Annotated in this window: 36 protein-coding genes (1 of these 36 running past the window's edge); 15 read left to right on the top strand and 21 right to left on the bottom strand. The window is 73.0% G+C overall.

Annotated features, from left to right (window positions below; all coding sequences use genetic code 11):
- Positions 1-421 precede the first annotated feature (421 nt).
- Complete coding sequence (gene pucL, locus ACIRQY_RS28400) at positions 422-1,339, top strand: factor-independent urate hydroxylase (protein WP_351782335.1); 918 nt, start codon at positions 422-424, stop codon at positions 1,337-1,339.
- A gap of 21 nt (positions 1,340-1,360) precedes the next feature.
- On the opposite strand, the gene crcB (ACIRQY_RS28395) is transcribed toward pucL, so the two are convergent.
- Genes crcB (ACIRQY_RS28395) through crcB (ACIRQY_RS28385) form a run of 3 tightly spaced genes read right to left on the bottom strand, consistent with a single transcriptional unit; the run spans position 1,361 to position 2,507 of the window.
- Positions 1,361-1,714 (bottom strand): fluoride efflux transporter CrcB, encoded by a 354-nt coding sequence (crcB, locus tag ACIRQY_RS28395; RefSeq protein ID WP_351782338.1) that lies wholly within the window; start codon positions 1,712-1,714, stop codon positions 1,361-1,363.
- The gene (locus ACIRQY_RS28390) at positions 1,711-2,088 is read right to left on the bottom strand and encodes a DUF190 domain-containing protein (protein WP_403930547.1); all 378 of its coding nucleotides are present in this window, start codon (positions 2,086-2,088) and stop codon (positions 1,711-1,713) included. Before ACIRQY_RS28390 ends, crcB (ACIRQY_RS28395) begins: the two co-directional genes overlap by 4 nt.
- A complete protein-coding gene (gene crcB, locus ACIRQY_RS28385) occupies positions 2,085-2,507 on the bottom strand; it encodes a fluoride efflux transporter CrcB (protein ID WP_403930545.1) in 423 nt (140 codons plus the stop codon). The genes ACIRQY_RS28390 and crcB (ACIRQY_RS28385) overlap by 4 nt, the downstream gene beginning before the upstream one ends.
- A 395-nt stretch (positions 2,508-2,902) precedes the next feature.
- Between crcB (ACIRQY_RS28385) and ACIRQY_RS28380 the strand changes: the two genes are divergently transcribed.
- Positions 2,903-4,153: an IS701 family transposase gene (locus tag ACIRQY_RS28380; RefSeq protein WP_403930543.1), complete on the top strand. Its 1,251-nt coding sequence runs from the start codon at positions 2,903-2,905 to the stop codon at positions 4,151-4,153.
- A gap of 151 nt (positions 4,154-4,304) precedes the next feature.
- Here ACIRQY_RS28380 and ACIRQY_RS28375 read toward each other — a convergent pair whose 3' ends face one another.
- The 3 genes from ACIRQY_RS28375 to ACIRQY_RS28365 form a co-directional block, all read right to left on the bottom strand.
- Positions 4,305-6,347 carry a helix-turn-helix domain-containing protein gene (locus ACIRQY_RS28375; protein WP_351782349.1) on the bottom strand — a complete coding sequence of 681 codons (2,043 nt, stop codon included), beginning with the start codon at positions 6,345-6,347 and terminating at the stop codon, positions 4,305-4,307.
- 153 nt (positions 6,348-6,500) lie between these two features.
- Entirely contained in the window at positions 6,501-7,385 is an 885-nt protein-coding gene (locus ACIRQY_RS28370; protein WP_403930541.1) for a BTAD domain-containing putative transcriptional regulator, read from the bottom strand.
- A 315-nt stretch (positions 7,386-7,700) separates the two neighbouring features.
- Positions 7,701-8,168: a DUF1772 domain-containing protein gene (locus tag ACIRQY_RS28365; RefSeq protein ID WP_403930540.1), complete on the bottom strand. Its 468-nt coding sequence runs from the start codon at positions 8,166-8,168 to the stop codon at positions 7,701-7,703.
- A 481-nt stretch (positions 8,169-8,649) separates the two neighbouring features.
- On the opposite strand from ACIRQY_RS28365, the gene ACIRQY_RS28360 reads away from it, so the two are divergent.
- Positions 8,650-9,369: a DNA-binding response regulator gene (locus tag ACIRQY_RS28360; RefSeq protein ID WP_403930538.1), complete on the top strand. Its 720-nt coding sequence runs from the start codon at positions 8,650-8,652 to the stop codon at positions 9,367-9,369.
- A gap of 272 nt (positions 9,370-9,641) precedes the next feature.
- Here the strand turns inward: ACIRQY_RS28360 and ACIRQY_RS28355 are convergent, their stop codons facing one another.
- The 6 genes from ACIRQY_RS28355 to iolC form a co-directional block, all read right to left on the bottom strand.
- Positions 9,642-10,517 (bottom strand): ABC transporter permease, encoded by an 876-nt coding sequence (locus tag ACIRQY_RS28355; protein WP_351782360.1) that lies wholly within the window; start codon positions 10,515-10,517, stop codon positions 9,642-9,644.
- A complete protein-coding gene (locus tag ACIRQY_RS28350) occupies positions 10,514-13,165 on the bottom strand; it encodes an alpha/beta fold hydrolase (protein WP_403930536.1) in 2,652 nt (883 codons plus the stop codon). The genes ACIRQY_RS28355 and ACIRQY_RS28350 overlap by 4 nt, the downstream gene beginning before the upstream one ends.
- Positions 13,166-13,396: 231 nt before the next feature.
- Positions 13,397-14,908: a CoA-acylating methylmalonate-semialdehyde dehydrogenase gene (gene mmsA / locus ACIRQY_RS28345; RefSeq protein ID WP_403930535.1), complete on the bottom strand. Its 1,512-nt coding sequence runs from the start codon at positions 14,906-14,908 to the stop codon at positions 13,397-13,399.
- A gap of 14 nt (positions 14,909-14,922) precedes the next feature.
- Positions 14,923-16,782, bottom strand: coding sequence for a 3D-(3,5/4)-trihydroxycyclohexane-1,2-dione acylhydrolase (decyclizing) (iolD, locus tag ACIRQY_RS28340; RefSeq protein ID WP_403930533.1), 1,860 nt, complete (start codon positions 16,780-16,782; stop codon positions 14,923-14,925).
- Positions 16,779-17,579 (bottom strand): 5-deoxy-glucuronate isomerase, encoded by an 801-nt coding sequence (gene iolB, locus ACIRQY_RS28335; protein WP_403930560.1) that lies wholly within the window; start codon positions 17,577-17,579, stop codon positions 16,779-16,781. Before iolB ends, iolD begins: the two co-directional genes overlap by 4 nt.
- Positions 17,580-17,918: 339 nt before the next feature.
- On the bottom strand, positions 17,919-19,214 hold the full coding sequence (iolC, locus tag ACIRQY_RS28330; RefSeq protein ID WP_403930532.1) for a 5-dehydro-2-deoxygluconokinase: 1,296 nt from the start codon (positions 19,212-19,214) through the stop codon (positions 17,919-17,921).
- Positions 19,215-19,391: 177 nt separating this feature from the next.
- On the opposite strand from iolC, the gene ACIRQY_RS28325 reads away from it, so the two are divergent.
- Together ACIRQY_RS28325 and ACIRQY_RS28320 are read left to right on the top strand one after the other, a co-directional pair.
- Entirely contained in the window at positions 19,392-20,309 is a 918-nt protein-coding gene (locus ACIRQY_RS28325) for a sugar phosphate isomerase/epimerase family protein (protein ID WP_403930531.1), read from the top strand.
- Between the two features lie 440 nt (positions 20,310-20,749).
- Entirely contained in the window at positions 20,750-20,947 is a 198-nt protein-coding gene (locus tag ACIRQY_RS28320; protein WP_351782377.1) for a MarR family transcriptional regulator, read from the top strand.
- A gap of 115 nt (positions 20,948-21,062) precedes the next feature.
- Here the strand turns inward: ACIRQY_RS28320 and ACIRQY_RS28315 are convergent, their stop codons facing one another.
- Entirely contained in the window at positions 21,063-23,339 is a 2,277-nt protein-coding gene (locus tag ACIRQY_RS28315; protein WP_403930530.1) for an MMPL family transporter, read from the bottom strand.
- Positions 23,340-23,502: 163 nt separating this feature from the next.
- Here ACIRQY_RS28315 and ACIRQY_RS28310 point away from each other — a divergent pair, with 163 nt between their 5' ends.
- Positions 23,503-24,168, top strand: a complete 666-nt coding sequence (locus ACIRQY_RS28310) for a TetR/AcrR family transcriptional regulator (protein WP_403930528.1) — start codon at positions 23,503-23,505, stop codon at positions 24,166-24,168.
- Between the two features lie 224 nt (positions 24,169-24,392).
- Here the strand turns inward: ACIRQY_RS28310 and ACIRQY_RS28305 are convergent, their stop codons facing one another.
- Positions 24,393-25,607 (bottom strand): cation:proton antiporter, encoded by a 1,215-nt coding sequence (locus ACIRQY_RS28305; protein WP_351782384.1) that lies wholly within the window; start codon positions 25,605-25,607, stop codon positions 24,393-24,395.
- Positions 25,608-25,671: 64 nt separating this feature from the next.
- On the opposite strand from ACIRQY_RS28305, the gene ACIRQY_RS28300 reads away from it, so the two are divergent.
- From ACIRQY_RS28300 to ACIRQY_RS28290, 3 genes are all read left to right on the top strand, one after another.
- On the top strand, positions 25,672-26,625 hold the full coding sequence (locus ACIRQY_RS28300) for a PrsW family intramembrane metalloprotease (RefSeq protein WP_403930527.1): 954 nt from the start codon (positions 25,672-25,674) through the stop codon (positions 26,623-26,625).
- A 47-nt stretch (positions 26,626-26,672) separates the two neighbouring features.
- A complete protein-coding gene (locus ACIRQY_RS28295; RefSeq protein ID WP_366441165.1) occupies positions 26,673-26,897 on the top strand; it encodes a heavy metal-associated domain-containing protein in 225 nt (74 codons plus the stop codon).
- Positions 26,898-26,969: 72 nt separating this feature from the next.
- The gene (locus tag ACIRQY_RS28290) at positions 26,970-29,192 is read left to right on the top strand and encodes a heavy metal translocating P-type ATPase (RefSeq protein WP_403930524.1); all 2,223 of its coding nucleotides are present in this window, start codon (positions 26,970-26,972) and stop codon (positions 29,190-29,192) included.
- Positions 29,193-29,804: 612 nt separating this feature from the next.
- Here the strand turns inward: ACIRQY_RS28290 and ACIRQY_RS28285 are convergent.
- The 3 genes from ACIRQY_RS28285 to ACIRQY_RS28275 form a co-directional block, all read right to left on the bottom strand.
- Complete coding sequence (locus tag ACIRQY_RS28285) at positions 29,805-31,094, bottom strand: citrate synthase (RefSeq protein ID WP_351782392.1); 1,290 nt, start codon at positions 31,092-31,094, stop codon at positions 29,805-29,807.
- Positions 31,095-31,272: 178 nt separating this feature from the next.
- Positions 31,273-33,504: an ATP-dependent RecD-like DNA helicase gene (locus ACIRQY_RS28280; RefSeq protein ID WP_351782395.1), complete on the bottom strand. Its 2,232-nt coding sequence runs from the start codon at positions 33,502-33,504 to the stop codon at positions 31,273-31,275.
- Positions 33,505-33,558: 54 nt separating this feature from the next.
- Positions 33,559-33,843, bottom strand: a complete 285-nt coding sequence (locus ACIRQY_RS28275; RefSeq protein ID WP_351782398.1) for a hypothetical protein — start codon at positions 33,841-33,843, stop codon at positions 33,559-33,561.
- A 309-nt stretch (positions 33,844-34,152) separates the two neighbouring features.
- Here ACIRQY_RS28275 and ACIRQY_RS28270 point away from each other — a divergent pair, with 309 nt between their 5' ends.
- The 4 genes from ACIRQY_RS28270 (at position 34,153) to ACIRQY_RS28255 (ending at position 36,036) form a co-directional block, all read left to right on the top strand.
- Positions 34,153-34,977, top strand: a complete 825-nt coding sequence (locus ACIRQY_RS28270; protein WP_351782400.1) for a helix-turn-helix transcriptional regulator — start codon at positions 34,153-34,155, stop codon at positions 34,975-34,977.
- Positions 34,964-35,188 carry a DUF397 domain-containing protein gene (locus tag ACIRQY_RS28265; RefSeq protein WP_403930522.1) on the top strand — a complete coding sequence of 75 codons (225 nt, stop codon included), beginning with the start codon at positions 34,964-34,966 and terminating at the stop codon, positions 35,186-35,188. The genes ACIRQY_RS28270 and ACIRQY_RS28265 overlap by 14 nt, the downstream gene beginning before the upstream one ends.
- Before the next feature lie 20 nt (positions 35,189-35,208).
- Positions 35,209-35,433, top strand: a complete 225-nt coding sequence (locus ACIRQY_RS28260; protein WP_403930521.1) for a DUF397 domain-containing protein — start codon at positions 35,209-35,211, stop codon at positions 35,431-35,433.
- 144 nt (positions 35,434-35,577) lie between these two features.
- Positions 35,578-36,036 carry a DUF937 domain-containing protein gene (locus ACIRQY_RS28255; protein ID WP_351782414.1) on the top strand — a complete coding sequence of 153 codons (459 nt, stop codon included), beginning with the start codon at positions 35,578-35,580 and terminating at the stop codon, positions 36,034-36,036.
- 176 nt (positions 36,037-36,212) lie between these two features.
- Here the strand turns inward: ACIRQY_RS28255 and ACIRQY_RS28250 are convergent, their stop codons facing one another.
- The 3 genes from ACIRQY_RS28250 to ACIRQY_RS28240 are packed head-to-tail and all read right to left on the bottom strand — an operon-like array spanning position 36,213 to position 39,348.
- Positions 36,213-37,016: a sugar phosphate isomerase/epimerase family protein gene (locus ACIRQY_RS28250; RefSeq protein WP_351782417.1), complete on the bottom strand. Its 804-nt coding sequence runs from the start codon at positions 37,014-37,016 to the stop codon at positions 36,213-36,215.
- Positions 37,013-38,200 carry a dihydrodipicolinate synthase family protein gene (locus ACIRQY_RS28245; RefSeq protein WP_403930519.1) on the bottom strand — a complete coding sequence of 396 codons (1,188 nt, stop codon included), beginning with the start codon at positions 38,198-38,200 and terminating at the stop codon, positions 37,013-37,015. Before ACIRQY_RS28245 ends, ACIRQY_RS28250 begins: the two co-directional genes overlap by 4 nt.
- Positions 38,197-39,348 (bottom strand): Gfo/Idh/MocA family protein, encoded by a 1,152-nt coding sequence (locus tag ACIRQY_RS28240; RefSeq protein WP_403930517.1) that lies wholly within the window; start codon positions 39,346-39,348, stop codon positions 38,197-38,199. The genes ACIRQY_RS28245 and ACIRQY_RS28240 overlap by 4 nt, the downstream gene beginning before the upstream one ends.
- A gap of 110 nt (positions 39,349-39,458) precedes the next feature.
- On the opposite strand from ACIRQY_RS28240, the gene ACIRQY_RS28235 reads away from it, so the two are divergent.
- The gene (locus ACIRQY_RS28235; protein ID WP_351782425.1) at positions 39,459-40,505 is read left to right on the top strand and encodes a LacI family DNA-binding transcriptional regulator; all 1,047 of its coding nucleotides are present in this window, start codon (positions 39,459-39,461) and stop codon (positions 40,503-40,505) included.
- 268 nt (positions 40,506-40,773) lie between these two features.
- On the top strand, positions 40,774-41,454 hold the full coding sequence (locus ACIRQY_RS28230; protein ID WP_403930515.1) for a class I SAM-dependent methyltransferase: 681 nt from the start codon (positions 40,774-40,776) through the stop codon (positions 41,452-41,454).
- A gap of 249 nt (positions 41,455-41,703) precedes the next feature.
- On the opposite strand, the gene ACIRQY_RS28225 is transcribed toward ACIRQY_RS28230, so the two are convergent.
- Positions 41,704-41,786, bottom strand: partial view of an EamA family transporter gene (locus ACIRQY_RS28225; protein ID WP_403930513.1) — the 3' end only. It continues 937 nt past the right edge of the window; only the last 83 of its 1,020 coding nucleotides appear in the window; its start codon lies beyond the right edge, outside the window; the stop codon is at positions 41,704-41,706.

Raw genomic sequence — 41,786 nt, 5'->3', positions numbered from 1 at the left:
GCTTGGCCACCCCCTTGGCAATGAACGCCACCAGCGCGAAAACCGCGACCACAGTGACGACGAAGGCCAGATCGGCCATCGTGAGCTCCCGGTGAGAAAAGACGAGGAACGGTTCCTCGGACAGGATGAGGAAACCGTCCCCGGGGCCGTCCACCGCCGCCGTTGACGGGCCCCTAACGCCGTACGGGCCCGTCTTGACGCGTCTCCTACGAGGGAGCGCCCCCGACGCCCCCCATTGCCAGTGGCCGGGAACACACCTATCTTCGGTCGAGACCTACGGACCGGGATGCTCGTCAGTCCCGGGGCGGCCCGCCGTTCACGGGCCGGACGGCGGGGAGCGGACCCTCAGGACGACGGGGCGCGCTGGACGCCGGGCGTACGGGATATCCGTATCCACGTACCCGCAGGAGCTGAGCGGCACATGAGCAAGCACGTCCTCGCACAGAACCAGTACGGCAAGGCCGAGAACCGCATCGTCACGGTCACCCGCAAGGGCGGCGACGGCGCCTGGCACGAGATCCGCGATCTGAACGTGTCGGTCGCGCTGCGCGGCGAGTACCGCGCGATGCACCTGACCGGCGACAACGCCAACTGCCTGCCGACGGACACCACCAAGAACACGGTCTACGCCTTCGCCAAGGAGCACGGCGTGGCCTCCCCCGAGGCCTTCGGCATCCACCTCGCCCGGCACTTCGTGAACTCGCAGGCGGTCATCCACGAGGCGCAGATCCGGGTCGAGGAGTTCGGCTGGGAGCGGATCTCCGTACCGACCCGCAAGGAGCAGCACTCCTTCGTGCGCAAGGGCCAGGAGGTCCGCACCGCGCAGATCACCTACTCGGAGAACACCGGGCTCCAGGTCCTCTCGGGTCTCGGCGAGCTGACGGTGATGAACTCGACGAACTCCGAGTTCCACGGGTTCATCAAGGACAGGTACACGACGCTCCAGGAGTCGTACGACCGCATCCTGGCCACCAAGGTCACCGCCCGCTGGGCGAACTCCGCCACCGCCGCCGCGGACCCGGAGCACGACTGGGACCGCTCGTACGGGAAGGTGCGCCGCCACATGCTGGAGGCGTTCGCGGAGACGTACAGCCACTCGCTCCAGCAGACGCTGCACGCGATGGCCGACCGGGTCCTGGACAACGTGTCCACGGTCAACGAGGTCCGGCTCAACCTGCCGAACAAGCACCACTTCCTGGTGGACCTGGAGCCGTTCGGCCTGGAGAACGAGAACGAGGTGTACTTCGCGGCCGACCGGATGTACGGCCTCATCGAGGGGACCGTCCACCGGGAGGGCGTCCAGCCGGTGATCGCGACCAGCGACTGGATCACCGGCTGAGCCGACCGGCCCCGGCGCCCGTCAGCGGAGCCCGGCCGCCTCGACACCCAGCCACACGGCGAGGAGTCCGGCGGTCAGGCTCCCGGCCACGTTGAGCGCCGCGTACGCCTTCGCCCCGCCCTCGTACAGCTTCAGCGTCTCGTACGAGAACGTCGAGTACGTCGTCAGGGCTCCGCACAGTCCGGTGCCGAGCAGGGCGTACGCGTGGGCGGAGGCGACGCCGCCGAGCAGCCCGAGCACGAACGAGCCGACGACGTTGACCACGAACGTGCCCCAGGGGAACACCGAGTCGGTCCGGGCGCGGACCGCCTGGTCCGTGAGGTAGCGCAGCGGCGCGCCGACGGCGGCGCCCACGACGACGAGCAGCCAGTTCACTCCCGTGTCTCCCCGCCCCCGGAACCGGAACCGTCCCCGTCGCGGCCCGCGTACCGGACGACCTCGCAGTCGTCGAGGAGGACCAGGCCCTCCGTCACCAGTTCGTCCAGCTGGGGGAGGAAGGCGCGGACCCGTTCCTCCGTGTCGACGATCAGGACCGCCACCGGCAGGTCCTCGCTCAGCGACAGGATGCGGGCGGTGTGGATGCGGGAGGAGGCGCCGAAGCCCTCGACGCCCCGGAAGACGGAGGCGCCCGCGAGACCGGCCGCGTGGGCGCGGTGCACGATCTCGGTGGAGAGCGGCCGGTGGTGCCAGGTGTCGTTCTCGCCGACGAGGACCGTCAGCCGCAGTGCCCTGCCCGTGAGCCGGGTCATCGTGATCCCCTCTCTCCGGTGCGCGCCGCCACTGTCCGGGCGGCGGTGACGCCCGCCCAGACGGCGGCGAGCGCGGTGACGGCGGTGCCGCCGAGGTAGAGCACGGCGCGCGCCGTCTCCCCGGCGGCCAGCAGCCGCTGGGTGTCGAGACCGTAGGTGGAGAAGGTGGTGTAGCCGCCGCAGAACCCCGTCCCGAGGAAGGGCCTCAGCAGGGGGTGGGGGGCGGTCGTCGTCTCGGTGAGCAGCACCATGAGTACGCCGAGGAGGGCGCAGCCGGAGACGTTGACCGCGAAGGTCGTCCAGGGGAAGGAGTCCGTGGCCGTGGGCCAGGCCAGCGAGGCGGCGTACCGGGCGACCGCTCCGAGGGCTCCGCCCGCGGCCACGACCCCGACGACGGGCAGCCGGCCGCGGAGATCCATGCCCCCAGCGTACGAGGACGTCGAGGCGAGGCGCACAGGCGCGGCCCCCGGCCTGGGGCATTTAACCGGGGTCCGGCCCGTGCAGCCTCGCTCTGCGATGGTCCGGCCACGCCCCGCGACCGGTCAAAGGAGCGCCGGAGAGTCTGTCAGATCCCCCCGTGGGGTATTCCGGAGGCTCCGGGCACGGCCGGGGGCGAGGGGTGCGGAGGCGGCCGGAAGGTGTTCTGCCACCCCCGGAAGGCACCCTTCTGACCTGCGACGACACGGCGGGAGGTGGCCGGACCACCATCCGGCGGCCGATTCGGGTGCCGGGTACACCTCGTCCCCGGGGGTGGTTCCGGGTGACCTTGGTGGAGCAGCGGGAGGGAGCTGCGCAACCTGAGGGCAGGAGTGTCGTGAGTACATCCGTCGCAACCAAGCGCAGGACCGCCGCCGGGCTCGTTCCACCGGCCGCGCCCCTGGGCGCCGTCAGGTCAGCGGGCACGGGGGGCTCGCGCGAGGACGTCTACACCGAGCTGTGTGCCGCGCTGTTCTCCGGCTTCCCGCGCCGTGACCAGCGGTTGAAGGCCGAGCAGTATCTGCGGGGTCTGCTCACCGCGCAGGGCCGCAAGTCGATCCGGAACATCGCCGCGCAGATAGGGGGGCCGGCCGCCGAGCAGAGCCTGCACCACTTCGTGTCGAGTTCCACCTGGGACTGGCAGCCCATGCGGGCGGCGCTCGCCCGGCACCTGGAGCGGACGAGCTGTCCGCAGGCGTGGGTGGTGCGGCCGATGCCGATCCCGAAGGCCGGGGAGCACTCGGTGGGTGTGGACCGGCGGTTCGACCCGGAGCGCGGGCAGGTCTTCCACGGCCAGCAGGCGTTCGGGGTGTGGTTCGCCGGTGAGGAGCTGAGCGTTCCGGTGAACTGGCGGCTGTTCCTGCCGGACCCCTGGGTGAACGACCGCACGCGGCGCGACCGTGCGGAGGTTCCCCAGGAGGCGGGCGAGGAGACCCTTGAGGAGTGTGCGGTGGCGGCGGCGCTGGACGCGGCCCGCTGGCAGGACGTGGCCCGCAAGCCGGTGCTGCTCGACATCCGGGGCGGTGCGGGGCGGGCGGCCCTGACGCGGCTCGCGGGGGCGGGGGTGCCGGTGGTGGCGCGGATCGGTCCTGGTTCGCGGCTGGCGATCGCGGACCGTTCGCTGCCGGGCTTCGGCGCGGGTCCGCTGTCCGCCGTGCAGATCCTGGAGTCCCTCAAGGGGCTGCGGAGGCCGGTGAGCTGGGTGGACACGGTGGCGGGTGCGCGGACCTCGCGGACCTCGCTGGCGACGGCGGTCCGGGTGGCGCTGCCCACGCCGGGCGGGGAGCGGATGCGTCCGCTGGTGCTGCTCGGTGAGTGGGACGACCCCCGGCGGGCTCCGTCGCGGGTGTGGATCAGTGATCTGACCGGGTCTCCGGTGGGTTCCCTGCTGCGGCTGACGAAGCTGGCGCGCCGGGTGGAGCGGGACTTCGTGGAGATCGGTGAGGGGGCGGGGCTGCGGGACTTCGTGGGCCGCTCGTACCGGGGCTGGCACCGGCACATCACGCTGGCGTCGGCGGCGCACGCGGCGACGGCGCTGTCCAGTGCCGACTGGGACTCGGGCTACCGCTCGGGGCGTACGGCGAGCTGAGCCGCCGGGCGCGGTGCTTCCTTCTCCGGCGGGCCTCGGGTCCGCCGGAGAAGCCGCGTGTCCGGGGGGAGAAGCCGCGTGTCCGGGGGCCGGTCGCTGCTTCCGGTGGCGGGGCAGGGCTTCCGGTGGCGGGTCCCCGGCCTCCGGGGGCTCAGGCGTTGCGCTCCGGCGGGCCGGGCGGGCGTCGGTGCGGGTCGGTGGCGGCGCGGCCCCGGGCGAGGACCTCGCGGGTGCGCTGGAGGCGCAGCGCGAGCTGGACCTCCAGGACCTGACCGGGCTTCTGCCATTCGGGGCCGAGGAGTTCGCCGATGCGTTCCAGGCGGCGGGAGACCGTGTTGGGGTGGACGTGCAGGGCCTCGGCCGCGTTGGTGGGGCTGCCGCCGGAGGCGAAGTAGGCCTCCAGGGTGTGGGTGAGGTCGGTGAACCGTTCGGCGTCGTAGTCGAGGACGGGTCCGATGGCCGCCTCGACGAAGCCGTCGACGTCGTTGTCGTCGGAGAGCAGCAGCCCGAGGAAGCCGAGGTCCTGCACGGAGGCGGCGGAGCCGGTGCCGCCGAGCGCGCTCATCGCGTCGAGGCAGCGGCCCGCCTCCTGGTGGAGCCGTCCGACGCCGTCCGGGCTCCAGCCGGGTCCGGCGGCGGCGACGGAGACGGGGTGCCCGAGCAGCGGGGACAGTTCGGCGGCGACGGCCTTGGCGGCGGCCGAGGCGTCGATGCCGGGGAGCAGCAGCACGATGCAGCCGCCCTGCACGGTCTTCAGTCCGGAGAGCCGGTACGCGTACGAGGACGCCCAGACCACGGCCCTGCCCTGCTCGCCGCCCTCCGGCCGGGCGAGCACGAGGACGTGGGCCTTGCGCAGGTCGACGCCGAGGCGGCGGGCGCGCTGGGCGATCTGCTGGGGGGCGTGCGGCGGGTCGGCGATGAGGTCGTCGAGGAGTTCGTCGCGGACGGGTCCTTCGGCGACGGCGGTGGAGCGGCGCATCAGGAGGAGGAAGGCGATGGACTGGGCGGCGAGTTCGAGGAGGCGTTCGTCCTCGCCGGTGAGTCCGCCGGCGGTCCGGACGACGAGGACGCCGAGGTCTTCGGAGCCCGCGATGACGGGTGCGACCCAGGTGTCGTCGGCGGCGGGGACGGGGCGGCGGCGGGCGTGCGCGTCGAGCGAGGCCTTGGCGACGGCCTTCTCGTCGAGTGCGGGGACGTCCCCGGCGGTGGCGAGGCAGCGGCCGCCCTGGTCGCGGACCATGACGGTCGCGTCGAGGGCGTCGGCGGCGGCCTTGGCGACGTTGCACAGGTCGCCGCCCGCGAGGACGAGGTTCATGATGCGGCTGTGGGCCTCGCTGACGTGCCGCATCCGGGTGAGGCTGGTGCGGACGCGGGCGCTGTCCCGTTCGAGTTCGGAGACCTCGGTGCGGGTGCGGTCGAGGAGCCCGGCCTTCTCCACGCCGAGGGCGGCGAGGTCGGCGAGGGCGGCGAGGAGCCCGACCTCTTCCGGCGTGTGGTGGCGGACGCGCCGGTCGGCGCCGTAGAGGGCGCCGATCACGGTGTCGCCGCTGCGGAGCGGAGCGGCCATGACGGCGTGCAGGCCCTCGGCGCGCAGGGCGGCCTCCGCGGCCTCGTCGAAGGCCGGGGTGTGGATGCCGGTGCCGGTCCTGGCCGTGGGCGCGAAGCGTTCGTCGGCGAGGTGGTCGGCGGTCCAGACGGGTTCGCCGAGGAGCTGGACGAAGCCGCCGACGCCGTATCCCTCGGCGAACCGGAGACCGGGGGCGAGCCGGGGGGCGCCCTCCCGGCCGGTGGGGTGGTCGGCGCGGGCGCCGTCGGTGGTGTGGACGTAGCAGGCGCCGTGCGGGCCGCGCAGCGTCACGTACGCGAGGTCGAGGCCGAGGAGCAGCCGGGCGCGGTGGGTGATGACCCGCAGCAGGCCGTCGAGGTCGTACGCGGAGGTGAGGTCGCGGGCGGTGTCGGTGAGGGCGATGAGTCCGGCCTCGTGGCGGGGGTCGCGGCCCTGTCCCGCGCGGACCACTCCGGCGAGGGCGACGGCCCGTTCGAGCCGGTCGAGCGTGTCGTCGTCGAGGCCGGTGGCGCGGGCCTCGGCGAGGAGGGCGTCGAACCGGGCGGGCGGTGCCTGGGCCGCGAGCAGTTCGAGGACCGTGAGCAGCGCGTGGGCACCACCGGCTCCGTCCGCGCCGTACAAGCTCATGGTCCCTGCTCCCGTGATCGAGCGAAATCGGGCACCTGGGAGGAAACCCGTACTGCTCGCCGAAAATAATTCGCCTTCGGGAGTCGGTCAACGGTGAGCTGCCGCACTTCATTCCCCACCGGTAACTGTCGGCGGGCGGCTCCGGTTCCCGGGTCAGCCGACCGAGGAGCCGACGGGGACGAGACGCCCCCGGGTGGGGCTGAACTGGGTGGGCACCCGGGGCACGTACACGGGGAGCCCGGCGGTGTCCCGGACGGCGAGGACCGAGCGGCGGAGGCGGCGGAGGCGCGCCGAGGGCTCCATGCCGGTCTCGGCGAGGAGCGTGGCGTGGAGCCGGTCGAAGACGGCGAGGGCCTCGTCGTGCTGTCCGCAGCGCAGCAGGGCGACCATGTAGTGCGCGTGGAGCGGTTCGTTGGTGCGGTAGCGGGCGGTGAGGCCGGAGAGTTCGGGGACGAGTTCGGCGTGTCCGCCGAGGCCGAGCTGCGCCTCGGTCCACTGGTCGAGGACGCTGAGCCGGGAGGTCTCCAGGCGCTCGATCTCCCGGCGGAGGCGGGGTCCGGCGGCGACGCCCGCGTAGGGTTCGCCGCGCCAGAGGGCGAGGGCCTCGCCGAGGCGGAGGGCGGCGCGCGGGAGGTCGCCCGCCTCCATGGCCCGGTAGCCCGCTCCGGCCGCGCGCTCGAACTGCCAGACGTCGTTGGTGCCGCCGCCGGTGTCGAGGCGGTAGCCGCCGGGCTGGGAGACGAGGATCGCGTCGGCGGTGCGCCGGTCCGACCAGCCGGGCCGGGGTTCGGCCGGGGTGGCGCCGCGCAGCGCGCCCGCGATGAGGGCGCGCAACTCGGCTATGTGGGCCTGGAGTTCGGTGCGGGCTCCGCGCGGGGCGCCGGACGGCCACAGCTCCTCGGTGAGGACCGTCACGGGGACGACCTGGTCGGCGCTGGCCGTGAGCAGGGCGAGGAGCTGACGGGGCGCCGCCGCGGTCGGGGTGATCGACACCCCGTGCTCGCGCACCGAAAGTCCCCCCAGAATCCGGACGTCCACCTTGCCCCCTCAGTGCCTGTGCGGTGTCTGTGTGCGGGATGACTCCCGATGATTAGAAAAGACCCCCGTAGGCATGTCAATAAGAAACCGGAGGGTACGGAATCCCGACCCCTGATATCGTGGTGATTCACCCCCTTTGTCCGGTTATTGAGCCGTAGTGATTTCGTCAATGGCGGGGATCGTACGTACGAAGGAAGGCTGTTTCCGGACTCAGGGGTACGCTTTCAGGGGTCCTCGCAGCTGACAACGGGTTTCACACCTGCGATTTCCGGCCAGAAACCGTCCGCCGGGTACGGTTCCGCCACAAGGCCCTCCTCACCCGACCGCGGCGGCCGTCAGCAGACCGAACGCGAGGACGACCAGGGCCGTGCGGATCCGGTGGAAGCCGTTCCAGCGCCGTTCGAAGGCGGCGCGCACGGCCGCCGGGTCGTCATTGGGGCCCCGCGGGGCGGCCAGCGCGTTGTTGAGCGGGACGTTGCCGCCGACGGTGACCGCGTGATTGAGCAGCGCGCACACCAGTCCCGCGAGCACCAGCCACTTCTGGGCATCCGTCCGCCCATCAGCGGGCACGAGGAACGCGGCGACGGGGAAGACGGCCACCCCGAGGAAGACCGCCATGAAGACGGCCCTCGGCACGGCTTCGTTGATCCGGCGCATCACCGTGACGAACTCGGCGTCCTCCAGCCGGGCGAGCGCGGGCATGATCCCGGTCTGGAAGACCAGCATGAAACCGGCGTACAGCCCGGTGCATCCGACGGCGAGGGCGAGCAGCAGGGAGGCCATGCGTCATTCTGACCGCCCACCGGCCCACCCGGGAGCCTTACGGGACCACAAGTGACACGTGTGACAGGGGAGATGGGCGCGGGGCGAGTCCGGGGCGGGGCCGGAGAGCCGGATGGGACAGACGAGGCGAATGAGGTGGATGGCGTGGATGAGGTGGATGGGGCAGGAGCGGCCCGGAGCGGGTCCGGTGCGGCGGCGAGGAGCACGGCGGCGGCCGGGAACCGCCTCCGCTCGCGGCGGCATCGCCGTGGCTCGGGCCGGTGCATGCCATCTCCCGCCGCCCGCACGGCACTTGTGAACGGGACGGTCGGGATGCCCGCGCGGAGCCGTCGGAGGAGTTGCGGATGCATCTCGATGCGGCGACGGCGACCGGGGTGACGTGAGGTGGCATGGATTCGCCATCCTTCTCAACAGGGGTTGTCACCGTGTGCAGTCACATGCGTACATTGAGTGGACATCGGATGGGCGGGGGTGGTCAGCGGTGGCAGAGAGCGCGGGCTCCGTGATGCTCGCCCGTTCGGCGATGAACCGGGCCGCGACCGAGGGACAGCGGCCCGCGGGGCGTCCGGTCCGGGGGGCGCGGCGCATCAGTGCGGCACTCGCCGGGCTGGCCGCTTCCACGCGGTACGAGCTGTTGACCTTCGACGACCCGGTCGCGTCCGCGGGCTGCGCGATCCCCGAGCCGTTCCTGGAATTGGCGGGAGCGTGCATGCGGGCCGCGGCGGAGCGGGCCGGCGAGGTCAGACGGATCGTGCCCCGGCACGCGCGGTCCCGGATCGAGGACGGACTCCGGCTCCCCGGCCGGGCCCGGCTGATCGAGGCGATCCCGTTCAAGCTGATCGTGGTCGACCGGACCGTGGCGGCGGTGCCGCTCGATCTCGAACTGCTCTACAACGGGCTGCTGCTGATCCGGGACCCGGTGATCGTGCAGGCCCTCGTCCGGACCCATCACGCCTGCTGGGCGGCGGCGGAGGAGCTGACGTACGTGCCGCCGCCACCGCCACCGCCCCGCGATCTGCCCCCGCAGTTGCGTCCGGTGCTCGACGCCCTCCTGTCGGGACTCACGGACGAGACGGCGGCAACCAGGCTCGGCATGTCGGCACGGACCTACAGCCGCCGGGTCGGGGAGCTGATGACGGCCCTCGGCACGACGAGCCGCTTCCGCGCGGGCGCGGAAGCGGCTCGAAGAGGGTGGCTGTGAGTGACTGACCGCCCGGGGTCCGGCCCCTGACCCGGACCCCGGGCGGTCGGATCCGGACCGGGTGATCGGGCCGGGTGGTCGGACCGAGTGGTCGGACCGAGTCCGGGACGGGTGGTCGGGCCGAGTCCGGCCCGGGACCCGTCCGGCCCGGGGCGGATCGGGTCGGCCCGGGACAGGTCCGGCGCCCGGGACAGGTCCGGCGCCCGGCGCAGGTGCGGTCGGGCATGGGGAAGACGGTCCGGCCAGGTGCGGTCCGGACCGGCCTCCTCGGGCTAGGACACGATGTCCTTGCGGGCGAAGCCCCGGAAGGCGAGGGCGAAGAGGACCAGGGCGTACGTGAGGGAGATCGCCGTGCCCTTCACCATGCCGCCCCATTCCAGCTGCGGCTGGAGCGCGTCGATCCAGGCGAACTGCCAGTGCGCCGGAAGGTACTCGCGCCAGTCGCCGAGAGCGGTCACCGCGTCGAGGACGTTGCCCACGATGGTCAGACCGACCGCGCCGCCGACCGCGCCCAGCGGGGCGTCGGTGCGGGTGGAGAGCCAGAAGGCGAGCCCGGCCGTGACGAGCTGGGACGCGAAGACGAACGCGACGGCGACCGCGAGCCGGAACAGGGCGTCCCCGGCGGGCACCGCGCCACCGGTGGGGAGCACCAGCGGCCCCCAGCCGTAGGCGACCGTGCCCGCCGCCAGGGCCACCACCGGCAGCAGCACCATCGCGGCGGCGCTGTAGCCGAGGGCGACGGCCAGCTTGGAGGCGAGCAGCCGGGACCGGGGCACGGGCGCGGCGAGGAGATACCGCAGCGAGGACCAGCTCGCCTCGGAGGCGACGGTGTCCCCGCAGAACAGGGCCACGGGAATGACGAGGAGGAATCCGGCCGAGACGAACAGGCAGGTCGCCGCGAAGTTGGCGCCGGAGGCCGTCGCCGTGTCCATCAGGGTGACGCGTCCGCTGCCGCCCTCCCGGTCGCCACCGACCGCGAACGCGATCATCAGGACGAACGGCAGGGCGACCAGGATGCCGCCCATGACCAGGGTGCGGCGGCGCTTCCACTGGCGGAGGGCCTCGACGCGCAGCGGCAGGGTGCGCCCGGCGCGATAGCCGGGTGCGGATTCCACGGGGGCCGTGGGGGTGTCGAGCAGCCCGCTCATGCGGCACCTCCTCCGATCAGGGTCAGGAACGCGTCTTCGAGGCGCCGGTGCGGTCCGACGCCGGTCAGCGGCACGTCCAGGGAGACGAGTTCGCCGATGAGCACGGTGGGCGCGATCCCGTCGAGCCGGACGAGGATGCCGCCGTCGGCACGGGTCGCCCCGGCCACGCCCGGGAGCGCGCCGATCTTCTCCACGAGGACGTCGTCGACGGGTCCGCCGAGCGTCACCAGGAGGGTGTCGCCGGAGCCGGTGATCTCCGCGACCGGGCCCGCCTGCACCAGTCGGCCCCGGTCCATCACGACGAGATGGGTGCAGGACTGCTCGACCTCGGCGAGGAGATGGCTGGAGACGATGACGGTACGGCCGTCGGCCGCGTACCGGATCATGACCTCGCGCATCTCGCGGATCTGCGGCGGGTCGAGTCCGTTGGTGGGCTCGTCCAGGATCAGCAGGTCCGGCAGGCCGAGCATGGCCTGGGCGAGGGCGAGTCGCTGGCGCATGCCCTGCGAGTAGGTGCGGACCGCGCGTTCGAGGGCGCCGCCGAGGTTCGCGATGCGCAGGGCCTCGTCGACATGGGCGTCCTCGGCGGGGCGGCCGGTGGCCTTCCAGTACAGGTCCAGGTTCTCCCGGCCGGAGAGGTGCGGAAGGAATCCGGCGCCCTCCACGAAGGCGCCGACCCGGGAGAGGACCGGGGCGCCGGGGCGGATCGCCTGGCCGAAGACCCGGATCTCGCCCTCGTCGGGAGCGATCAGGCCCATCAGCATCCGCAGCGTGGTGGTCTTGCCCGCGCCGTTCGGCCCGAGGAGACCCAGGACCTGGCCCTGTTCGACGCGGAACGACAGGTCCTGGACGCTGTACCGGTCGCCGCCCTTGTACTTCTTGGAGAGTCCGGTGATCACCAGGGGCACGGTGGCGAGGCCGGGGTCGGGCGCGGCGGCGCCGGTGCGGCGGCGGGCGGTGAGCAGCAGTCCGGCGGCGACGGCGAGGCCGAGGAGCGGCAGGCCCCAGACCCACCAGGGCAGGGCGACGGCCTGGGTGTCGAGACCGGGGGCGGTCGGGACGGTGAGCGGTCCGTCGACGGCGACGGTGTATCCGGCGGGGACGAGCGGGGAGGCGTAGCCGAGGTCGGTGGCGGCGACCACCAGCCGCAGCCGGTGCCCGGACTCCACCTCGTGGTCGATCGCGGGCAGGGTGAGCGTGACGGTCCGGCCGGAGGTGGCGTCCGCGACGCGGACGGGCGCGACGAGCTGGGAGGGCAGGACCTGCTGCCGACCGTCGGGCCCGACGTCGTACACCTTGGCGAAGAGGACGGCGGAGCCGTCGGCGGCGGTGGAGGTCACCTTGACGCGGACGGTCGGGGTGCCGGTGATCCGGAGCTGTCCGGTGAGCGGCGCGCTGTCGAAGCGCGCGTACTGGCCGGGGAAGTCGAGGGAGAGGCCGACGCCGAGGGAGGAGAGTCCGGAGAGGCCGCCGCCGAGTCCGGGCACGGCGGAGACGGCGGGCGGTGTGGCGCCCGCGGGGTTGGTGAAGCTCTGCGGCCCTCCGGTGAGGGGGATGGCGGTGGGGCCCGCGGTGAGTCCGGGGTAGCGGTCGGCGGTGGCGGCGCGCAGGGTGGCCCGCCCGTTGGTGGAGTCGATGCCTCCGGTACGGCTGACGCGGAAGGCGGGGCCGGTGTCGACGGAGGTGTCGCGCTTCAGCCAGCGGTCGAACCAGGTGCCGATGCGCTGTTCGACGCGGTCGGTCTCGCGGTCGCCGCCGTCGTGGCCGCCGGAGATCCAGTCGACGGCGACGGGGGCGCCGTTGGCGGTGAGGGCGCGGGCGGCGGCGTCGGACTGGGCGAGGGTGAAGAGGGAGTCCGACTGGCCCTGGACAAGGAGCGTGGGCACCTTGATCCGGTCGGCGACGGCGGAGGGGCTCCGGGCTTCGAGGAGGGCGCGGGCGGCGGCGTCGGGCTTCCCCGCGACGGCGACGCGCTGGTAGAGGCCGCAGAGTTCGGGGGTGAAGCGACCGCAGGCGGCAGCCGCGCCGGACTGTCCCGGCCCCTCGGGGCGGTCTCCGGCGGAGAAGAAGATCCCGGCCCAGAGCTTCTTGAAGACACCGTCGGGGAACAGCGCGTCGGCGAGGTTCCAGTAGGTGATCTGGGGGGCGACGGCGTCGACGCGCGGATCGTGTCCTGCGGCGAGCAGGGAGATCGCACCGCCGTAGGAGGCGCCGGTGACGCCGACGCGCGGATCGCCGGGCTTGTCGAGGAGGACCTCGGGGCGGTCGGCGAGCCAGTCGATCAGCTTCCGGACGTCCTTGACCTCGTGCTCGGGGTCGTTGAGTCCGATCTCGCCGGTGGAGGCGCCGAAACCGCGGGCGGACCAGGTGAGGACGGCGTAGCCGTCGCGGGCCAGCCCTTCGGCCTGGGCGCGCACGTCGTCCTTGGAGCCGCCGAAGCCGTGGCCGAGGAGGACGGCGGGGCGGCGCCCGGCGCCGTCGCCGGTGAAGTAGGAGGTGTCGAGCCGGACGCCGTCGAGGTCGAGCGTCCGGTCCGCGCGGTGCACGGGGGGCGGATCGTCCGAGGCGACGGCGGTCCAGGTGCCGCCGCCCGCGAGAACGGCGAGGACGGCGGTGACCGCGGCCCACCGGGGAATTCGGAGTCGCATGGCATCGAGCCTAAGCGGGCCGCCGGTGCGCCGGAGCTGCCCGGGGGCGGAGCCGTCTCCCCTCCTGGAGTCGTACGCGCCCCGGGGGCGTACCACGGGCGCGGTATGCGGAGCGGTCGGATCCGGCGGGCGGGGCGGGACTTTTCGAAACACGCCCTGGTTCGGATACGGCTCCGGGCCCCCGGGGCGCGGTCGTTCGCGCCTCGGGGGCCCGGGTCCGATCGGGGTCGATCAGTGGTTGCGGGGGAAGCCCAGGTCGACGCCCGACGGGGCGTCGGAGGGGTCCGGCCAGCGGGTGGTGACGACCTTGCCGCGGGTGTAGAAGTGGACGCCGTCGGGGCCGTAGATGTGGTGGTCGCCGAAGAGCGAGTCCTTCCAGCCACCGAACGAGTGGTAGCCGACGGGGACCGGGATCGGCACGTTCACGCCGACCATGCCCGCCTCGACCTCCAGCTGGAAGCGGCGGGCGGCGCCGCCGTCACGGGTGAAGATCGCGGTGCCGTTGCCGAACCGCGAGGCGTTGATGAGGGCGAGGCCCTCCTCGTAGGTGTCGGCGCGCAGCACGCAGAGCACCGGGCCGAAGATCTCGTCCTGGTAGGCGGCGGCCGTGGTCGGCACGTGGTCCAGGAGGGAGAGGCCGATCCAGTGACCGTTCTCGTGGCCCTCGACGGTGTAGCCGGTGCCGTCGAGGACGACCTCGCAGCCCTCGGCCGCCGCGCCGGTCACGTAGGAGGCGACCTTGTCGCGGTGGACGGCCGTGATGAGCGGGCCCATCTCGGAGGTGGGGTCGTTGCCGGGGCCGATCTTGATCTTCTCGGCGCGCTCGCGGATCTTGCCCACCAGTTCGTCGCCGATGGAGCCGACCGCGACGACCGCGGAGATCGCCATGCAGCGCTCGCCGGCGGAGCCGTACGCCGCCGAGACGGCCGCGTCGGCCGCCGCGTCGAGGTCGGCGTCCGGGAGGACCAGCATGTGGTTCTTCGCGCCGCCGAGCGCCTGGACGCGCTTGCCGTTGGCGGAGGCCGTGGTGTGGATGTGGCGGGCGATCGGGGTCGAGCCGACGAAGGAGACCGCGGCGACGTCCGGGTGCTCCAGGAGGCGGTCCACGGAGACCTTGTCGCCGTTCAGGACGTTGAAGACGCCGTCCGGGAGACCCGCCTCGGCGAACAGCTCGGCAAGCTTGAGGGCCGTCGAGGGGTCCTTCTCGCTCGGCTTGAGGACGAAGGTGTTGCCGGTCGCGATGGCGATCGGGAACATCCACATCGGCACCATGGCCGGGAAGTTGAAGGGCGTGATGCCCGCGACGACGCCCACCGGCTGGCGGATCGAGGCCACGTCCACGCGGTTCGCGACCTGGGTGGAGAGCTCGCCCTTGAGCTGGGTGGTGATGCCGCAGGCCAGGTCGACGATCTCCAGGCCCCGGGCGACCTCGCCGAGGGCGTCGGAGTGGACCTTGCCGTGCTCGGCGACGATCAGCTCGGCGATGGCGTCCCGGTTGGCGTCGAGCAGCGCGCGGAACTTGAAGAGGATCGAGGTGCGCTGGGCGAGCGAGGAGGTGCCCCAGGTCGCGAAGGCGTCCTTGGCGGCGGCGACGGCGGCGTCCACCTCCTCGACGGAGGCGAGGGCGACACGGGTGGTCACGGCGCCGGTGGCCGGGTCGGTGACCGGGCCCCAGTTGCCCGACGTGCCCTCGACGGTCTTGCCACCGATCCAGTGGTCGACGGTCTTGACGGTGTTCGTCATGACGAAATGCTCCTTCAGAGATGGCGGCGTCGGGCGGTGACGTGCCGGTCGTACTCCTCCCGGGCCTCGATCGCCGACGGGCGGGTCGAGGTCTCGGCCACGGGCACATCCCACCACGCCCGGGCCGGGGGCGGGCCCGACACAGTGTCGGGCGTTTCGGTCTCGACGTAGACACATGTGGGAACCGTCGCCGCCCGCGCCTCCGCGAGGGCTTCCCGCAGGTCACACACGGTGTGGGGGCGGAGCACCCGCATCCCGAGGGAGGCCGCGTTGGCGCCGAGATCGACGGGGAGCGGGGGGCCGGTGAAGCCGCCGTCGGCGTCCCGGTGGCGGTAGTCGGTGCCGTACCGCTCGGCCCCGACGGACTCGGAGAGCCCGCCGATGGAGGCGTAGCCGTGGTTCTGGAGGACGATCAGCCGCAGCGGCAGGCGTTCCTGCACGGCGGTGACGATCTCGGTGGGATTCATCAGATACGTACCGTCGCCGACGAGGGCCCAGACGGGCCGGTCGGGCGCGGCGAGCAGGACTCCGAGGGCGGCGGGGATCTCGTAGCCCATGCAGGAGTAGCCGTATTCGACGTGGTACTGGTCGGACGAGCGGCTCCGCCACAGCCGGTGGAGGTCACCGGGGAGCGATCCGGCCGCGTTGACCAGGATGTCGCGGGTGTCGACCAGAGTGTCGAGTACGCCGAGGACCTGGGTCTGGGTGGGGCGGGCGTTCTCGTCGGGGACCGCGTAGGCGGCGTCGACGTGTTCCTGCCAGCGCCGCTTCGAGGAGGTCCACCGGACGAGGTCCTGGCGGTGGTCGCCGAGCGCCTCGGTGAGGGCGGTGAGCCCCTCGCGGGCGTCGGCGACAAGCGGCCGGGCGGCGAGCTTGTGGGCGTCGAAGGAGGCGATGTTGAGGTTGAGGAAGCGGGTGCCGTCCCGGAAGAGGGTGCCGGACGCGGTGGTGAAGTCGGTGTAGCGGGTGCCGACGCCGATGACCAGGTCGCTGGTGGCGGCGAGTTCGTTGCCGGTGGCGCTGCCGGTGTGGCCGATGCCGCCCGCCTCGCAGCGGTGGTCGTACGGCAGGACGCCCTTGCCCGCCTGGGTGGTGACGACGGGCAGGTCGGCCCGCTCGGCGAGGATCCGCAGCGCCTCCTCGGCGCGGCTGTGCCTCACCCCTCCCCCGGCGACCACCAGCGGGCGCCGGGCTGCCCTGATCTCCCGTACGGCGGCGTCGAGTTCGGCCGTGTCGGGGCGGGGGCGGCGGACGTACCAGATCCGTTCGGCGAAGAACTCCTCCGGCCAGTCGTACGCCTCCGCCTGGACGTCCTGGGGCAGCGCGAGCGTCACCGCGCCGGTCTCCACGGGGTCGCTGAGGACCCGGACGGCGGCGAGGGCGGCGGGGATCAGGGCCTCGGGGCGGCCGACCCGGTCGAAGTACTTCGAGACGGGGCGGAGGCAGTCGTTGACCGACACGTCTCCCGCGTACGGGACTTCGAGCTGCTGGAGGACCGGGTCGGCGGGGCGGCCCGCGAAGGTGTCGCCGGGCAGCAGCAGCACGGGGAGGTGGTTGACGGTGGCGAGGGCGGCGCCGGTGACGAGGTTGGTGGCGCCGGGGCCGATGGAGGTGGTGACGGCGTGCGCGGAGAGCCGGTTGGACTGGCGGGCGTAGCCGACGGCGGCGTGCACCATGGCCTGCTCGTTGCGGCCCTGGTGGAAGGGCATGAGCCGGGGGTCCTCGATGAGCGCCTGGCCGATCCCGGCGACGTTCCCGTGGCCGAAGATGCCCCAGGTGGCGGTGATCAGGCGCTGCCGGACACCGTCGCGTTCGGTGTGCTGGGCGGCGAGGAAGCGGATCAGCGCCTGGGCGACGGTCAGCCGGATGGTCATGCGTATCCCTCGGTGTGGTCCGGGTGGAAGCTGATCCGCCAGGCGCGCTCGGTGCCGGGGCCCGCCATGACGTTGAGGTAGTACAGGGCGTGGCCGGGCTGGGCGACGGAGGGGCCGTGCCAGCCGTCGGGCACCAGGACGACGTCGCCGTCGGCGACTTCGGCGAGGAGGTCGGCTCCGCCGGGCCGGGAGGGCGAGATCCGCTGGTAGGCGAGGCCGTGGGGGCCCTCGATCTCGTAGTAGTAGATCTCTTCGAGGACGGACTCGGTGCCGGGGCGGTGCTCGTCGTGCTTGTGCGGCGGGTAGGAGGACCAGTTGCCGCCGGGGGTGACGACCTCGACGGCGATGAGCCGGTCGCAGACGAAGGCGTCGGCGGAGCCGAAGTTCCGCACCTCGCGGGCGCGGTTGCCGCTGCCCCGGGTCTCGACGGGAACCTCCGGCGCGGGGCCGTAGCGGGCGGGGAGTCGTCGCTCGCACTTCGCTCCTGCCAAAGCGAAGCGGCCTCCCGCGCCGGAGGCGATCTGGGCGTGGGCGTCGCGCGGTACGTAGACGAAGTCGGTCACTCCGTCGAACACGTCGGCGCGGCCCTGGAGTTCGAAGATCTCTCCGTCGACGCGCACGCTACAGGCACCGGAGAGGGGAAGCACGGCCCATTCGCAATCCCCGCTCTCGAACGAGTGGATCCCGCCAGGCCCGAGGGTGAGGACGCGCAGGGCGGAGTACTCCCATCCGGCCCGCGCGGGATCGATGTCGACGGCGTACGGCCCCCGGGCGGCGGTCCCGGCGGGCAGATGCAGCGAGGAGGACGACCCGTGAGCCGGTACGGGGACGGGGCCCGGCGCGCCACTCGGACCGGGAGCGGGACCGGGAGCCGGGGCGGCACTCGGACCAGGGGCGGAGGCGGGACCCGGACCGGCGGCGGGGCCGGGACCTGCGGTGCGGGTGGGGTGCGGACCAGGTCCCGGGGCGGTGCCGGAGTCGGGTACGCGGCTCGGCCGAGAGGTGGGGCCGGGGCCTGCGGCCCGGCTCGGCCGGGCGCTCGCGCCGGGGCTCGGATCGGGGCCAGGACCGGGATCCGGTTCGGCAGTCGGCTCGGCGTCTTGTTCGGTATTCGGCTCAGGAAGCATGGCGGATCCCTACCCCTTCCCCGCGATCGTCCCCGCGCCGGGCTCCGCGCCGGTCCCCGGTGTCCCGGGCGTGCGGGTCTCCCCGCTCGTCGGAGCCGTGACCGGGTCCGTACGGCCGACGACCGGACGCTCGGGGAACGGGCCCGGGGCGGTGGCGGGGCCCGCGACCGCGACCGCGACCGCGACCGCGCGAGGATCTGGGTCAGGGTCCAAGCCACGGTCCGGGGCAGGGTCCGGTTCAGGGTCCAAGCCCAAGGCCCGGACCCCGCCCAAGCCCCGGTCCCGGACCCCGCCACCGTCCCGGTCCCCGTCCCGGTCCCGGTCCAGGTCCCGTCGGAGCGTGCCCGTGCCCGTCGTCAGCGCCTCGGTGATCTCGGGGGCGTACGGCATCGCCGACGAACAGGCGAGACGGCCCGCGACGATCGCTCCGGCGGCGTTGGCCCGTCGCAGGACGGTCTCGACGTCCAGACCGGCCAGCAGCCCGTCCACGAGCGCCCCGCCGAACGCGTCGCCCGCGCCGAGCCCGTTGACGACCTCCACCGGCAGCGGCGGGACCTCCGCGCCGGTCCCGTCGGCGGCGAGCGCGAGGACGCCCCCGGGGCCCTGCTTCACCACGGCCAGCCTCAGTGACCCGCCCGCCGCGTCGAACAGCGCGCGGGCCGCCGCCCGGGGGTCGCGCTCCCCGGTCGCCACCTCGCACTCGTCGAGGTTGCCGACGGCGACGGTGGCGTGCCGCAGCGCCTCGGCGTAGTGGGGCCGGGCCTCCGCCGGGTCCGCCCAGAACATCGGCCGCCAGTCCAGGTCGAGGACGGTCACCTCGCGGCCGGATCTGGCCCGCAGCGCCGCGAGGGTCGCGGTCCGGCTCGGCTCGGCGCACAGACCGGTGCCGGTGGCCCAGAAAACCCGGGCGGCGCGGATCGCGTCGAGGTCCAGCGCGTCCGCGCGGATCTCCAGATCGGGGGCCTTGGGGCGCCGGTAGAAGTACAGCGGGAAGTCGTCGGGCGGGAACAGCTCGCAGAAGGTGACGGGCGTCGGGTACTCGGCGGCCTCGGTCACCCAGCGGTCGTCCACCCCGAACTCCCGCAGTGCCCGGTGGAGATAGACGCCGAAGGGGTCGGCCCCGGTACGGGAGACGAGGGCGGTGCGGCGGCCGAGCCGGGCGGCGGCGACGGCCACGTTGGCCGGGGAACCGCCGAGGAACTTGGCGAAGGTCTCGGCCCGGTCGAGACCCACCCCCGTCTGGAGCGGGTAGAGGTCCACGCCGAGGCGGCCCATGGTGATCAGGTCGTACGGCTCCGACTCCACCCGTGCCACCTCTCGCGTCCGGCGTCCCGTCCCGGGTCCGGCCTCCCGGGTCCGGCCGTCCCAGGTCTAGCCGTCCGCCGGGAGGTGTGTCAACGATATGTCCGGACATTCGGACGACGTGACGGACCGGGTCCGCCTCCTTGACGGTGCTCACGGGCCCCGGTCAAGGTGGCGGACATGACGAAGCCGTCCCCGCAGCCGTCGCCGTCCCGCATCCGGATCGGATCCGCCCCGGACTCCTGGGGGGTGTGGTTCTCCGACGATCCCCGCCAGGTGCCCTGGCAGCGTTTCCTCGACGAGGTGTCCGGCGCGGGGTACGGGTGGATCGAACTGGGCCCGTACGGCTATCTGCCGACCGATCCGGCCGTCCTGGCCGAGGAGACCGCGCGGCGCGGTCTGCGGGTCTCGGCGGGAACGGTCTTCACCGGGCTCCACCACGGGCCGGACGTCTGGGAGCGGACGTGGGCGCACGTCGCCGAGAACGCCGCCCTCGCACAGGCCGTCGGCGCGGGCCATCTGGTGGTCATCCCGTCGTTCTGGCGGGACGACCGCACCGGCGAGGTGCTGGAGGACCGGACGCTCACGGCGGGCCAGTGGCGGGACCTGACCCGGCTCACCGAGCGGCTGGGCCGGGAGGTCCGCGAGCGGTACGGGCTGCGGATCGTGGTCCATCCGCACGCCGACACCCATCTCGACGGCGAGGAGAGCGTGAGCCGGTTCCTCGACGCCACCGACCCGGACGCGGTCGCGCTCTGCCTGGACACCGGGCACTACGCCTACGCGGGCGGCGACAGCGTCAAGCTGATCGAGACCTACGGCGAGCGGATCGGCTATCTGCACCTCAAGCAGGTGGATCCGGAGGTCCTGGCCGGGGTGGTGGCGGAGGGGGTGCCGTTCGGCCCCGCGGTGGCCCGGGGCGTGATGTGCGAGCCGCCGTCCGGGGTGCCCGCCCTGGAACCGGTGCTCGCCGCCGCGGCCGCCCTGGACGTCGACCTGTTCGCGATCGTCGAACAGGACATGTACCCCTGCGAGCCCGACGCCCCCTATCCGATCGCCCTGCGCACCCGGGACTTCCTGCGCTCCTGCGGGGTATGACACCCGACCGGGCCCCGTTCCGCGACACCTGACGGCGCACCGGGCCCGGCCTGACGCCACCCGACGGACGGCCCGGCCCCGCGCCCCTCGGCGGGCGGTCCCGCCGCGCGCCGCCCGGTGGACGAGCCGGCCGGGCGGGCCCGCCCGGCGGGAGCCGCTCCCCCGCTCGCCGGTCCGTCCTGGTCCCCTACCTCCCGGACCCCGGCCGGGCACACGGACACGCCGGGGTCCGGTTGCTCCTTTTCCGTCACGCGCGTCCGCTCTTCGTCACACATGTCTCCATTACGCGGGTCTTCCGTCACAGACGCCCTACAGCCGGGCCCCTCCTGCCGGGGGAACCGTTGCAGGGGGCACAGGCTCAGTGATCGCCAACGCACGCCCGCAGCGCCTCCGAACGGCACCCCCGCCGCCGCTGCGCGGCGCGCAGGGAGGTACCAGGCATGACGGACAGAAGGCTCTGGTCGTACAAGGACATCGCCGCACACATCCGGGTGCAGCCGGACACGGTCCGCTCTTACCGGAAGCACGGGCTCCTTCCCGCTCCCGACCTCGTCGAGTCGGGCAAGCCCTACTGGTACGCGGACACGATCCGCTCCTGGGTCGCCAGCCGCCCCGGCAACCGGGGCCGCCGCGACTGACCTGACGCCCTCCCCGCCCGGTGCCGGGCCCGGACCCCCGTCCCGGGCCCGGCACCTCCGCGCGTACGGCCCGTCGGGACCGGGGGCGCGGAGGAGGCGGGGGCGGCGGGGCCGGTCAGGAGCGCAGGGCCGTCATCTCGCGCCGCTCCCCGGGCGTCTGCACGCCGTCCGGTGCCGGGGCGGCCGGGGCCACCGGGTGGTCCGACTCGCTGATGCCGAAGCGGTCGTGGAAGCGGCGCAGGGGGCCGGGGGCCCACCAGGTGAGGCGGCCGGTGAGCTTCATGACGGAGGGGACGAGGAGGCCGCGGACCACCGTGGCGTCCATGAGGACGGCGAGGGCCACGCCGAGGCCGAGCATCTTGGTGTTGGTGACCCGGGAGGTTCCTATCGCGACCATGACGACGGCGAGGATGACGGCGGCGGCGGTGATGAGCCCGCCGGTGCGGCTCAGTCCGAAGCGGATGGAGTGCTCGTGGTCCCCGGTGGCGTCGTACTCCTCCTTGATGCGGGAGAGCAGGAACACCCCGTAGTCCATGGAGAGTCCGAAGGCGACGCAGAACATGAGGACGGGCAGGGTGGTCTCTATGTCGCCGGTCGGGGTGAAGCCGAGGAGTCCGGCGAGGTGTCCGTCCTGGAAGACCCAGACGACCGCGCCGAACATCGCGGTGAGGCTGAGCGCGTTGAGGAAGACGGCCTGGACGGGGACGAGGACGCTGCCGGTGAGCAGGAAGACCAGCAGCAGGGTGACGACCACGATGATGCCCGCCGCCCAGGGCAGCCGCTCGGCCAGGGCGTCCTTGGAGTCGACGAGGACGGCGGCCTGTCCGGTCACGGAGGTGTCGAACGGGGCGGACGCGGCGCGCAGTTCGGCCACGGTCCGCTGGGCCCCGGCCCCGACGCCCTCCCCTTCGGGCACGACGGTGAAGAAGGCGTGTCCCGGGCCCGCCGTGACGGGTCCCTCGGCCCGCGCGACCCCGTCGAGGGCGGCGATCCGGTCGCGGTAGGCGGTGTACTGCGCGGGGGTGGCCGGGCCCTCGGCGAGGACGGTGAGTCCGCCGCCCGGGTTCCCCGGGAAGCCGTGCCGCAGTTCGTCCTGGACGATCCGGGAGGAGGCGGTGGTGGGGAGCTGGCGGTCGTCGGCAGTGCCGAACTTCACGCCGAGGAAGGGCAGTCCGAGCAGGACGAGTCCGGCGGTGGTGAGGACGGCGAAGACCGGCGCCCTGCGCATCACGAGCGCGGCGGCCCGCGCCCAGCCCGCGCCCTCCGCGCCCCGCCCGGGGGCGTCCGGGCGGGGCGCCCGGCCCCGGCGCAGGAGGCGCCGCAGGTCCAGTGCGTTCACCCGGTCGCCGAGCAGCACCAGGGCCGCCGGGAGCAGGGCGAGCGCCGCGACCGCCGCGAGCAGGACGACCGCGATCCCCGCGTACGCGAAGGAGCGCAGGAAGTACTGCGGGAAGACGAGCATCGCGGAGAGCGAGGCGGCGACGGTCAGGGCGGAGAAGAGGACGGTGCGTCCCGCGGTGCGCAGGGTGGTGCGGACGGCGGTGCGCGGGTCGGCGCCCGTGGCCAGTTCCTCGCGGTGGCGGCGGACGATGAACAGGGCGTAGTCGATGGCGAGTCCGAGACCGAGGGCGGTCGTCAGGTTCTGCGCGAAGACGGAGACGTCGGTGAACTCGGTGATGCCGCGCAGGACGGCGTTGGCCCCCAGGATGGCGACGATGCCGACGCCGAGCGGGAGGAGGGCGGCGACGGCGCTGCCGAAGACCATGACGAGCAGGACGAGGGTGAGCGGCAGGGCGATGAGCTCGGCCCGCAGCAGGTCCTCCTCGATGGTCTGCTGCATCTCGTGGCGGACCGCGAGCCCGCCGCCGAGGGAGACCTCGACCGGCCCGTGGGTGCCCCGGTAGGAGGGGGCGATCCGGTCGAGGACGGCGGCGGCGGCCTTCTCCTCGCCGCCGATCCTGGCGGCGATCACGGCCTTCCGGCCGTCCTCGGAGCGGAGGGCGGGCGAGCCGGTGGACCAGTAGGAGCCGACTCCTTCGACGCCCGGCTCGGCGTCGAGCCGCTCGGCGAGCCGACGGGCCTCGGCGGCGGCGGCCGGGGCGTCGACGCCGCCGGTTCCGGTGTCCACGAGGAGCAGCAGATTGGGCTGGGAGCCGGGGAAGCGGTGCTCCAGGACCCCGGTCGCGTAGGTGGATTCGGCGGCCGGGTCCTCCCAGCCCCCGCTGCCCATCCGGTCGGCGACGCCGCTGCCCGCGAGGACGGCGAGGGCCGTGAGGACGAGGGCCACCAGGAGCGTGAGCCGTGGGCGTACGGTGACGAACCTCGTCCATCCCCCGGCCTCCGGGCCCTGCGGCGGCCCGCCCCCGCGCGCTGTTTTCTTGACTTCGGCCATGACGAGGTGTCCCCTTCACCTGACCCGTGTGCTCGCTTCCGGGCAGGTCACACAGGTCACCCGTTGCCATAGACTGGCAAACACGAGCGACCGCTCGCGTTCTCCAAGAATGCGAGCGACCACTCGTGTTTGTCAATCGCGTTGAGGAAAGCTGGGGACAGCCATGTCCGAGGACGTGCCCGACGAACTGTCCGGGGACAGCTCCGGAGAACCGCGACCGCGCCGCCGCCAGGCACGCGGCGAGCGCCGCATCGCCCAGTTGCTCCAGGCCGCCGCGAACGCCTTCTGCGCCAACGGCTACACGGCGACCAGCACCAACGCCATCGCCCGTGAGGCCCGGGTCTCGCCCGGCACGCTCTACCAGTACTTCCCGAACAAGGAAGCCATCGCGATCGAGCTGGGCGGGGTCCTCCTGCACCGGATGCGCGAGGCCCACGGCCAGGCGTTCACCCCGGAGAACCTCGACCTGCCGCTGCCCGCGCTGATCGACGCGGTGATCGACCCCATGGTCGAGTTCAACTGCGCCAACCCGGCCTTCCTCGCCCTGATGCACGGCTCCGAGGTCCCGGGCCGCATCGCCGAGGAGCACGACGAGCTGCACGACTCGCTGCTCTCCCGCGCCCGCGAGTTCATCGCCCACAAGGCCCCCGGGCTGCCCGTGGACGAGCAGACCAGGATCGCCGCGATGGCCTTCTCCGTGGTCAAGGGCGGCCTGGCGCTGGTCCTCGCCGCCCCCGAGGGCCCCGAGCGGGACGCGACGATCGCCGAGCTGAAGAAGGTCCTCCTGCGCTATCTGGCCCCGGTGGCCGGAGTCTCGCCCACGACCTGAACCGGCGAAGGCGGGCGCGGCGCCGGGCCGGCCCGGCGGAGAAAGATCACGGAGGAGACCCGACCCGCCACCCGGCCCGACGGAAAAGGCCGCGCCCACCGCCCACCCGGCCGAAGACACCCGCACCCACGGGGAAACGGCCCCGCTCGCCACTCACCCCGGCACGGACGGCCTCACCACCCGCCAGGCGCGGACAGCCTCACCACACCCCCGCACAGACATCCTCACCACGCCTCCGAGCCCCCGCCCCGCTCGGCGGGCAGCGTCTTCTTCCCCGCCTCCGCCCGCGCCTTCAGGGCGAGCAGCGGGAAGAAGAGCACCGAGAGCATTCCCGCGCCGACCAGCGCCGCCGCCTCACCCGCCGTCATCGCCCCGTCGTCCACCCCGATGGTGGTGATGGCGACGACGAGCGGCAGCGCGGTGGAGCCGTACAGGACGAGCCCGCCGCGGTCCTTCCGGCCGAGGTCGCGCGGGGCCAGGAACCAGATCGGCCCGCCGCGCACCACGAGGAACAGCAGCAGGAAGACCGGCAGCAGGAGCAGGCTCCGGCCGCCGTCGAGCAGCGAGTCGAGATCGAACTCGATCCCGGTGACGACGAAGAAGACGGGCACGAGGAAGCCGAAGCCGACCGCCTCGACCTTCTCCAGGATCTGCGGCCCGTACGCGGGCGCCGCCCCGGCCAGCACGAGCCGGGTGACGAGGCCCGCCGCGAAGGCGCCGAGCAGCACGTCGAGGCCGAGGGCCTCCGAGGCGCCCAGCATCAGGGCGAGCAGCAGGAAGACGAACCGCACGGCGAACTGGCCGCTGCTGTGCAGGGTCCTGGCGATCACCCGGGAGAACCACGGCGGGCGGGGCCGCAGCGCCCACAGCACCGCCCCCGCGGTGAGCGCGGCGAAGACCGCGAGGAGCACGGTCGACTCCCCCGCGCCGCGCCCGCTGAGCAGCAGCGCCATCGCGATGATCGGGCCGAACTCGCCGACCGCGCCGAAGGCCATGACGACGGTGCCGAACCGCCCGTGGAGGTCGCCCGCGTCCCGCAGCACGGGCAGGACGGTGCCGAGCGCGGTGCTGGTGAGCGCGACCCCGATGAAGACGCCCTTGGTCCAGCCGCCGCCGAGCAGGATGCCGGCGGTGAGCCCGAGGACGAGGGTGGCGGCCCAGGCCCAGAGGGCGCGCCGGAGGGTGTCGCCCCGCACCTTGTCGAACTCGATCTCGTACCCCGCGAGGAAGATCAGCATGGTGAGGCCGAGTTCCGAGAGGCCGTCGACGAGTTCGCTCGGGCGGGCCCAGTCGAGGACGGCGGGGCCGACGAGGATGCCGAGCAGGATCTCGAAGATGACGAGGGGGACGGGGAGCCTGCGGCTGACCCCGTAGGCGAGCAGCGGCGCCAGGACGGCGATCGTCATGATCAGGACGAGCGTGATCCCCGAATGCGACATATCGGGTGTTTACCATAGGCTCCGGTCATACGGACCGCAGGCGGAGGGACTTGGAGGATTTCCCGTGCACGACTACCCGCCCGGCACACGCACACCGGCACCCGTGCCGCCGCCCCCGGCGGCGCCGCCCGTCCCGCCACCGCGTCCCGGCCTGTGGAAGCGCTGCCTCTGGGGCGGCCTGGCGCTCTGGGTGCTGACGGCGGTCGTCACCTACGTCACCGAGAACACCACGCTTCTCCCCACCCTCATCCTGCTCGGCAGTTTCCTGGTCCCGGCAGTCTTCGTGCTCTGGGCGTACGAGCGGCACGGCCGGGACCTCGGGGTGCCGGTGATCCTGGGGTGCTGCGTCACCGGCGGCGTCCTGGGGGTGCTGGGCGCCTCGGTCATGGAGTACTACCTGCTCCACCCGTCCCTGTGGATGTTCGTCGGGGTGGGCCTGATCGAGGAGGCCGTGAAGCTGGCGGCGCTGATGTTCGTGCTGCGCCGCCGCCCCGGAGTGCGGGGCGTCCGTGCCGGGCTCGTGCTCGGCGGCGCGGTCGGCTTCGGCTTCGCCGCCTTCGAGAGCGCCGGGTACGCGTTCAACGCCGCCGTCACCATGGAAGGCATCGACCTGCGCTCGCTCCTGGAGACGGAGATCCTGCGCGGGCTGCTCGCCCCCTTCGGGCACGGCCTGTGGACGGCCATCGCGGGCGGCGTCCTGCTGGCCTACCGCCGCCCCGACGGCCGTTTCCGCTTCACTGGCCCGGTCGTCGGCACGTACCTCGGCGTGGCGGCGCTGCACGCGCTCTGGGACTCGATGCACGGCATCGCGCTCTGGCTGGTGCTCCAGCTGACCACCACCAGCCTGGACCGCTCGCTCTTCGCACAGGGGTACATCCCCCGGCCCACGGCCCAGCAGGAACACCTCTTCACCCTGTTCTCGGTGGGCGGTCTCGTCCTGGTGACCCTGGCCGGGCTCCTCTGGCTGAGATCACTGGCACGCTCCGAACGGGACTCTGGTGGAATTTATACCCCCTAGGGGTATAATCTGGTGATGTACGGACCTGAACCCATGAGGAGATCCCGATGTCCGCAGAGACGCAGACCGAGCTGACCACCGCCTACCAGGTCAAGGGCATGACCTGCGGCCACTGCGAAGGCGCCGTCACCGGTGAGATCTCCGCGCTGCCGGGCGTCTCCTCCGTCACCGCCGTCGCCGCCACCGGCGAGGTCACCGTCGTGTCCGTCGCCCCGCTCGACGTCGAGGCCGTCCGCGCCGCCGTCGACGAGGCCGGGTACGAGCTGGTCTGACCCGGCGCCACCGCCGTCCCCCCGGGGCCGTACCGTCACCGGGTACGGCCCCGCTCCCGTTGGGAATCGCTCATGACGACGTCCACGACCACCGAGCTGACGATCGGCGGCATGACCTGTGCCTCCTGCGCCGCCCGCGTCGAGAAGAAGCTCAACCGGATGGACGGGGTGACCGCCACGGTCAACTACGCCACCGAGAAGGCCCACGTCGAGCACCCGCCGGACATCGGGGTCGACGAGCTGATCGCCACCGTCGAGAAGACCGGCTACACCGCCGAGGAACCCGCGCCGCCGGAGCCCGCGCCCACCGCCGGGCCCGAGGCCGGGTCCGCCGACGCGGCCGCGCGGGACCCCGAGCTCGCCGCCCTCCGGCAGCGCCTCACCGTCTCCGCGCTCCTCTCCGCCCCCGTCGTCCTCCTCGCCATGGTCCCCGCGCTCCAGTTCGACAACTGGCAGTGGCTCTCCCTGACCCTCGCCGCCCCCGTCGTCGTCTGGGGCGGACTGCCCTTCCACCGGGCCACCTGGACCAACCTCCGGCACGGCGCCGCCACCATGGACACCCTGGTCTCCATCGGCACCCTCGCCGCCTTCGGCTGGTCCCTCTGGGCCCTCTTCCTCGGCGACGCGGGCGAGCCCGGGATGCGGCACGGCTTCGACCTCACCGTCGACCACTCCACCGGCTCCTCCGCGATCTACCTGGAGGTCGCCGCGGGCGTCATCACCTTCATCCTGCTCGGCCGCTATCTGGAGGCCCGCGCCAAGCGCAAGGCGGGCGCGGCGCTGCGGGCCCTGATGGAACTCGGCGCCAAGGACGTCGCCGTCCTCCGCGACGGCACCGAGGTACGCGTACCGGTCACCGAGCTGCGCACCGGCGACCTCTTCGTCGTACGCCCCGGGGAGAAGATCGCCACCGACGGCACCGTCGCCGAAGGCTCCTCCGCCGTCGACGCCTCCCTCCTCACCGGTGAGTCCCTGCCCCTCGACGTCACCGACGGCGACACCGTCACCGGCGGCTGCGTCAACGTCTCCGGCCGGCTCGTCGTCCGCGCCACCCGCGTCGGCGCCGACACCCGGCTCGCCCGGATGGCGAAACTCGTCGAGGACGCCCAGAACGGCAAGGCCGAGGTCCAGCGGCTCGCCGACCGCATCTCCGCCGTCTTCGTCCCCGTCGTCCTGCTCATCGCCCTGGGCACCCTCGTCACCTGGCTGCTCGTCACCGACGACCCCACGGCCGCCTTCACCGCCGCCGTCGCCGTCCTGATCATCGCCTGCCCCTGCGCCCTCGGCCTCGCCACCCCCACCGCCCTCCTCGTGGGCACCGGCCGGGGCGCCCAGCTCGGCATCCTCATCAAGGGCCCCGAAGTCCTGGAGTCCACCCGCCGCGTCGACACGATCGTCCTCGACAAGACCGGCACCGTCACCACCGGCCGGATGTCCCTGACGGACGTCCACGTGTACGAGGACGCGGGCACCGACGAGAACACCCTCCTGCGTCTCGCCGGGGCCCTCGAAGACGCCTCGGAGCACCCGGTGGCCCGCGCCGTCGCCGCCGGGGCCGCCGAGCGCCTCGGCCCCCTGCCGACCCCCAAGACCTTCGAGAACGTCCCCGGGCTCGGCGTCCGGGGCTCCGTCGACGGCCGTCTCGTCCTCGTCGGACGCGCCGCCCTGCTCACCGCCGAGGGCGTCGAGGTCCCGGCGGAGACCGGCCCCGGCGCCGTCCACGTCGCCTGGGACGGGATCGCCCGGGGCACCCTGACCGTCGCCGACACCGTCAAGGACACCAGCGCCGAGGCGGTCACCCGGCTGCGCGCGCTCGGACTGCGCCCGGTGCTGCTCACCGGCGACCACCGGGCGGCGGCCGAGGCCGTGGCCGCCGAGGTCGGCATCGACGAGGTGATCGCGGAGGTCCTGCCCGAGGAGAAGGCCGGGGTGGTCCGGCGGCTCCAGGAGGAGGGCCGGACCGTCGCCATGGTCGGCGACGGGGTCAACGACGCGGCGGCCCTCGCCACCGCCGACCTGGGCCTGGCCATGGGAACGGGCACCGACGCGGCCATCGAGGCGAGCGACCTGACCCTGGTACGGGGGGACCTGCGGGTCGCGGCCGACGCGATCCGGCTCTCCCGCCGGACCCTCGCCACCATCAAGGGCAACCTCGGCTGGGCCTTCGGCTACAACGTGGCGGCGCTGCCGCTCGCCGCGGCCGGACTGCTCAACCCGATGATCGCGGGCCTCGCCATGGCCTTTTCGTCCGTCTTCGTCGTCTCCAACAGCCTGCGGCTGCGCCGGTTCATGTGATTTCACCTACGTGTGACGCACAGGACCTTCACAACGAGACCTAGATCACAGATATTGGGGGGTAACCATCTGGGCTGTTCGCGAGTCTAAGTGGGCGATGCCGAAGAACGTCTTGGGGGACGTTCGGTGGGACGTCTTGGGGGATGTCCCACAGGCAAGCTGTTGGCCGGGGCACGTGCACCGGGGAGCTTTGAGCGGCCCTCCCGTACGTACCCCGGCAGACCGCGTCGCGCCCGACCCGCGTAGCCTCTGCTCACACGCAGACGCCCGGCCCGGATCCCGTGGGGGGAATCCGCTCCGGGACATGGGAAGCGCCCCGCTCGTCGACCCGTGGGGGGATCGACGGCGCGGGGCGCTTTTCTTTCTTCCGTGCTCGGTTCCGGGACTCTCGGGCTCGGCTCTGGAGCGCTCAGGCTCGGTTCCGGAACTCTCGGGCTCGGTTCCTGAACTCTCGGGCTCGGCTCCGGAGCGCTTCGGCCGGTGTCGCGCCCCCTCGGCCCACCCGCCGGGGGCCCGGCAGGACGTCCCTCCGGCTCCGCCCGCCGGGGCCGGACGCGGAAGCGCCCCACGGCCAGGCCGTGGGGCGCTTCGCTCACCTCGGAGAGGTCCCGTTCAGCGGGCCTCGACCGGGACGAAGTCGCGGAGGACCTCACCCGTGTAGATCTGGCGCGGGCGGCCGATGCGGGAACCCGGCTCCTTGATCATCTCGTGCCACTGGGCGATCCAGCCCGGCAGACGGCCGAGCGCGAACAGCACGGTGAACATCTCCGTCGGGAAGCCCATCGCGCGGTAGATGAGACCCGTGTAGAAGTCCACGTTCGGGTAGAGGTTGCGCGAGACGAAGTACTCGTCGGAGAGCGCGTGCTCCTCCAGCTTCAGCGCGATGTCCAGCAGCTCGTCGGACTTGCCGAGGGCCGACAGGACATCGTGCGCCGCCGCCTTGATGATCTTGGCGCGCGGGTCGAAGGACTTGTACACCCGGTGGCCGAAGCCCATCAGGCGGACGCCGTCCTCCTTGTTCTTCACCTTGCGGATGAAGGAGTCGACATCGCCGCCGTTGGCCTGGATGCCTTCCAGCATCTCCAGGACCGACTGGTTGGCGCCGCCGTGCAGGGGGCCCCAGAGGGCCGAGATGCCCGCGGAGATCGAGGCGAACATGTTCGCCTGCGAGGAGCCGACCAGACGCACGGTGGACGTCGAGCAGTTCTGCTCGTGGTCCGCGTGCAGGATGAGCAGCTTGTCGAGGGCGGCGACGACGACCGGGTCCAGGTCGTACTCCTGCGCCGGCACCGAGAAGGTCATCCGCAGGAAGTTCTCGACGTAGCCGAGGTCGTTGCGCGGGTAGACGAACGGGTGACCGATCGACTTCTTGTACGCGTACGCGGCGATCGTCGGCAGCTTCGCGAGCAGCCGGATCGTGGAGAGGTGGCGCTGCTCCTCGTCGAACGGGTTGTGGCTGTCCTGGTAGAAGGTGGACAGCGCGGAGACCACCGAGGACAGCATCGCCATCGGGTGGGCGTCCCGGGGGAACCCGCGGAAGAAGTTCTTGACGTCCTCGTGGACCAGCGTGTGCTGCGTGATCTCGTTCTTGAAGGTCGCCAGCTCGTCGACCTTCGGCAGATCGCCGTTGATCAGCAGGTACGCCACCTCAAGGAAGGTGGAGCGCTCGGCCAGCTGCTCGATCGGGTAGCCGCGGTACCGGAGGATCCCCTGCTCGCCGTCGAGATAGGTGATCGCGGATTTATAGGCGGCGGTGTTGCCGTATCCGCTGTCCAGGGTGACCAGACCGGTCTGGGCTCGGAGTTTCCCGATGTCGAAGCCCTTGTCACCGACGGTGCTCTCGACCACCGGGTAGGTGTATTCACCGTCCGCGTACCGCAGTACTACAGAGTTGTCGCTCACGTCATCCCTCACCGACGTAGTGCCTCTTTTCGAGGTGCCCTGACTGTCTCTACCATCCCCCATTTGGCCCAGGAGAGTGCACTCGGGGTCGACCATTGGGCCAATCGGCGGCACTCAGTGCCGCCAACCTTCACATCCTGCCCCGTTCGCCCCGGTTCCGGAAGCCCTCCGTGATCTTTCACACGAGGGCACCACCTGTGAGCCGGTGGGCCAGTGCGGTAAAGCGCCGCCCCGCCGAGACCGTACGGACCGCCTGGGCGATGGCCCGGCGCGAACCGACGAGGACCACGAGCTTCCGGGCCCGCGTCACGGCCGTGTAGAGCAGGTTCCGCTGAAGCATCATCCAGGCGCTCATGGTGACCGGAATGACCACCGCCGGATACTCGCTGCCCTGCGAACGGTGGATGGTGACCGCGTACGCGTGGGCGAGTTCGTCCAGCTCGTCGAAGTCGTACGGCACCTCCTCGTCCTCGTCCGTGCGCACGGTCAGCCGCTGCTCGTCGGCGTCCAGCGCCGTGACGACGCCGACCGTACCGTTGAAGACCCCGTTGGCCCCCTTCTCATAGTTGTTGCGAATCTGGGTGACCTTGTCGCCGACCCGGAAGACCCGGCCGCCGAACCGCTTCTCCGGAAGGTCCGGACGGGCCGGGGTGATCGCCTGCTGGAGCAGCCCGTTGAGCGCGCCCGCGCCCGCCGGACCCCGGTGCATGGGGGCCAGGACCTGGATGTCCCGGCGCGGGTCGAGGCCGAACTTGGCCGGAATCCGCCGGGCGGCGACCTCCACGGCGACCCGGGCGGCGTCCTCCGTCTCCTCCTCCGCGAAGAGGAAGAAGTCCGGCAGGCCGGTGGTCTGCGGCGGGGTGCCCGCGTTGATCCGGTGCGCGTTGAGCACCACCCCGGACTCCTGGGCCTGCCGGAAGATCCGGGTCAGCCGCACTGCCGGTACGGGGCTGCCGGGGGCGAGCAGGTCCCCCAGGACCTCCCCGGCGCCGACCGAGGGGAGCTGGTCCACGTCCCCCACGAGCAGCAGATGGGCACCCGGTGCCACCGCCTTGGCCAGCTTGTTCGCCAGGAGCAGGTCGAGCATGGAGGCCTCGTCGACCACCACCAGATCGGCGTCGAGCGGCCGGTCCCGGTCGTAGGCCGCGTCCCCGCCCGGCTTCAGCTCCAGGAGCCGGTGGACGGTGGACGCCTCGGCGCCGGTCAGCTCGGCCAGCCGCTTGGCCGCCCGGCCGGTGGGCGCGGCGAGGACGACCTTGGCCTTCCTGGCGCGGGCCAGCTCCACCACGGACCGGACCGTGAAGGACTTGCCGCAGCCGGGCCCGCCGGTGAGGACGGCGACCTTCTGGGTCAGGGCGAGCCGCACCGCCTCCTCCTGCTCGGGGGCGAGGGAGGCACCGGTGCGGTCGGCGAGCCAGCCGAGGGCCTTGTCCCAGGCCACGTCCCGGAAGCCCGGCATCCGGTCCTCCTCGGCCCGCAGCAGCCGCCGCAGCTGCCCGGCGAGGGACAGCTCGGCCCGGTGGAAGGGGATCAGGTACACGGCGGTGACGGGCGTCCCCTCCGGGCCCGGCACGGTCTCCCGCACGACCCCCTCGGGGTCCTCGGCCAGCTCGGCGAGGCACTCGATGACGAGCCCGGTGTCCACCTGGAGGAGCTTCACGGCGTCGGCGATCAGCCGTTCCTCGGGCAGGAAGCAGTGGCCCTGGTCGCTGGACTGCGACAGGGCGTACTGGAGCCCGGCCTTGACCCGGTCGGGGCTGTCGTGGGGGATGCCGACGGCCTGGGCGATCTTGTCGGCGGTGAGGAAGCCGATGCCCCACACGTCGGCGGCGAGCCGGTAGGGCTGGTTCCGCACGACGGAGATGGAGGCGTCCCCGTACTTCTTGTAGATGCGGACCGCGATGGACGTGGAGACGCCGACGCCCTGGAGGAAGACCATGACCTCCTTGATGGCCTTCTGCTCCTCCCAGGCGGCGGTGATGTTCTTCGTCCGCTTGGGGCCCAGGCCCGGCACCTCGATCAGCCGGGCCGGGGCCTCCTCCAGGACGTCGAGGGTGTCCAGCCCGAAGTGCTGGGTGATGCGGTCGGCGAAGACCGGCCCGATGCCCTTGACCAGGCCGGAGCCGAGATAGCGGCGGATGCCCTGGATGGTGGCGGGCAGCACGGTCGTGTAGTTGTCGACGGTGAACTGCTTGCCGTACTGCGGATGGGAGCCCCAGCGGCCCTCCATCCGCAGCGACTCCCCCGGCTGCGCGCCGAGCAGCGAACCGACCACGGTGAGCAGGTCCCCGGCCCCGCGCCCGGTGTCGACGCGGGCGACCGTGTACCCGTTCTCCTCGTTGGCGTAGGTGATGCGCTCCAGCACCCCTTCGAGCACCGCCGGCCCCGGACCACGACCCTCATTGGACATGCCCCGACGGTAGCGAAGGGCTCGGACAGCGCGACGCCCCGCCTGTCCGGATCGTCAGCGCTCCCGGCGTACGAGCTGTCCTCCCCGGCTGTCCGCGACCCGCTTCACGTCTCCCAGCGCCCCGGTCAGACAGCGCGCGAGGTAGCGCAGTTCACCGCTGGACGCCCGGCTGTCCGCGAGCAGTTCGGCGGCGTGGGCGAGGAGGTCACCGGCCATCCCGAGCTGGAGGGCCTCGATGTCGTCGGCGAGCCGGGCCATCCTGCCGCTGCCGTCGGACACCAGGTAGCAGGGACGGCCGTCCTCCCCCGTCCAGGGCAGCAGCCGCCCGGCGTTCACCACGTCACCCCGGCCGGGAGCACCGACGGCGTACGGAGCCCGGCTCCCGGCAGGTGGATCCCGAGAAGGCCCCTGACCGGGCCCTGGACGTACACGCAGGAGTACGGGTGGGCAGCCCGGGACGGGCCCGGCCTCCATCGGGAGGGACGAAGGCACCGGGCGAGCGCCTCCGTCAGCCGTACGAGGCGAGAGGACATGGAGACCCGCTTTCGTCGCTTTGTGTGTCGAATCCCTCACAGAATGGGGTCGCCGCTGGCTACGCTGCCAGGGGAAGAGCCTTGACAGCACATCGGTCAGGTGGGAGTCGAACGCATGGAGCAGGGACGCAAACCGCGCACACAGCGTCAGAAGTACGGGGAGGAGCTGAGGCTGCGGCGGATCGCCGCCGGTCTCACCCAGGAGGCGCTGGGCGACCTCGTCGTCTGTTCCCCCACGCTGATCAGCCACTTCGAGGCGGGGCGGCGGCTGCCGAAACCCGACGACGCACGGCGGATCGACCGGGCGCTGGGGACCGACGGGTTCTTCGAGCGCTGGCTGGAGGATCTGGAGTCGAAGTACGCGGACCATTTCGCGGCGGCGGCCGAACTGGAGATGCAGGCGTCGAAGATCGAGCAGTTCGCGCTGTCGCTGGTCCCCGGAGTGCTCCAGACCCCGGAGTACGCGCGGGCCCTGTTCCGGGCCTACCGGCCGAACCACGTGGCGGAGGAACTTGACGAGGCCGTCGTCATCCGAACGAAGCGCGCCGGTCTGATCGGCGGGCCGACGCGTCCGGTGATCTGGACGCTGCTCGACGAGGCCGTGCTGCGGCGCGAGGTCGGAGGGAGGGTGGTGATGGCGGAACAGCTGCACAGGATCGCGGACTTGACCGAGACCGGACGGATCCGGCTGCACGTGCTGCCGAACAGTGCCGGTGCACACGCGCTGATGGAGAGTCTGCTGACCCTCCTGAGCTTCGAGGACTCCGCCCCCGTGGCGTACGTGGAAGGATTCTTGACGGGCAACCTGATGGATGATCCCTCCCTGGTGAACGCGAGTCGCACGGCCTACGCTCTGGCTCTGAGCGACGCGCTGTCGCTCCAGGAGTCGTTGGCCCTCGTGAGGGCGGTAGCAGAGGAGTACGCACATGGACCGCAGTGAGCACACCGTCCCCGACGCGTCCACTCTCACCGGATGGTTCAAGTCCAGCTACAGCGGCGGCGGTCAGGGCGAATGCCTTGAACTCGCCCGTGGTCACGTCGGCGCGCCCGTACGCGACAGCAAGGCCACGACCGGCCCCGCCCTCGTCTTCTCCGCCGACGGCTGGTCCACCTTCGTCACCGCCGTCAAGAACGACCGCTTCCCCGCCTGACCCAGCAGAGGAGCACGCACATGGACCGCAGTGAGCACACCGTCCCCGACGCGTCCGCTCTCGCCGGATGGTTCAAGTCCAGCTACAGCGGCGGCGGTCAGGGTGACTGCCTCGAACTCGCCCGTGGTCACCTCGGCGCACCCGTACGCGACAGCAAGGCCGCGACCGGCCCCGCCCTCGTCTTCTCGGCCGACGGCTGGTCCACCTTCGTCACCGCCGTCAGGGGCGGACACTTCTCCGCCTGACTCTCCGGGCCCGGAGCGGTGAGCGGGCGGACCCGGGGGGTCCGGACGGCCAGGCCCGCGCGGCCGGGCCGGGGCAGCCCCGGCACCCAGGCTGCCCGGGTGCTCGACGTGCCGACCCGCCGCGCCCGTCATAGCGTGGTCCGTATGAGCGACGGATCCTTCCAGGACGACGTCCTGGACGAACTGGGCGACGATCGGCTCCAGGAGATCGCCGGGGTGCTCGGCACGGACAGCGCCGGGGCCCGGGAGGTCGTGGGCAGTTCGGTCGCCGAGCTGTCCGGCGAGCTGCGCCTGGCCGCCTCCGAACCGGGTGAAGCGGACGAGGTCCGTGCCGCCGTCGACGAGGTCACCTCGTCCGAGCCCCCGCTCCGGGGCGTCGCCGCGTTCGGCGGGCTGATGGGCGGCGGCCTGATGGCCGGGCTCCTCACCCGGCTGGCCAGGCCCGCGGCGAGCGCCGTGGCCAAGCGCACCGGCATCCCCCCGGCCACCGCCGACCGCGCGGTCCAGCTCCTCGTCCCGGTCGTCCTCGCGGTCCTCACCAAGCGCGCGGCCGGGAAGAAGAAGGGCGGTCTCGGGGACCTGCTGGGCGGGCCGAAGAAGTAGCCCCCGGCGTCGGCGTACGGCCCGCCCGGTGGCTCCGGACGGGCCGCGCCGGGCGGGAGCGGGCCCCGGCCAGGACCCGCCCGTAGGGGCGGGAGCCCGTAGCAGGTCGTACGGGCGGGAGTGCGCCCCGCCCGTGGCGGGCCCTACCGGCGGCAGTGTGCCGCGCCCCCGGGAGGTCAGATCTTCAGGAACGCCTCCAGCGTCTCCTCCAGGACCTCCACGCCGTTCCTCGCCCACAGGTCCTCGTTGAAGATCTCCACCTCCACCGGGGCCGTCCAGCCCGCCCCCTCCGCCAGGTCGCACCAGGCGCGGAGGTCGATCGCGCCGGTGCCCAACTGGCCCCGGCCGGTGAGGACGCCCGCCGGGAGCGGGGTCGTCCAGTCGGCGAGCTGGAAGGAGTGGAGGCGGCCCGTCCGGCCCGCGCGTTCCACCGCCGCCGGGGCCCGGTCGTCCCACCACAGGTGGTACGTGTCGACCACCACGCCCACCTGCTCGGCCGGGAAGCGCTCCGCGATGTCCAGGGCCTGGTCCAGGGTGGAGACCGCGCACCGGTCGGCCGCGTACATCGGGTGGAGGGGCTCCACCGCGAGGCGGACCCCGCGCTCCCCCGCGTACGGGGCGAGTTCACCGACGGCCTCGGTGATCCGGGCGCGCGCCGAGGGCAGGTCCGGGCAGGCGGGGGTGAGTCCGCCGGAGACCAGGACGAGGGTGTCGGTGCCGAGCGTCACCGCCTCGTCGATCGCCGCCCGGTTCTCCGCGAGCCAGCCGTCCGAGGTGAAGAAGCCGCCCCGGCACAGGGTGGTGACGGTGAGGCCCGCGTCCCGGACGAGTTCGGCCGCCGCCTCCACCCCGTACTCCCGCACCGGTTCGCGCCACAGGCCGACGGCGCCGATCCCGAGGCGGACGCAGTGGGACACCAGCTCGGGCAGGGCGAGCTGCTTGACCGTCATCTGGTTGACGCTGAGACGGTCGGGGTTCACCGGATGCCTCCGTGGACGGCGAGCAGGGACCTCATGCGGTCCCCCGCGAGGCCTGGGTCGGGGAACAGGCCCAGCCCGTCGGCGAGTTCGTAGGCGCGCGCGAGGTGCGGCAGGGAGCGGGCGGACTGGAGGCCGCCGGCCATCGTGAAGTGCTCCTGGTGCCCGGCCAGCCAGGCGAGGAGGACGACACCCGTCTTGTAGAAGCGGGTCGGGGCCTCGAAGAGGTGGCGGGCGAGTTCCACCGTGGGGTCGAGGAGGCCCCGGAAGCCCTCCGTGTCACCGGTGTCCAGGGTCCGTACGGCGTGCGCCGCCAGCGGTCCCAGCGGGTCGAAGACACCCAGCAGGGCGTGGCTGAAGCCCCGTTCGTCGCCCGCGATCAGCTCGGGGTAGTGGAAGTCGTCACCGGTGTAGCAGCGGACGCCCTCCGGGAGGCGGCGGCGGAGTTCGACCTCGCGCCGGGCGTCGAGGAGGGAGATCTTGACGCCGTCGACCTTGTCGGGGTGGGCGGCGACGACCTCCAGGAAGGTCTCCGTCGCCGCGTCCAGGTCGGCCGAGCCCCAGTAGCCGTCGAGCGCCGGGTCGAACATCGGGCCCAGCCAGTGCAGGATCACCGGCTCGGTCGACTGGCGCAGCAGATGGCCGTACAGGTCGAGGTAGTCGTCCGGGCCCCGCGCGGCGGTGGCGAGCGCGCGGGAGGCCATCAGGACGGCCCGGGAGCCGGTCTCCTCGACGAGCGCGAGCTGCTCCTCGTACGCCTCGCGGACGGCGGCCAGACCGGCGGGGCCGGTGAGCTGGTCGGTGCCCGTGAGCTGGCCGGGGCCGGTGAGCTGGTCGGTGCCGACGCCGCAGGCGATCCGGCCGCCGACGGCCTTCGCCTCGGCGGCCGAGCGGCGGATCAGTTCGGCCGCGCCCGCCCAGTCGAGGCCCATGCCGCGCTGGGCGGTGTCCATGGCCTCGGCGACCCCGAGGCCGTGGGACCAGAGGTGGCGGCGGAAGGCGAGGGTGGCGTCCCAGTCGACGGCGGCGGGGGCGTCGGGACCGGTGTCGGCGAAGGGGTCGGCGACGACGTGGGCGGCGGCGAAGACCGTGCGGGAGGCCGGGGGGCCGGCCGGGGCGAGGACGAGGGGCGCCGTGCGGGGCTCGTACGCCCGGGTCGCGCCGCCGGGTCCGGGGAGCCGGATCACAGGGTCACCTCGGGGACGTCGAGGCGGCGGCCCTCGGCGGCGGAGCGCAGGCCGAGTTCGGCGAGCTGGACGCCCCGGGCGCCCGCGAGGAGGTCCCAGTGGTAGGGCTCGCCGAGGACGACGTGCCGCAGGAACAGCTCCCACTGGGCCTTGAAGCCGTTGTCGAACTCGGCGTTGTCGGGGACCTCCTGCCACTGGTCGCGGAAGGAATCGGTGGCCGGGACGTCGGGATTCCAGACGGGCTTGGGGGTGGCCGAGCGGTGCTGGACGCGGCAGCCGCGCAGTCCGGCGACGGCGGAGCCGTGGGTGCCGTCGACCTGGAACTCGACGAGTTCGTCGCGGTGGACGCGGACGGCCCAGGAGGAGTTGATCTGGGCGACGGCGCCGCCCTCCAGCTCGAAGACGCCGTAGGCGGCGTCGTCGGCGGTCGCCTCGTACGGCTTGCCGTCCTCGTCCCAGCGGCGCGGCACGTGGGTGGAGACATGGGCGCTGACGGAGGTGACGCGGCCGAACAGTTCGTGGAGCACGTACTCCCAGTGCGGGAACATGTCGACGACGATGCCGCCGCCGTCCTCGGCGCGGTAGTTCCAGCTGGGGCGCTGGGCGTCCTGCCAGTCGCCCTCGAAGACCCAGTAGCCGAACTCGCCGCGCACGGAGAGGATCTCGCCGAAGAAGCCGCCGTCGACGAGGCGCTTCAGCTTGCGGAGTCCGGGGAGGAAGAGCTTGTCCTGGACGACGCCGTGGCGGACGCCCCGGGCCTCGGCGAGGCGGGCGAGGCCGAGGGCGCCCGCGAGGCCGGTGGCGGTGGGCTTCTCGGTGTAGATGTGCTTCCCGGCCTCGATGGCCCGGGTGAGGGCGTCGGCGCGGGCGGAGGTGACCTGGGCGTCGAAGTAGATGTCGACGGTGTCGTCGGCGAGGACGGCGTCGAGGTCGGTGGACCACTCGGTGAGGCCGTGGTGCTCGGCGAGGGCGCGCAGGGCGGACTCGCGGCGGCCGACGAGGACGGGCTCGGGCCAGAGGGTCTCGCCGTTCCCGAGGTCCAGGCCGCCCTGTTCGCGGAGGGCGAGGATCGAGCGGACGAGGTGCTGGCGGTGTCCCATGCGTCCGGTGACGCCGTTCATGGCGATGCGGACTGTCCTGCGTGTCACGAAAGGTTCCTCTCCCCGGTGTTCCGCGCCCTGATAGAAAGCGCTTTCCATCGTCGATGACGCTAGCCTGCCGACATCGCCGTCGACAAGGCCCCGGAGGTACGCACCCGATGACCGTCACCCTGGCGGACGTGGCCGCCCGCGCGCGGGTCTCCCCCGCCACCGTCTCCCGCGTCCTCAACGGCAACTACCCGGTCGCCGCGACCACCCGCGACCGCGTTCTGCGGGCCGTCGACGAGCTGGACTACGTCCTCAACGGACCCGCCAGCTCGCTCGCCGCCGCCACCTCCGACCTGGTCGGCGTCCTCGTCAACGACATCGCCGACCCCTTCTTCGGGATCATGGCCGGGGCCGCGCAGAGCGCCATAGGCGAGACCGGTTCCGGGCGCGGCGGCGGCGAGAAGCTCGCCGTCGTCTGCAACACCGGCGGGTCCGCCGCCCGCGAACTGACCTACCTCACCCTGCTCCAGCGGCAGCGGGCCGCCGCCGTCATCCTGATGGGCGGCTCCCTGGAGGACCCCGAGCACCTGGCCGCCACCACGGTGAAGCTCACGAAGCTCACGGAGGCCGGGACCAGGGTCGTGCTGTGCGGGCGCCCGGCCGCGCCCGGCGACGCGCCCACCGCCGCGCTCGCCTTCGACAACCGGAGCGGCGCGCGGCGGCTCACCGAGCACCTGCTCGGTCTCGGCCACCGGCGCGTCGGGTACGCGGCGGGCCCGGTCGACCGCACGACGACCCGGCACCGGCTCGAAGGACACCGGGAGGCGCTCGCGGCGGCGGGGGTCCCGGAGGGGCCGGTGGTCCACGGGGCGTACGACCGGCGGGCCGGGTACGACGCCACCGCCGAGCTGCTCGCCCGGGACCCCGGGCTCACGGCGGTGGTCGCCGCCAACGACACGGTGGCGCTGGGCGTCTGCGCGGCGCTGCGGGAGCGGGGCCTGTCCATCCCCGGCGACGTGTCCGTCGCGGGCTTCGACGACCTGCCGTTCTCGATCGACGCGGTGCCGTCCCTGACGACGGTCCGCCTCCCGCTGTACGAGACGGGCGTGCGGGCGGGCCGCCTGGCCATGGGCACGGACAGCCCGTCGGGGAACGACCCGGAGACGGTCCCGGCGGAGCTGGTCGTACGGGGGTCGACGGGGGCGCCACGGGGGTGAGGGCAGGGGGCATGAGGCCAGGGGCGGTCGGACGGTCAGGCCCGGGGGCCCAGGGCCGTACGGTCGGGCCCCCGGCTCAGGGCCGTAGTCCCGTGGCCGTCAGGACCGCGTCCACCGCTCCTCCACCGTCAGGTCCGCGTTGTCGAGCCGGACGTCCGACGACGTCCCGTGCGACTGTGCCCGGCTGTTCCTCGCCCCCAGGGACGCCGTTTTGCGGAAGCGGCAACAGGACTGGCGTGACCGGGCCACGATGGATGACCTTGGGCTCATGACCGACAACATCACAGCGGGATCGCCCGCGTCCGGCACTTCCACACCTGGCGACGGATACGTCGGAGACCCTGCGGTGCGGGCGGAGTGGGACAACCGATACGCCGACCGGCAACAGCTGTGGAGCGGCCGGCCCAACGGTGCGCTCGTGGCCGAGGTCGCCGGGCTCACGCCCGGGCGGGTGCTCGATGTCGGCTGCGGCGAGGGCGCGGACGCCGTCTGGCTCGCGCGCGGCGGCTGGGACGTGACCGCGCTGGAGGTCTCGGGCGTGGCGCTGGAGCGGGCGGCCGGGCACGCGCGGGACGCGGGCGTGGCCGTTCGCTGGGTACATGCCGCGCTGGCGGAAGCGGCGCTCCCGCCAGCCTCCTTCGACCTGGTCTCCGCGCAGTATCCGGCCCTGCTGCGCACCCCCGACGCAGCGGCCGAGCGAGCGCTGCTCGCGGCCGTCGCGCCCGGCGGCGTGCTGCTGCTCGTGCACCACGCGGGGATGGACACCCGGCAGGACCACGACAACGGCTTCGACCCGGCTGACTACGTCTGGCCCTCGATGATCGCCGCCCTGCTCACCGACGCCTGGACGGTGGAGGTGAACGAGCAGCGGCCGCGCGTGGCACCCGACGGCGGCGCCGGCGCGCACCATACCGACGACCTGGTGCTGCGTGCGCGACGGCTGCGCTGAGCCCCTCCGCTCACAGCAGGCCCGGCATTCGGGCGGACTGGACGACCGAGCCACCGAGCCACCGAGCCACCGAGCCACCGAGCCACCGAGAACGGGCTGCCGTGCCTCTCACGGATCAAGGGTGTTCTCGCCCTTCCGAAACCGCGCGGCCGTTCCGGCTCGGATGCCGATGGGTCTCCCTCCGAGCCCTGCCCCGCTCCGAAGCACCGCCGATCGGGATGGTGACCAGCACGGTGAGGTGCGCGAAGGTCATACGGGCCTTTCCTCGCGGGCGGGATCCGGGGAGGGTACGAGGACGGGTGTCTCCTCAGCCACCGGATTCCCGGGCTCCG

Source organism: Streptomyces sp. NPDC101490, assembly GCF_044767145.1.
Classification (GTDB): domain Bacteria; phylum Actinomycetota; class Actinomycetes; order Streptomycetales; family Streptomycetaceae; genus Streptomyces.
Note: the sequence above shows the minus strand (reverse complement) of the source record. Positions and strands in the feature narration are given on the sequence as shown.

Coding starts and splice junctions, on each gene's coding strand:
- ACIRQY_RS28255 (WP_351782414.1), top strand. CDS start 35,578: ATGAGCGACGGATCCTTCCAGGACGACGTCCTGGACGAACTGGGCGAC.
- ACIRQY_RS28235 (WP_351782425.1), top strand. CDS start 39,459: ATGACCGTCACCCTGGCGGACGTGGCCGCCCGCGCGCGGGTCTCCCCC.
- ACIRQY_RS28315 (WP_403930530.1), bottom strand. CDS start 23,339: ATGGCCGAAGTCAAGAAAACAGCGCGCGGGGGCGGGCCGCCGCAGGGC.
- ACIRQY_RS28305 (WP_351782384.1), bottom strand. CDS start 25,607: ATGTCGCATTCGGGGATCACGCTCGTCCTGATCATGACGATCGCCGTC.
- ACIRQY_RS28280 (WP_351782395.1), bottom strand. CDS start 33,504: ATGTCCAATGAGGGTCGTGGTCCGGGGCCGGCGGTGCTCGAAGGGGTG.
- ACIRQY_RS28260 (WP_403930521.1), top strand. CDS start 35,209: ATGGACCGCAGTGAGCACACCGTCCCCGACGCGTCCGCTCTCGCCGGA.
- pucL (WP_351782335.1), top strand. CDS start 422: ATGAGCAAGCACGTCCTCGCACAGAACCAGTACGGCAAGGCCGAGAAC.
- iolD (WP_403930533.1), bottom strand. CDS start 16,782: ATGACCATCCGGCTGACCGTCGCCCAGGCGCTGATCCGCTTCCTCGCC.
- ACIRQY_RS28310 (WP_403930528.1), top strand. CDS start 23,503: ATGTCCGAGGACGTGCCCGACGAACTGTCCGGGGACAGCTCCGGAGAA.
- ACIRQY_RS28320 (WP_351782377.1), top strand. CDS start 20,750: ATGACGGACAGAAGGCTCTGGTCGTACAAGGACATCGCCGCACACATC.
- ACIRQY_RS28270 (WP_351782400.1), top strand. CDS start 34,153: ATGGAGCAGGGACGCAAACCGCGCACACAGCGTCAGAAGTACGGGGAG.
- ACIRQY_RS28390 (WP_403930547.1), bottom strand. CDS start 2,088: ATGACCCGGCTCACGGGCAGGGCACTGCGGCTGACGGTCCTCGTCGGC.
- ACIRQY_RS28295 (WP_366441165.1), top strand. CDS start 26,673: ATGTCCGCAGAGACGCAGACCGAGCTGACCACCGCCTACCAGGTCAAG.
- ACIRQY_RS28375 (WP_351782349.1), bottom strand. CDS start 6,347: ATGAGCTTGTACGGCGCGGACGGAGCCGGTGGTGCCCACGCGCTGCTC.
- ACIRQY_RS28265 (WP_403930522.1), top strand. CDS start 34,964: ATGGACCGCAGTGAGCACACCGTCCCCGACGCGTCCACTCTCACCGGA.
- ACIRQY_RS28325 (WP_403930531.1), top strand. CDS start 19,392: ATGACGAAGCCGTCCCCGCAGCCGTCGCCGTCCCGCATCCGGATCGGA.
- crcB (WP_403930545.1), bottom strand. CDS start 2,507: ATGGATCTCCGCGGCCGGCTGCCCGTCGTCGGGGTCGTGGCCGCGGGC.
- ACIRQY_RS28355 (WP_351782360.1), bottom strand. CDS start 10,517: ATGAGCGGGCTGCTCGACACCCCCACGGCCCCCGTGGAATCCGCACCC.
- ACIRQY_RS28365 (WP_403930540.1), bottom strand. CDS start 8,168: ATGGCCTCCCTGCTGCTCGCCCTCGCCGTCGGATGCACCGGGCTGTAC.
- ACIRQY_RS28230 (WP_403930515.1), top strand. CDS start 40,774: ATGACCGACAACATCACAGCGGGATCGCCCGCGTCCGGCACTTCCACA.
- ACIRQY_RS28350 (WP_403930536.1), bottom strand. CDS start 13,165: ATGCGACTCCGAATTCCCCGGTGGGCCGCGGTCACCGCCGTCCTCGCC.
- mmsA (WP_403930535.1), bottom strand. CDS start 14,908: ATGACGAACACCGTCAAGACCGTCGACCACTGGATCGGTGGCAAGACC.
- ACIRQY_RS28290 (WP_403930524.1), top strand. CDS start 26,970: ATGACGACGTCCACGACCACCGAGCTGACGATCGGCGGCATGACCTGT.